The organism is Leifsonia shinshuensis (assembly GCF_031456835.1).
Lineage (GTDB): Bacteria > Actinomycetota > Actinomycetes > Actinomycetales > Microbacteriaceae > Leifsonia > Leifsonia shinshuensis_C.
In genome coordinates this window covers 2,417,666-2,475,336 of sequence record NZ_JAVDVK010000001.1, presented here as the reverse complement: position 1 = coordinate 2,475,336, position 57,671 = coordinate 2,417,666, and the positions used below count along the sequence as shown (strand labels likewise).

The window sequence follows — 57,671 nt, the reverse complement described above, 5'->3', positions numbered from 1 at the left end:
GTCCAGGTCGCCGCGGGATTCTCGAGATGCGGCAGGTGGCCGGCCTCCGGAATCTCGGCGAACTCGGACGTCGGGATCGCGCCCGCGACCGCACGGCCGTAGGCGGGCGTCACGATCCCGTCGCTCTGCCCGTAGACGACCAGGGTCGGCACGTCGACGGCCCCGAGCCGGGCGAGCAGCGTCGGGTCGCTCATCGAGCGCCCGGCGAGGACGGCCATGGTCCGGCCGTTCGACTGCTGGATCGCGCGCTGCTCGTCGGTGAGGTCGGCGGGGTCCACGAAGCCGCGCTCGGGGTCGTGCCACGCGGCCTCGGCGAGGCCGCGTGCGTCGAGGGCGAAGAAGTCCGCGATCGGTTCGCCGTCCACAACGGCTCCGACGCCGTCGATGTCGACGACGGCGCGAAGGATGCCGGCGAACCTCGTGCCGGCAGCGGCTCGCACCGCCAGCTCGAGGGCGATCCAGCCGCCGATGGACGATCCCACCACCGTCACGTCGCGCGTCCCGTCGGCGAGCAGGCGTTCCAGGTAGGCGTCGGCGAGGTCCGCCACCGACCGGATGTCGTCGGGGAGCGGCGTCCCGTTCCAGCCGGGGTGGGTGGGGGCGAGAACGCGGTGCGTCGCGGCCAGGTGCGACACCAGCGGCGCGACGGTCTGGGGACCGCCGCCGCCGTGCAGCACGAGGGCGACGGGTGCATCGGGTTCGCCAGTGGGGAGCAGCTCGAAGTCGGGAGGAAGCGAAGGGCTCATGGGTCCATCCTAAATCAACATGTTTATATACGGATGTTGATAAGCTAGCACCATGACGACCGATCTGGAAGCACTCGGGCAGGCGATCAAGCGGGCGCAGTATCGCGACCACCGCACCATGGACGCCGCCCTGCAGGAGATCGGCGTCTCCCTCGTGCAGTGGGATGCGCTTCGGGCGATCGACCGGATGCCCAACGCCTCCGGGCACGACCTCGCGGTGGCGACCTTCCAGAGCGATCAGGCGTTCAGCACGCTGGCGAATCGGCTCGTCGACCGCGGCCTGATCGTGCGGACCGCCGGCCGCGGGCGTCGCATCGAGCACGCTCTGACCGAGGAGGGGCGACGGATGCTCGCCGCCGGGCACGCGATCGCCGACGACATCCTCGCTCAGCTCTTCAGCCCGCTCGACGAGGGCGAGCGGGCGACGCTCTCCGGCCTGCTGCAGAAGCTGCTCGCCGACGCCTGATTCAGCGGCGGGCCGGGTCGACGTCCATCCCGAGCGCGGCTCGATTCTGGCGCGCGAACGCCGGGTTCACGGGACGCGCCGTCACGGCCAGAGCGCGGAGGACGGGGCGTGGCACATGGCGGAGCGAGCCGGACCAGTGCCGTTCCTGCTGCACCGACCGGGCGAGCTCGTTCATCGTGATCGGCTCGCCGGCGATCTCGATCGTCTGACCGCGGGATGCCGGTTGCCGCGTCGCGGTCACCACCGTGTCGGCGACCTCGGCGGCCGAGACGAACCGGATCGGCCGGTCGCCCCGGCCGAAGACGAGAGGGCGACCGGTGGTTCCGGCGGTCTCGGCGAGGATGGCGCGCCAGGTCTCGAGGTAGGCGGGCGCCCGCACGATCGTCCCGGGGATGGTGCTCGCGAGCAGGTACTGCTCGGCGGCGTACTTGGCGCGGAAGAGGTCGAGGGGATGGTCCGGAGCGGCGCCGCTCACCGACATCAGGACGACCTGCGCTCCGGTCGCTGCTGCCGCGTCGATCAGGTTCGCGTTCCCGCGCTCGTCGATCTCTGCCGGACCGGCCCCGCGGCCGCCCAGGAATCCGTGCACGGCCGAGACGACCACGTCGGCTCCCGCCACGGCCGCATCCAACCCCTCCGGTCGGCGCACATCGGCGCCGGTCACTTTCACGGCCGGGTCGAGCAGCGCCCGGGCGCGGTCAACATCCCGCACGAGGACAGCGAGACGCTCGCCGAGGTCGAGGAGGCGGGTGACGATCAGGCGCCCCAGGAGCCCGCTTCCTCCGGCCACGACGATCATGGCGCGCTCTCGTGCACCTGCGTCGCGACCGCCTGATCGACGGTGGACGGGGTCTCGTCGACGGGTTCCAGATAGAAGCGCGCGGAGACCGCGCGATCTCCGTCCAGCGTGAAGACGATCACGCCCCGCATGAGGTGCGTCGTGCCGTCGAGACGCGTGCCCGACATCTCCCACTCGGACCACACGTCGTCCCCGTCGGCCGCCTGCCGGAGGATCGTGGCCTGGATGTCGGGGACGAAGTCGAAGATCCGGCCCCAATTGCTGCGCACCTGTGCGGTGCCGTCGAAGCCGCGGCCGGGATGCGCGGGCGTCTCGTTCCGGTAGCCCGGCGTGAAGCAGTCGACGAGCGCGTCGAGGTCGTGGCGGTTCGTCGCACCCCGAAGGCGGTCGAGGAACCCGGTGTTGTCTCTGGACATTGCTGCCTCGATTTCGTTACAGTCATCTGTAACTATTTCGAGTATGGGGCGTGGCATGGCGGGCGTCAAGCGGCAATACGACAGCGGGGCCCGGCGCGCGCGAGCGGAGCAGGTGCGAGCGCGCATCCTGGAGCACGCTCGCGACATCCTCCTCGCGGACGGGTACGCCGGGCTCTCGATCCCGGCGGTGGCTCGCGCCTGCGAGATCTCGGCCGAGTCGGTCTACAAGCGGTTCCCCGGGCGGGCGGCCCTCACCCGCGCGGTCGTCGAGGAGGCTCTGCGCGGGCTAGGGCCGGTGGATGCGGAGAGCCGGTCGGACACTCTCCCTGCGGACGACCTGCCCGCCCGGCTCGACGGGTGGGGACGCCTCGCCGCCGAAGTCTCTCCCCGGGTCGCGCCCGTCCTGCTCCTGGTCGACGCGGCCGCGGCCCACGACCCCGAGCTGGCGGAGCTCGCCCGGGCGCTCGCCGATGACCGGCGCACGCGGATGGGGCACAACGCACGCCGCCTGCTGGAGGCGGGGCACCTGCCCGCGGAACTTTCCCTCGAGCGCGCGACGGACATCCTGCTGGTCTACAGCTCGCCGCAGCTGTACGACATGCTCGTCGCGCGGGGCGGCTGGGGGCTCGACGAGTACGCGCGATTCGTCAGTGCGGGGATCGCGGCGCAGTTGTCCGGCGCGACTGCGCACGCGCCAGGGTGAAGCGAGGGTGAAATCGCGGCTGAAGCGTTGCCTTGTGCGTAAGGGTTCTCGGATTCTTTTCTACGTACCGCTAGCATTCGGGTGAGAACGGGGAGGATCGGTGGAGGACGGCGAGCAGCCGCTGGCGCGCGTGACGCGCGCGCGGCGACGAGTGGTGCGCGTCGCGCTGCTCGGCTTCGGGGGCGCAGGCCTCCTCACCGCTCTGGTCTTCCTGTTCCCCTCGGCGCCCGCGTCGGCCGCCGAGGGCGACCCGCCTCCGCACGGTTCGCTGCTCGGATCCGTCGTCCAGGGCGCCGTGGGGGCCGTGCTTCCCAGTACGCAGCCGTCGCAGGGCGCCGGTGGCGACTCCGGAGCAGGGCTCGGCGGGATCGTCGGATCCGTGCTCTCCCCGGTGACGAATGTCGTGGATCCCGTGGTCACGTCCCTCCCGGTCGTCGGCGGCGTCGTCGAATCGGTCGCCGGGTCGACGCCGACCGGGTCCGTCGTCGGTACGGTGGGCGGCATCCTGGACGGCGTCACCGGCTCAGGAGGAGGCGCCACGTCGCCGTCCGAGCCGCCGGCGAGCGGGCAGCCTGGGTCTCCCGGATCTTCGTCGCCGACGGATCCCTCCACGCCGCCCGCGGGTGACGGCACCCAGAGCGGGGCGGGCGGGAGCGCCACACCGGCCGAGCAGTCGCCAACCACGACGGCGACGACGTCGACGGCCGTGATTTCGACAGCGACGATCGGAACGCGGGGGTCCAACGCGACGTCGGCGTGGCCGGCTGCCGCCTCCGTCTCCGCTGCCGTCCCCAGCGGCGCGACTGCGGTGGCGGCACCCGCCGACGACCCGGCGCACGCTCCCGCCGCACACCTTTCGGCCTCGGCCGACGGCGTGCTGACCTCTTCGGGTTCGGGCGGCTCCGGCTCCGCCGCCGAGCAGACCGGCGCCTGGACCCCGCCCGCGGCGCCCCACGACACCTCCGCGCCGGCGCGCTCGCACGCGCCGACCTCCGCCCCGCCGGGCGAACACGACGTCAGCCCTGGCTGAACGCACCTCCGGATGGAGGCTTCACGCCTCCACTCACCAGGCACCCGTACCGGGTGCGAGCCGACGCGCACGCGCGCGCCTGGATCCGGAGAGCCGATCGCCCCTGAAAGCGGGCTGACGTCTCGCTTCCGGACGTCCAGGATGCGCCGACGCGCGCGTCCTGACTTCGGAGGACAGCTCGTGGAACGAGCGGAAAGCACGACAGAGACACCCGCAGCCGACCCTGGGGAGCGCCGCCTCTTCGAGGAGGCGTGGTCCCAGCTCGAGACGGCACTCGCCGAGGGGGGTCCGGATCCCGCGTCCGAGGTCGCCCGCCGCCGGTGGTTCGATCTCATCGCCGGGCCGGTCCCGAAACGCGCGGCCCCGCTCCGGCGGCTTCCGGCCGAGGAGCTGCGCGACCATCCGCTCCTCGCGCTGCTCGCCGGCCTTGACGATCCTGCTGCGCAGGCGCACCGGGTCGGCGGCCTGCTGCGGGCAGGGGAGGCCTCGGCCGTCCTAGGCGACCCGGCCCGGAGGGTGCGGAGGATCGACCGCGCCATCGTCCTGCTCGATCAGGCGCAGGTGCAGCTGGGGCTGGGGCGTACGCAGGGCGCGGCCGCGGCCGCCCGGGCGGCGGCGACCGAACTCGAGCACCTGAGTGCGGCGGACGTGCGGAACGTCGCGACCGTGGGCGGTCTGCACTCCCGCCTGGGAGCGACTCTGCTGTACAGCGGCGACCCCGGCAAGGCGCTCACCACGGTGGAGCGGGGGCTGGCGTACGCGCATCCACTCGACCCCGCAGCCGGACTGGGGAACGTCGCGATGCTCGCCCTGCTGCACGCCGGCAACGGCGACGGCGTCGAGGCGCGGCGCCACATTCTGACCGCGCGCTCCCACGCGGTGGAGCTGCGGAGGGACAACGTCGTGCTGCTCAACGTCGCGGACGCGATCGTCGCCCTCGACGCGCTGGACCCCGTGACCGCCCGCGCGCGGCTACGGGACGCCGACCCCGACCTCCGGACCACCCCGCACTGGTTGCCCTTCGTCGCGACGATGGCGACGGCGGAACTGGCGAGCGGCCACCCCGGGCGTGGGCTCGCGCACCTCGAGGAATCCGTCGGCCGGCGTGGCGCGGAGGCTCGCTCGCTGGCCGCGCGCGGTGCCCTCTCGGCGGTGCGGGCGCAACTGGAGCTCGCCCTCGGGCACCCGGCGTCGGCGGCGGCGCTGCTGGAGCGGGACGCGCCGCCTCCGGTCGACGCGGCTCTCGGCACCGCCCGCGTCGAGCTGGCGCTGGACCGGCACGGTGCGGCGCTCCAGCAGTTGCGGTCGATCTCCGGCGCTCTGCTGTCGACACGGCAGCGTGCGGAGGCGGCCGCGCTGGAGGCGGCGGTGCTGCTGCGCTTCGCGAACGAGGAGCGGGTGGGCCGGGCGGTCGACCACCTCGGGGCGATCCTCGAGGGCAGCGGCAACCTCCTGGCATTGTCGCTGCTCCCGGCCGCGGACCTCGAGCGGGTGGGACGGCAGCTGACAGCCCACGGCTACGGCGAGGGCCTCGCCGTGAACCGCCTCCGGCCGCTCATCCCGGACGTCAACCCGGACATCATCCTCACCGCCCGGGAGACGGCCGTCCTCGCGGCGCTGCTCGACCATCCCTCTCACAGCGCGATCGCCGCGCACCTCAACGTGTCGATCAACACGGTGAAGTCGCAACTGCGCAGCGCCTACCGCAAGCTGGGCGTCTCCAATCGGGACGAGGCGATCGCCGTCGCGCTCGACCGTCACGTGCTGGTGGAACGGGAGTGAGCGGCCCGGGATGCCGTAGCGTGGTGCCGTGCGCGTCCCGGGATTCGACCGCTCGCCGACCGAGCGGGGCGACGTGGCGGCAGCCGGGGCCGCCGCCGTCCTCGACGGCGTGGGGGTGCGGCACGAGGGCGCGACAGCGTGGACGCCGGACGGCGTCGACCTCGCGGTAGCGCCCAGCGAAGTGCTGCTTGTGCTGGGCCCGAGCGGCTGCGGGAAGTCGACCCTGGCGCTGACCCTGAACGGGCTGGTGCCGCACGCGGTTCCGGCCGAGCTGCACGGCTCGGTGATGGTCGGCGGGCGGTCGGCGCGCGACGCGACGGTGGCCGAGCTGAGCGAGCACGCGGCGATGGTCTTCCAGGATCCGGATGCGCAGCTCGTCACGCGCACGGTGCTCGACGAGGTCTGCTTCGGACCGGAGAACCGGCTCGTCCCCGCCGCGGAGATCGAGGTCCGCGCGGAGGCGGCACTTCGTGCAGTCGGCCTGTGGGAGCGGCGCCACGACGACCCGGACATCCTCTCGGGCGGCGCGAAGCAGCGGCTCGCGATCGCCTGCGCTCTGGCGCTGGAGTCGCCCCTGCTGGTGCTCGACGAGCCCACCTCGAACATCGACCCGGCGGGCGCGGACGAGGTGTACCGGGTGCTGGGTGCGCTCACCGGGCCGGGGTCCGCCCGCTCGGTGGTGCTGATCGAGCACGACGTCGATCGTGCGCTCGGCGTCGCGGACACCGTGCTGGTGCTCGACGGCGCGGGACGGCCGTTCGCACGCGGACCAGTGCGCGAGGTGCTCCGCGAGCGCGCGGAGGAGCTGGCCGCGCTCGGTGTCTGGCTTCCGGCGCCGACGGCCGCTGCGTTGCGGCTGCGGCGAGCGGGCGTGCGGCTCGACCCGCTGCCGCTCACTCCCGAGGAGCTGACCGACGCGCTGGCGGCCGCTGGTGCTGTGCCGGCCGGCGTGCGCGCGGAGGCGGCACCCGGCGCCGAGGTCGGGAGGCCGTCGGTCGGGGCGCCGGTCGCCGCGGCCCCGGTCGTCGCCGTCGACCGGCTGACCGTCGAACGCGGCGGCAGACGCATCCTGGACGATGTCTCCCTCCGCGTCGAACCCGGTGAGTTCCTCGCCGTCGTCGGCCCGAACGGCGCGGGCAAGACGACCTTGATCCAGGCGATCGCGGGCCTCCGACGGGCGCCGCGCGGTCGCGTCGCGGTCGGCGGCGCCGACCCGGCACGACGCCGTCGCGCGACCGAGGGCCAGGAGATCGGGTTCGTCTTCCAGAACCCGGAGCACCAGTTCGTCGCCACGACCGTGGAGGACGAGCTGTCGGTCGGCCTGCGGCGTCGGCGGCTGCCCGCGGCCGAGGTGCAGGAGCGCGTCGACCGGATTCTCACGGTGCTCGACCTCGACGCCCAGCGCGCGTCGCATCCGTTCCTCCTCTCGGGAGGCCAGAAGCGGAGGCTCTCGGTCGGCACGGCGCTCATCGCCGGCGCATCCGTGCTGGTGCTCGACGAGCCCACCTACGGGCAGGACCGCGCGCGGGCGGACGAGCTGCTGGGCCTGCTCGCGCGCCTCAACGCCGAGGGCACAACGGTGATCGTCGTGACCCACGACCTCGGGCTGATCGGCGACTACGCCACGCGCATCGCGATCGTCGACGACGGGCGGCTGGCGGCGGTGGATGCGACCAGCCGCATCCTCGCGGACCGCTCCCTGCTCGAGGCGCACGGCCTCCGGCAGCCTCCGCTCGCACGAGCGCTCGCCGCGGCCGCTGTTCCGGAGGCGCTGCGGGGGATCACCCGGCTGGCCGATCTCCCGGGGTCGTGATGACGGAGTCGGAGACAGGCATGCGCGTCGCCCCCGGAGCGCTGCGCCGTTTGAACCCGCTGGCGAAGGTCGCGGCGGTCGTCCCGGCCTGGATCGTCCTGCTCGTCGCCCGTGAGCCGGCCGTCGCGCTGTCGCTGACAGTTGGTGCGGTGCTGGTCGTGCTCGTGGGCGCTCGGCCGCGGGGCCGGACCCTCGCTCTTCTGCTCGTCGGGCTTCCCGCCGCCGCCCTGCTCATGACGGCGGGGTTCGCGCTGTGGGGGCATCCCGCCGGCGCGGTCCTCGCGGGGCTGACGACGGCGCTTCGCATCACGGCGCTGGTCGCCCTCGCCCTCATCGGGGGACTCACGACGACCGGACCCGACTTCGCCCGGGCGCTCACCGCGCAGCTGCGCATCCCGTACCGCTTCAGCTACACGGCCGTCGCCGCGTACCGTTTCGTGCCGCGCTTCGCCGCGGACGCCGCCCAGCTCGGACAGGCGCTGCGGCTGCGCGGGGTGGCGCCCGGACGAGGTACGGTCGCGGCCGTCCGGCGCGCATCCGCCGCGGCGGTCCCGCTGATCGCGTCGAGCATCCGGCACGCCGATCGGGTCGCGCTCGCCATGGAGTCGCGCGCGTTCGGAGCGCACCCGACGCGCACCGAGCGGCGGCCGATGCGGTGGAGGGCGCCCGACACGGTGTTCGTCGCGTTGTGCTGGGCGGCGACCGCTGCCCTTCTCGTCGTGCTGCCCTGAGTGTGCCCAGTGCGGGGGTGATCCGTCCCGCGCCCGGGTGAATCGGGGGTGAAAACGGCCATCTTGAGGCCCAGGGATCGGCAGACTCCGAATGCCCGACGGCGACGCGTGTTCCCGCACGCCCGCCCCCGTTCTGCCAGAAGGACACCTCGTGCTTACCCGACTCCGCTCGTTCCTCCTGCCGTCCCGTGCCCGCCACGTCGCCCGCCGGACGCTGCACGCCCCGGCCAGCGTCGCCGCCGGCGTCGTGCTCGCGCTGATCGGCGCCCTCGCCATCGGAGCGCCCGCTGCCAACGCGGACGACCTCGGGTCCGGCGTGCTGAACATCTCGAAGACGGCAGATGTCACCGAAGTGCAGCCGGGGCAGACCTTCCTCTACACGATCAACTACGGGTGCTCGTCGACCACGACGGGCTGTGTGAATGCGGTGCTCACCGACCCGGTGCCGGCACCGCTCCAGATCGTCGGCAAGCCGACCGTGGTCGGCGCGGGCAGCGTCACCACGACGGTGAACGGGAACACGGTGACGGTCGCCTTCGCCGACAACGTCCCGAACACCGTCCCGGCCAGCACGGGCCTCGCGGCCGGCACGACCGGCTCCGTCCAGATCCAGGTGACCATGCCGGAGGATGTGGCCAAGGACCAGGACGGCGTCACCCTGACCAACACGGCCACGTTCCAGGCCACCAATGCGTCGACCGTCGCCGGCGACGTGCCGGTGACCGTGCACGTGCCGGATGTGATCGAAGCGACCGTGTCGAAGACGTGGACCCCGTCGTCGACGCAGTACAACCCGGGCGAGACCTCGCAGGTCGCCCTGACCGTGAAGAACACCTCCAACATCCCGGCGAGCAGTCTCACCGTCGCCGAGCCGGCCGACCCGACGGCCGCCGGCAGCACTTTCGAGTACTACGACTTCGCCGGCTTCGGCGCCGTCACCTTCCCGGCCGGGGCCGATCAGGTACAGGTCGTCGCGGTGACCGCCGGCGGAGACGTCGCGGGACCGGTCGGGGCGGCACCCGCACTGCCGGCCGGCGTGCAGCCCGCGGACGTGACAGGTCTCCGCTTCGTCTTCTCCTCGTCGGCGGGCGCCACGATCCAGGCCGGCGGCTCCGCCGGTTCGGTGGCACTGACGCTCGCGCAGCGCGCGAACGGGCGCACCGGGGGCGGCAGCCTCGTCGCGGGCGGCACCCGCACCAACCAGGTCGGAGCGACCGTCAGCACGCCGTCCGGCGACGGCCAGGCGCCGCCCGCGAGCGCGCAGCAGGTCGTCGCACCGCTCACGGTCAGCGTCGCGGCGGGCAAGTCGTTCGTCGACCCCCAGATCCCGGCGGGCGAGTCGTCCGTGGCGACGGTCACTGCGAAGAACACGTCGACCGGCCCGCTCACCAGCCTGACCGTGCGGGAGCCCGGATCGGGGACGTTCTTCACCGACGACGTGACCTTCGGCGGCTTCACCGCAGGAGCCGCGTGGCCGCAGGGTGCGACCGCCGGGACCGTGCACTGGCTCGTCGACTCGGGCTCCGCTCCGGCCGACTCCGCGTTCGATCAGGCCTCCGGCCTCCCGGCAACGCCGACGCTGTCCTCCGGCCAGCACCTCACCGGCTTCGAGATCGTCTACACCGGCACGATCGCCACCGGCGCCTCCGCGAGCATCCCCTTCACCGTCAAGACCAGCACCGACGCCGGCCCTGCCGGGTCCGGCTTCGTCAGCTACGCGAACACCGTGGAGGTGGACGGCACCAACCCGGCGGGCACCGCGACCGACGACGCCACGGCGAACCTCGACGTGTACTTCCCCGAGGTGAAGCTGACCCTCGACAAGACGATCACGCCGAGCACGGTCGTCCCCGGCGGCACCAGCCTCGTGCAGCTCTCGGCGCAGACGCCGACCGGCACCAGCTCGGTCCGCCCGAACACGATCGTGATCACCGAGCCGCAGGACCCCGCATCCGCGGCGTACTGGAACGCGTTCGACGCCACCACCATCGCCTCCACGGGCGTCCCGGCCGGATCCACGCTCACCATCGAGTACACGACCGACGGCACGACGTGGAAGACGCTGACGGTGGTGGATGCGACGGCGGCTTCGAAGACCTACTCGGCCGTCCTCGACAATGTCCTGCCCAACGGCACGACACACACCCAGCTGCAGGGCCTGCGCTTCACGTTCGCCGACGCCGGCGGCTTCGGACAGGCCACGAACGTGAAGCCGGCCATCGGCTTCACCGCTCGCGCGCAGCTGCGCGACGGGAGCGGCCCGACCAACCCGGGCGCCTACCCGACGGTCACCCCGTACCAGAACTGCTCGCTCGCGCAGGCGTCCGGCACGGTGGCCGGGGGCACCGCGGTGACCAGCCAGCCCGCGGTCGACTGCGCCACCGCCGGAGTCCAGGCGACCACGGGCGGCCCGGGGCCGCTCCTCGCCGCCAAGAGCTGGGACGGCACCAAGGTCGTCCAGGCCCAGAGCGGAACCACCACCGGCGTGACGCTGGGCTGGGGCAGCCAAGTCAGCGGGATGAGCTCCATGACCATCCAGGACCCGGCCGTCCCGAGCCCGGTCGACGGCAGCGTTTTCGATGCCTTCGACCTCGCGCGGATCGACGCGATCACCGCGACGCCGACCCAGGGCGCCAGCTACGACCCGCTGATCCGGTGGGACCAGGTCTCGAAGGTGGAGCTGTTCGACGGCACGCAGTGGAACGACATCACCTCGTCGGCCTGCCCCAGTGCGGGCGCGTGCGACGGCGCCTTCCCCGGCTACACGCTGACTCCGGCCCAGCGCGCGAGCACCCAGGGTGTGCGCCTGACGGTGGTCGAGAGCCCGAACCGGGCGGTGCGCATCCAGGCCACCGGTGACCCGAGCGCGCCGGCCGTCGGCAGCGGTGTCGCGAGCGTCAGCGCCAGCAGCCAGCCGGGCGGTCGCAGCATCCACCTCGACCTGACCATCCGGAACAGCGCCCGCAGCGGCGGCCCGACCGACTGGGTCACCGGGAGCCGCACGTTCAACATGGCCGGCTCGCCCGGCGCGGTGGACAACAGCGTCCGCGTGACCGCACAGCCCGCGAGCGGGGCTCCGGTCGCCCGCGACGCGGACGACCACGTGACGATCGTCGACCCGACGTTCACGACGAAGGTCACCAAGACCGCCTCGCCGACGACGCTGGTGATCCCGCAGCCGGACGTGCCCGCGTCCGCCTACCCCACCACGACGTACACCACCACGGCGACGAACACGTCGACCAGCAACACCTGGCAGCTGCGTCTCTCCGATCCGACGGAGTGCGTGAACGCCGCCACTACCGACCCGTGCGTCTTCGCCCCGTACGACGCGGCCGGCAATCCGTTCGAGCAGTTCACGCTGACCAAGATCGCGGTCGACCTCTCGCAGGCGGCCGGCGTGCAGCCGTCGCAGAGCAGCGTCTCCGTGCTGCACCGCGCGGCCGACGGCACCGAGACCACCGAGACCCTCACGCTCGCTCAGGCTCAGGCGCTCACGTCCGCGCAGCTGAGCGACGTCGTGGCCGTCAGCGCACTCCTGCGCGGCACGAACGCCCAGGGCGCCGACGGCACCGGCGGCACCATAGCCCCGCAGCAGACGGTCGGGCTCACGCTGACCGCTCAGCTGCGGACGACGACGCGCACCGGAGGCGCCGCACCCGCACCGAGCACGGTGAACAACACCGCGCACGCGACGCTGCACGACGACGTCTACCCGGCCGTGCAGGCCGCCGACGCGCAGAGCGCCGCCGTTACCTTGCAGAACGGCAACCTCCAGGTCACGACCGGCAAGACCTTCAACCCGACGAGCACCCTTCAGGCGAAGCCGGCGGACCCGATCCAGGTCAACCTCCGCGCGCGCTCGACCGGCACACTGTCGCCGAAGCTGCTCGTGATCGAGGATTCGGACGACTCCTTCTGGAACGCCTTCACCCTGAAGTCGTTCACCCTGCCGAACACGCCGACCGGCGCCGACCGCGTCCAGGTGGATGCGCGCACCGGCCAGGGCGCGTCCGCGCAGTGGCAGAGCGGGACGCCGACGGCTCTCGGCTCGGCCGCGCTGCCCGCGGGCGTCGCGGCGGCGGACGTGACCGGCCTCCGGTTCACGTACTCGCGCGCGGACGGCGCCGCGTTCGCCGCATCCAACGACGTCGACGAGGTCACGCTCGCGCTGTCGCTGCGGACGACGCTCCGCGACGGCAGTGGTCCGGTGACCTCGACCGCCGTCGCCCAGCCCATGCCCGGCGAGACCGCCGCGGGCACCGTGTCCGACACCGTGACCGCCGACGCCTCCTACAACGACGTGCACGCGCAGCAGGCGACCGCGAGCGCGAACTTCACCGTCGACCCGGGCACGGCCAAGCTGGCCGTCGAGAAGACGAGTCCGGGCCAGGCGGCTTCCGGCCGCGAGGTGAACTGGACGCTGCGCTTCAAGAACACGGGAACCGGCATCCTGCCGAACCCGGTGGTGACCGACACGCTCCCCGTGGACGGCTCGCTGCTTTACGTGCCGACGAACGTGCCGGTCTACAGCACCTCGACGGGCGGGACGCTGCCCACCGACGGAGCGACCATCACGCGAACCTACGACCCCGCGTCGCGGACGATCCGGTTCACCTGGCCCGCGGGCTCGCAGCTGGCACCCGGTGAGACGTACAGCGTCACCATCGCCCTGCAGATCAAGCCGGGCCTCCCGCCGTCGAGCACCGCGCTCAACACCTTCGGCGTGAGCACGGATCGTCAGCTCGCCTCCGCCGACTGCACCGCGCTGAACCCCGGCAACGGTCGCGCGGTGACGTTCGCGGCGAACACCTGCTCGACGAGCAACGTCGTCACGACGCTCTCGCAGGGCTCGTTCACGGCCTCCAAGGGCGTGAAGTCCTCCACAGGGCTGGCGCAGAACACGGTGAACCCGGCCCTGCCGTGCACCGCGGACAGCGACGGCTACTACCGCTACCCGTGCGCCGCGGTCAGCGCGATCGGCGCGATCGACGACTGGAAGCTCGAGATGGTCAACGGCGGGAACGTCGCCGCCAAGACGCTCACGGCGGTCGACGTGCTGCCCTACCCGGGTGACACCGGCGTCGTGGACTCGTCGCCGCGCGGGTCCGTGTACACCCCGCGCTTCAACGGCGACCTGACGTTCCTCCCGTCGGTGGATGCGGCCGGGGCGACCATGTCGTGGTTCGTCACGACCGCGGCGAAGCCGTGCGCCGCCGACATCACGCCGGGCCAGTCGTGCCCCGCGGGATCGTGGCTGCCGGCGAGCCAGCTCGGCTCCGGCATCCAGGCCGCCGATGTCACGGGCCTCAAGATGGTCTTCGACTTCAGCGGCACCGCCACGGGGACGCTGGCCGCGGGCGCCACGGTGAAGGTCACCTACACGAGCACGAACATCCCGACCACCGCCGCAGGAGACCACCGCGCGCCGGTTTCCGCGCCAGTCACCGCCGTCCGGGCCTGGAACTCGTTCGGCTTCTACCCGACCTATGTCTCGGGTTCGCAGCCGGCCGGACCGCAGGAGCCGATCAAGGCGGGCGTCATCCTCACCGGCGGCCCGCTGCAGATCACGAAGACGGTCACGGGCGCGGCGGCGCAATACGCCCCGGCCAGCTTCCAGGCCGACGTCTCGTGCACGGTGGGCGGCGTCGCCGTCGATCTCGGGACCAACGCCTCCGTCACGCTGAGCGCGGCGAACCAGTACACGGCCCGCATCGATGGCATCCCGACCGGCGCGCAGTGCGCGGTGACGGAGCACGGCTCCGCCGGGTCGTACGGCGAGTCCAGCCGAAGTGTCACCCCGGGTTCGGTCACGATCGCGGCGGCCGACGCCACGGCCCCCGTCCCGGCTGCCCAGAAGGTCGCCATCGTCAACGACTACGGCACCGCGGACCTGACCGTCTCCAAGCACGTGGACACGGCCGCGACGGCCGGCACCTTCGGGCCGTTCGGCGTCGGCGTCACGTGCACCGCCCCGCTCGGCCAGAGCATCCCGCTCGCCGCCGGGGACGCGGCGTTCTCCCTGCAGGACGGTCAGTCGCACACCATCGCCGGCCTGCCCGCACACGCCTCCTGCGTCGTAACCGAGACGGACCCGGCCGGGGCCGCCGCGGCTCCGAACCACGTCGGCTTTTCGGTCGACGGCGCGGCCGCCACGGACGGCAGCCAGGCGACGATCGCCCTCGGCGACAGCGGACAGCCGACGACCGCGGAGATCGTCAACCACTACGCCGCCGGTGCGCTGGCGATCACCAAGATCGTCGACGGGGATGCCGCGGGCGACTACGGCGACGGACCCTTCACCGTCCACGCGACGTGCGTCTATGACGGCGACCAGACCCTGTTCGACGGCGACGTGGTGATCCGCGGCGGCGAGACCCTCACCGTGCCCGGGCTGTTCCCGGTCGGCACCCAGTGCTCGGTGGCCGAGACCACCGACGGGGGCGCCACCGGCCACACCGTCGACACGCCGACCGTCACCATCCCCGGCGCCGCCGACGGCAGCATCCCGACCGTGACGGTCAGCGTGACCAACACCTTCTCGGCCGGCAGCGTGAGCATCGTCAAGCAGCGCACCGGCGACGGCGTCGCCCGCTACGGCGACGGACCGTTCACGGCGCAGCTCGTCTGCACCTGGCAGAAGGACGGCGCGACGCTCACCATCCCGCTGCCCGACGGCGGACAGGTGACGCTGGATGCGGCCAACGGCTACAGCGCGACGGTGACGGGCCTCATCCAGGGCGCCCACTGCGACACGACCGAGACCGGTACGGGCGGCGCCACGGCCGTCGCGGTGACGCCGTCCGGAGGGGTGACGGTTCCGGCCGGCGCGCCTGCCGAGGTGACGATCACCAACACCTTCGCTACCGGCTCGCTCGTCATCGACAAGAAGCGCATCGGCGACGGGGTGGCGTCCTTCGGCGCCGGACCGTTCACCATGGCCGTCGTCTGCACCTACGACGTGGACGGCGTGGTCACCCCGATCGCCCTGGCCGACGGCGGGAAGGTCGTCCTCTCGAAGGCCAACGGCTACACCGCGACGATCGACGGCCTCATCGCCGGCGCATCCTGCTCGATCACCGAGACGGATGCGGGTCTCGCCACCGCCACCACGATGGACCCCGCCGACGGCACGGTCGTGATCGGCGCGGGCGCGGCGGCTACCGTGACGGTCACCAACCGCTTCGATGTCGGGCACCTGAAGATCGCGAAGGCGGCGGACCGGCCCACGGCGGCGGTCGGCGACAGCATCACCTACACGATCACGGTGACGAACGACGGCCAGCTCGACGCGAAGGATGTGGCGGTGACGGACCTGCTCCCGGGCGGGCTGCGCGTCACCCGCACGAGCCCCGCGGCCACGACGACCGCCGACGGCAACCTCCACTGGGTGCTGCCGGGTGTCGCTCGTGGAGCCACCGCGACGATCACGGTGGTCGCGACGCTGATCGCCCCGCAGGACATCACCAACCGTGCGACGGTGGAGATGCCCGCGGGCCCGTGGGACGCCTCCACCGGTGACGGACGCTGCGGCGACGCGGCGACCGCGTGCGCTACGGTGACGGACCCGGGCGTGCACGGTCTGGCGAGCACCGGCAGCGACCTGCTGGCGTCCGGCGCCTGGGCACTGACGGCGCTTGCCGCCCTCGTGGCCGGCATCGGCCTGATGCTGCTGCGCCGCCGCCCCACACTCCGGAAGCGATGAACCAGACCCGATCTGGTCGGCGACCGGCCGAAGGAGAGCAAGGGTAAGCCTCTCCGTCGAGCGGCGGGGAGGACGGGAACCTCCCCGCCGCACCCCCGCGTCATGAAGTCGTGCCGGGCGCAGTCTCTTCAGGAGAAGGGTTGATCGGGAACTCTTCTCTTCGCGACGTCCCGCCTGGTGCTCCTGTGCCAGGCGGGATGTTCGTTTCACCGGAACGGCGTCATGATCCGGTCCGCGGGCGATCTCTTAAGCAGGTCGCCCGATCGGGCCGGCCCGTCCCGTCGCATTCGGCCCGCCGGAACGGTGCCCCCTGAGGCGGTCGTGGTGGGCCGTGCATTCCCGGCGCGGCCCACCGCCACACCGCTCCGCCGGGCGCGCGTCAGGGCAGGGTGACGGGCACGTCCGCGAGGATGCCGCGCCGCGCCCCGAACAGGTAGACGGCTCCGATGCGGTGGTCGCCTGCCGTCCAGCCGTAGACCTGCGCGGCCTCGCCCGCGGCATCCAGAGTCAGCGTGTAGCTGCTCGGCCGGCGGTCGGCCCAGACCTGCACCGACGCGCCCGGGATTCCGGCGACGGTGAGTGAGACCGTACCGGGGGCGCCCGATGCGGTGATCGAGGGGGCGGAGACGGTGCCCGAGAGGGGAGCGCACGGCTCGGATGTCTTCCCGTCGGCCGTCGTCTGCTGCGCGCTCAGCGCATAGTCGGCGGAGACGAGGAGCAACTCGGGCGACGTCCACGCGCCGTCGGCGTCCGCGGTCGTCGTGGCGAGGGGCGCACCGTGGTCGAGGATCGCGACTGTGGCGCCGGGTTCCGCCGTGCCGGTCAGGACGGGCGCCAGCAAACCAGCAGTGTCTCCGGTGCCGGTGTCCGCGCTGAGGATGACCGGTGGGGCGATCGGCGTCTGTGGAGGGGTGCTCGGGACGACCGGTTCGGACGGGACCGGCGGCCTGGTCGGAGAGCTCGTTGTGGGAGCGGGGGATGGCGCCGGGACGGACGCCGTGACCGGGACGGTGGCGGGAGACGGCTCCGCATTCGCGCCGCCGCCGGCGTCGTCCGGATCGGCGGGCGCGACGGCCGCTCCGGGCGCCGCCGCCGCGGGGGGAGGCGTAGCGGCCGGAGGCGCCGCGGCAGGAGGCGCTGTTCGGCCGGGGTTCGTGGAGGCCGGCGCGGAGTCGGCAGCGTTCGCCGTGCCCTCGCGCGCCGGCGAGCCGAGCAGCTGCGGCCCGAGGACGACCGCACCGGCGACTCCCGCCGCCACCACCACGCCCGCGACCGCCAGGATGACGCCGCCCACTGCGCCTGACCCGACGCCTGACCCGCGGCTCGACCCGCGGCGGCCCAGCCGCACGCGGCCCGGCCGCACCGGGACCGGCGTGCCCGGACCCGCGGCAGCGACGGTCGCGCCGAGGGCGCTCGCCGCCGCCGCAGCTCCCCGGCGGACCGCGGCGGTGTACGCGGCCGCGCCGCTGACGCCGAGCAGCAGCGGCAGCAGGATCAGTGCCAGTCGCGAGCCGACCTCGCGCGCCTCCGCGGCCACGATCGTGCAGCGGGTGCAGTCGGTGAGGTGCCGCTCGACCCGTGCCGTCTCCCGCTTCCCGAGACCGCCGCGACTGTGGGCGCCCAGCCGTTCGGTGGTCCAGCGGCAGTCGGAACCGGCCGGGCTCTCCGCGATGTGCGCCTGGATCCACGCCTGGCGAAGGCCCTCTCGCGCGCGGTAGGCGAGCGCCGCGGTGCCATTCGGAGTCAGTCCGAGCAGCGGCGCGACGGATGCCGGTGCCATCCGCTCGACCTCGGTGTACCAGAGCACCTCCTGCCACCGCTCCGGGAGGGATCGGAACGCCCGGGCGGTGAGCGAGCGGTCCAGGGCCTCCAGGCCGGCCGCCTCCGTCGAAGTCGGGTCCTCGATGGTCGCGGCGTCATCGATCGGGACGTCCACGCGCGAGCCGCCCCACGCGGCGGCGACGTTCCGGATGGTCGTGAACAGGTAGGGCCGGAATCCCGTGCGCGGGCCGCCGCCTGAGCGCACCGCACTGAGCACGCGTGCGTACGCCTCGGCGACGACGTCCTCCGCGTCCTCGGTGCTGAATGACCGGGCGACGGTGCGCCCCGCGCTGGAGTGCCTCCGCCACAGCTCGGCGAATGCGTCGCTGTCGCCGTGGCGCGCGGCATCCACCAGCTCGGTGTCCGAGGGGGCGGGGGCGGTCTGTTCGGGGCCGGTCATCGGATGCGATCGCGCGGCCGGCGGCGTGAGGGTTGCGCCGAGGGCGCCCGCGCAGGAGCGAGCGCCCTCGGCACCGAGCGGGATTCGGGTTCCCCAGGACCGGCGCCGACGGGTCGGCGTCGACCGCTGCGGCGATTCGGGTCGCCGCCGTTGATGCGTGTTCGGGTCACGCACCACCACTTGAGAGATCGCGGAAGCGACGGATCATGACGCCACTTCCCGGAAACTTCTCGCGTGATGCGTCCTGCGGCCGTGCTCACGGTTCGCCCAGCAGGAGGGCGGGCAGGTCGTCGCTACTCACAGCGCCGTCCGGGCCGAGGTCGATGGATGCGCGCTCGCATCGCGCCCGAAGTTCGGCTGCCTCGACTCCTGCGAGCAGCGCGATGTCGGTCAGGTTCATCCGTCCCGCCTGGGCCCGGGTGCGGACGGACTCGGTGCGCAGGCCGAGTTCGCGGGCGATCACCCGCGCGGGGTAGCCGGCGTGGAGGAGGGCTGCGATCACCTGACGGGTCAGCAGGTAGGCGCCGCGCCGCTGCGGGCCGAGCGCCGCCTTCTCGTCGTCGTGCGCGGCGCGCAGCACCGCCGTGAGCACGCCAGGGAGGGCGCGGCGGCGCGCGATCGGGAGGCTCTCGTCGAGAGTCATGGTTCCTCGGAGGACGGACGCGCGGGCACGGAGGAACGCTACGGGTCCCGGCCGCCGCAACGTGCGGATTTCACCCTCTGATCACCCGCCGCGCATCCCGCTCAGGATGCGCGACACGCCGCGGATTCAGTCGCGCTCGACCAGCAGGTGCCGCGACAGCGCCACCGCGATCGCGTCCTCCCGGTTGTTGACGCCCAGCTTGCGGTAGACGCTCCGGAGCTGCGTCTTCACGGTGTTCGCGGACACCACGAGCACCGAGGCGATCTCCGCGGTGGATCCCGAATTCATCAGTGCGCCCAGCACGGCGAGCTCTCGGTCGGTCAGCAGGAGGTCGGGCTCGGCGACGGGCAGCAGGGAACGCAGCGGCACATCCTGGAGCACATCGCCGTACCCGGCCGCGGTCAGCGCCTGCCCGACCCGCTCGAGGTCGTCGGCCGGGAGCAGCGCGAGCGGCAGTCGCAGCCCCGTCCTGCGGAGAAGAGCGCCGAGCTGCTCGACGACTCCTCGCGTGCGCGACGTCGGAGCGAGCCGGAGCAGCACCGCGGCCTCGAGCGCCGCCGCCTCCGTCGCCGTCCGGGCGGTCAGCGGCCGGCCCGACGCCGCCTTGAGCTCGCTGAGGGCCGAGCCGTTCCTCCCGAGAGCCAGGTACACCCGCGCCCGGCCGATGTGGCGCTCCGGACCGGGGGCCGCGTCCCGCTCGAGGATGACCCCTGCGGCGTCCGGGTTGCCGAGCGCCAGCTGGAGTACCGCGCGGATGCCGGACAGCTGGTCGCGGACCGCGGAGGACCGCGCCTCACCCGACCGCATCCCCGCGTACGCCTCCAGCCCAGCGAGCGCCTCTCCGGGCCGGCCGTCGACCAAACGGACCAGCGCCTCCACCCGGGCCTCGGCGACCCAGTGCTCGATGCTTCGCCGGTCGTGCTCCATCGCGTCCAGGTGCGCCTGAGCCTCGGCAGCGTCGAACCGTTCGAGGGCGAGCACCGCCTCTGCCAGACGGTAGAACGTGCCGGTGTACATGCGTCGCTGGCGGTCGTTCCACGGTCCGGTGCGCGCGTAGTCCACGTGGGCGCGGGCCTCGGGCAGGTCACCCTGCAGGGCGTGGATGCCGGCCAGCATGGCGAGGTTGCCGAAGCCCGGCGACGGCGGCGTGGTGGGGGTCGCGGCCAGCCCCTTGGCGAAGGTGTCCATCGCGCCGTCCACGTCGCCGGCGTAGTACAGCGAGATCCCGAGCTGCGCGTAGACGCGGGGCAGGTCGCTCACCGTCTCGCGGAGATCCTCCGGCAAACGGTCGAGTTCCGCGATGGCCGCGCGCGCCGGTCCGACGCTGAGGCCGGGACGTCCGATCAGGCGGTAGGCGCTCGCCTCGGCCGAGCGGATGAGCACGCGGTCGACCGGTCCGACGGTCTGGTTGCGCGGGGCACGGGCGGCCCTGACCGCGGTCACGAAGTAGCGCAGCGCGCGCACCCGGTGGAAGCCGAGCACGTTGTAGGTGAGCCCGAGCATCATCGCGAGCAGGGGATGCTGGCGCAGCTCGTGCCCGGGGAGGCGTTCCAGGAGCAGGCGGGTGGCGTCGCCCTGTTCGCTGGCGAGGGCGAACCAGCCGTCGCGCACGGCCGCCGTGACCCCGTCTCCGTCGCTGCGGTCGACGGCGACCTGCAAAGCGGCCAGCGCGGCCCGGCCGGCCGCCGACCGCTCGGCATCGAGCGCGTCCTGGTGCACCGTCTCGTCGTCCATGGTGCTTCTATCTTTCACCCATCGTGAAGGTGTACTGGCCGTGTCCGCCGCTGGCCCGCCGGGAACGCGGCAGGATGGAGGAGCCCGCATCCTCCCGGAGGTCCCGATGGTCTCGACGCCGCGCCGCGCGCCGTACCGGCTCAGCACCCGCTCCCTGCTCGTCATCGCGGCCTTCGCCGCCCTCGGAGCCCTGCTGCTGGTGCTCGTGTCGCCCGCGACCGCGCTGCTCGCCGCCGCCTTCCCGCCGGCGTACGCGCTGGCGGCGGGGATGCACAGCATCCTGCCGTTCTTGGCCCGCCGGCTGGTGGGCTTCCCCTGGACGACGACGATCGACTTCGCCCTGGTCGGGATTCTCACCATCGGGTTCACGCCGCTCGGCGCCCTCATCCTCGTCCCGCTCGTGGTCACCGGCGCCGCCTTCGACGTGACACTGCTGCTGCTCGCGCGCCGACGACCGCTGCGCGCGGGTCACACGGTCGTGGGCGCGCTCGTCACCGCCGTACTGCTCTTCGTGATCTCCCTGCCCGTGTTCTCCCCGCACGATCTGACGCCGACCATCCTGGTGCTCACGTTCGCCGGACGCGTGCTCGGGCAGCTGGCCGCCGCGGGGATCGCACGGTCCGTCGGGAGCCGAGTCCTGCGAGCCGGCATCGTGCCTCCGGGGCCAGGGGTAGACGCGTCAGTACGATAGGTGCATGGCAGTCGATACCGAGTCGAGGCAGCAGACGGAGGTTCGGCGCCAGCGGGCGCTGACCGGCCTGGGGATCCTCGACACCGCACCGGAGGCCCGGTTCGACCGGGTGACGCGTCTCGCCCAGCAGTTGTTCGGCGTGCCGATGGTGAGCATCACCCTGCTCGACGGCGACCGGCAGTGGCGCAAGTCGCAACTCGGCCTCACACAGGAGGCTCCCCGCGAGGGGGCGTTCTGCGACGCCACGGTGCAGCAGGATGCGGCCCTGATCGTGCAGGACGCGTCGGAGGATGCGCGGTTCAGCGACAACCCGTTCGTCCTCGGCGATCCGCACCTCCGCTTCTACGCGGGGGAGCCGCTGCACGTCGCCGGCGGGGAGGCGGTCGGGACGCTGTGCGTGCTCGACACCGTCCCCCGCGAGCTGACGCCCGAGCAGAAGCGGGTGCTGCGCGACCTCGCGGACTGGGTGCAGTCCGAGCTGGAGCGGGATGACGAGCTGGACCGTGCGGCCATCGCGCAGAAGGGTCTGCTGCCGCGGCGCAAGCCGGCGGCGCCCGGATACGAGGTCGCCGCGGCGTGCGAGCCGTCGCGCGGCGTCTCGGGCGACTTCTACGACTGGTACGACGTGGGCGACGACTTCTGCGTGACCGTCGCCGACGTGATGGGCAAGGGGATGGCGGCGGCCATCGTCGCGGCGTCGGTGCGCACGGCGCTCCGGAGCGCCATGGACCTCGCGGACCTCGAGGCCTCCGTCGAGACGGCCTCGCGCGTGGTCGAGGAGGACCTCGACCAGCTGTCGACGTTCGTCACGCTGTTCCACGCGCGCGTGCACCCCGACGGCGCCGTCGACTACGTGGATGCCGGGCACGGTCTTGCGCTCATCGTCCGCGACTCCGGCGGCTTCGACCGGCTGGACAGCGGGGCGATCCCACTCGGGATCCCGTCCTTCGGACCGCGCGCGCCGCAGCGCGCGCAGCTGGGCCCGCGGGACGCGCTGCTGTGCGTCAGCGACGGCATCCTGGACGCGCTGGGCGGCGATCACGCGCTGACCCGCCTCGAGGCGATCGTCCGCGGCTCCGCGACGGCTGCGGGCGCGGTCTCGCGCATCGTGGGCGCCGCGCGGAACGGCGTCCCCATCGACGACATGACGGCTGTGCTGGTGCGGAGGAGCGCCTGATGCGGCCGGTGCTGCTGCGGGTCATCGGCCTCTTGGCTGTGCTCGCCGGCCTCAACTACGTCGTCTGGCGCTGGCTGGCCTCCGTCAACTGGGAGGCGTGGTGGATCGCCGTGCCGCTGGTGATCGCGGAGACGTACAGCCTGGTCGACACCTTCTTCTTCGCGCTAACGATGTGGCGCGTCCGCATCCGCACGGGACCGGAGGCGCCGGCGGCCGGGACCGCCGACGTCTTCATCACGACCTACGACGAACCCGTCGACCTGGTGATGACGACGGCCTCCGCCGCTCAGCGCATCCGCTACCCGCACACCACCTGGGTTCTCGACGACGGCGCGCGCCCCGAGATGCGGGCGGCCGCCGAACGGCAGGGTCTCGGCTACATCACCCGCACGGACGACTGGACGGACAAGCCGCGGCACGCGAAGGCGGGCAACCTCAACAACGCCCTGTTCCAGACCGAGGGCGAGTTCCTGCTCATCCTCGACGCCGACCAGATCCCGAAGCCGGAGATCCTCGATCACACGCTCGGCTACTTCGCCGACCCCGAGGTCGCGCTCGTGCAGACCCCGCAGTTCTTCTCGAACGTCGACGAGGCCGATGTGCTCGGCAACCAGGCGCCCCTGTTCTACGGGCCGATCCAGCAGGGCAAGGACGGCTGGAACGCGGCATTCTTCTGCGGCTCGAACGCCGTGCTGCGGCGGGATGCGCTGATGCAGCTGGGCATCTCCGGCTACGTCCGCGACGTGGAGAACACCGTCCGCACCTCCCTGCGTGCGGCCGACCGGATGCTGGCGAAGGCCGCGCGGTCGGCGCGGACCGACCCCGAGGCGGCGGGCCTGGTGGCGCTGCTGCGCGACCATGTGCGCGCCGCATCCGAGAGCCTGCGCGCCGGAGACAGCGTCGGCGAGGTCACCTTCCGGCTGCGGGAGGAGGTGGATGCGGTCTCCCGCGCGGCCGTGCGCAGCCACCTGACCTCGGTCGAGGAGGACCTCGCCGCCATCGCCGAGCTTCCGCTGCAGGCCGACTCCGAGCTGCCCGCGTTCGTCGTCGACGAGGCCGCCTTCGAGCGGCTCGCCGAGCGCGACTGGTCTCCGCTCGGGGCGATCGAGTCCGTGCAGAGCATCACCGAGGCGCTCGCCGTCGACCGTCCTGACGAGGCCCAGCCCGTCATGCCGATGGCGACGATCTCCGTGACCGAGGACATGGCGACCGCCATGCAGCTGCACGCGAACGGGTGGCGCAGCGTCTACCACCACGAGCTCCTCGCCACGGGCCTCGCCCCGGAGGACCTCGGCACGATGCTGAAGCAGCGGCTGCGCTGGGCCCAGGGCACCCTGCAGGTGATGCTCAAGGACAACCCGCTCCTGAAGCGCGGCCTCGACGCGGGCCAGCGGCTGATGTACTTCGCCACGATGTGGAGCTACCTGGCGGGGTTCGCGGCGATCGTCTACCTCGCCGCGCCGGCCATCTATCTGCTCGCGGGCGTCATGCCGGTGACGGCGTGGAGCGTCGACTTCTTCGCCCGGTTCATCCCCTACTTCGTGCTGAGCCAGCTGATGTTCCTGGTCGGCGCTCACGGCATCCGCACCTGGCGGGGGCAGCAGTACGCGCTCGCCCTGTTCCCGCTGTGGATCAAGGCGTGCTGGACGTCCGCCGCCAACGTGTGGTTCAAGCGTCCGCTCGGCTTCGTCGTCACGCCCAAGGAGCGCAAGGGACGCGCGCCCATCCCGTGGCGGGAGATCTGGCCGCAGCTGACGGCGATGGTCGTCCTGGTCGTCGCCGCGATCGTCGGAGTGCTGCGGGTCATCGCCGGGACCGCGGACGGCGTCGGTACGCTCGTCAACACGGTCTGGGTCGTCTACGACCTCGTCGTGCTGAGCATCATCCCGCGCGCCGCCCTGTACCGGGGTCCGGCGGCCCCCGCCCTCGAGAAGGAGAGCCCCCTGCCATGAAGATCACGTCGAGCGTCCGCCCGGACGGTGTGGCCGTGCTGGTCGCGGAGGGACGCATCAACATGGTCACCGCGCCGGAGCTGAAGCGCGAGGTCCAGGATGCGGTGAACGGCGGAAACGCGCGCGTGGCGGTGGACCTGTCCGGCGTCGAGTTCATCGACTCCTCGGGGCTCGGCGCCCTGGTCAGCGGCCTGAAGACAGCGCGCACCGCGGGCGGCGACCTGCGCCTCGCATCCGCCTCGGAGCAGGTGTCGAGCGTCCTCCGCCTCACCAACCTGGACCGCATCCTGCGCATCCACTCCTCCGTCGACGACGCCTACCGTGACTGAGCCGTTCCGCGACTCCTTCCGGGCCCCGGCCGACGAGGAGACGATCGGGCGGGTGCACGAGATGTTCGAGCGGCTCGCCGAGCGCCGTCCGGACCTCCCGGAGCAGGTGCGCGGCGGCTTCGAGCTGGCCGTGGTCGAAGTGGTCACCAACGTGGTGATGCACAGCAGCGACGACCGGCCGGTCCGCGTCGAGCTCGCGGTGCGCAGCACCGAGGACGGGTTGGAGGCGGTGGTCACCGACGACGCGCCGCCCGCCGCGGTCGACATCGACGGCGCCGCCATGCCCGACCCCGAGGACCTGGGGGAGTCGGGACGCGGTCTCGCCCTGGTGACGCTGCTGGTCGACCGCTTCGAGCACGCCGCCCTCCCGGACGGCAACCGCTGGCTGCTCACCGTCGGCTGACCCGTCGCTGCGCCGGGCCCGGTCCGCTCGCCGAGATGCGAGCGCTTCGGCGATAGGATCGGCGCCAGCGCGACTGCCCGGATGGCGCCCTACCCGGCGCCTCCATCCCGCCTGCCGAGAGGACTCCGCATGACCGACACCCCCGTAGCCTCGTTCGAACTGCTGGCCGCCCAGCTGCTGGAGGACCCGGACCTCGACGTCTCGGTCACCGCGACCGGCCTGCACGTGCACGGCCGCCTGTTCGCCTACCTCGACGGAACCGAGCTGGCGCTCGACCTGCCCGAGGACCGCGCGGCCGACCTGGTCGAGCGCGAGGTCGCGACGCCGGTCCCCGCGGGCCGCAGCGAGGCCAAGGGTGCGTGGGTACGCATCGCGGACGCCGAGGACTGGCCCGAGCTCGCCTCCGAGTCGCACCAGTTCGTCGGGGAGCCCGCCGTCGGTCGGGAGTCCTGACCCCGTGACGAACGCGCCGTCCCCCGCGCCCGGCTGGTACCCGGACCCGCAGCGGCCGGGAGCCCTGCGCTGGTGGGACGGCGTGCGCTGGACCGAGCACGTCTCCGCGGCGCCGTCCGGCTACGCGGCGCCGTCCGGCTACGCGCCGCCGCCGTACGCGCCTGCGCGGCGCCGGCCGCTCCCCGCCGAGACCCCGGTATACACGGTGTGGATCTGGCTGGTCGCCGTCCTGCCGCTCGTCAACACGCTGCTCCTCTTCCTGCTGCGCCCGCAGCCGGCGTTCCGGCTGGATGAGACCGGCTCGCGCATCCAGCTGTCCGACCCGATGGCGCTGCTCGGCGGCCCGATGTACTTCGTGGTCGTCGGCATCGGCTGGCTCGTGACCGCGGCGACGATCGTGTTCGCCTGGCTCGACTATCGCGAGCTTGTGGGTCGCGGCGTCGAGCGCCCGTTCCACTGGGCCTGGTCGTTCCTCGGTATCGTCTACCCGATCGGCCGCAGCGTCATCGTCCGCGGCGTCGCCGGCGGCCGCGGAATGGCGCCGTTGTGGGTGTCGATCGCGGTGTACGTGGTCAGCTTCGCGGTCGCGCTGATCTGGTCCGTGCTGCTCTTCGCCCAGATCCTCGGAACCGCCGCCAACAACGTCCCGCTCGGCACCTGAGAGACCCGTGTCGGACCGGCACCGCCGCGTCCGTTATGATGGTCGTCGTGCGTCCGCTCGCGGTCGCTCTGGAGACGTCGCATAGTCAGGCCTAGTGCACCACCCTGCTAAGGTGGAGTCCCCGTAAGGGGACCGAGGGTTCAAATCCCTCCGTCTCCGCCGATCGAAACCCCCGGAATCCCTGTGATTTCAGGGGTTTTTCGGTTGGTGGGCGGCGGAGTTGCCCACATTTTGCCCACATCTCTTGCGCCGACTGCCGTCGGGGACTCAAGGCCGACTCGTCCCCGCCCCGATCGATGGGTTCGAGGGACATGGATGGGCATCGCGACCGGTGATGCTTGAACATCCGCTGGCCCGTGCTGGGGCTCGCGATCGAGCGGCCGTTCGGTTGAGGTGGCCGCCGAGCGAGGTGCGGAGGGATGCCCTCTACCCCGCATCGGGGGGTGTGGAAACTGTGCATAAGTTCTCCCCATCTGTGGACGACACGCCCACTAGATGTGGGGGAGTGGAGATGTCGGACCCCCGCTATATAGTGGTTCGCGGAAATAACAACCGACAGCAAAAACCCCGTGCGAGTACCAGTCGACACGGGGTTGGTGCTCCGGTAGTTCGAAAAGGAACGTCGTGAGACGCCCATCCCGAGAGCTCTAGGCCGGAACTAATCCATAAGCATGGGATCGAGTTTCGAGGTTAACCCCTTCGCCGTCCGCGCGCAAACGCACGGGCGGCGAGCCCCAGATCTCTCTCCGCATTGCCAACCATAAGGAGAGAACCTTGACCTACCTCAGTCCCGGCGGATATGGTTCCGCCTTCACGAACCGCGTGCTCGAGAACTACAATCGCGGTCACAACGTGCTGCTCGCAAAGGGCGCTTCTCGTTTTGACGAGATACGTACCGGCCATCCGGCGGCGACGGACCTCGCAATCGGCGATCAGATCACGTTCCCCATCGCGTCCGTATTCCTCGACCTGCGGAACTTCACCGGCCGAACTTTCTGGGATGGCCAGGAAGAGGTCACCAGCCTCGCCCACGCGGTCCTGTCCGGGTTCACTGACGTCGTTACGCGTTATGGCGGCCACGTCCTCGGGCTTCGAGGCGATGGCCTGTTCGCCGGATTTGGTGCCCCCGGCGCTGACTCTCGTGTGTCCGTTGCGCTTGCGTCCACTGCAGTGGCGGTAGCCCTCGACTCCGTCCAGTCTGATCTGAACCCGGCGCTGCAGGCACGCGGCATCGCAACTGTGCAGGCGTCTGCAGGCGCCGACTTCGGAGCAGCCACTTTCATCCGCTCAGGTACGCAGGGCACCTCTGAGGTGAACGTGATCGGCTTCGGATCAAATTTTGCCGCCAAGTGCGAGAAGCAAGCGAAGTCGTGGGAACTCGTAGTTGGCGAGGCCTTCTCCGCGAGCGTCCCGGAGAAGAGATGGCTGACGCAGCACGAGAACTCGCCCAAGGAGTACAGCCGCGACGCCGAGCGTCGGTCCTACAGCTTCTATGACTACCAGTGGCGTCCTCTGCTCAGGTACGCCGAATCCGTAGCAGCTGAAGTCGCCTATCAGCCGCTGGAACTCGTCTACGGCCAGGGGGAGCGGTCATGACACTTCTCGACGTTCTTCGCCATCAGGGCCACAACGTTCGGCCCCATGTTGACCCTCAGGGCAAGATCCACTTCCTCGACAACACCGTTGTGGTGCCGGCCAGCATGACCCCGGTCAAGCCGCACACCTTCCACGGCGGTGAAGATAACATCGACGCTGGCGCGACAACCTCCTGGTGGGAAGAGCCAGGCGCCATGGAGAAGGAACGCGCCGCCGTTGCCTTGGCGTTTCCCGGTTTCGTGGACATCTCCGACCCCGCCGAACCTCCTCGATTCGCAGGGGAGATCGACACCGGGTTCGGGAAATTCACGGTCGCCATCGTCCATCGGCGGGATCATGGACTTCCCGCAGTGGTACCGATCGACGGCAAGCGCCGCGAGCGGCGGGCAGGGAGGCGCTACGTGCCGTCGCCGCACCTTTACGTCAGTGGGCTGCTGTGTGTCGCAGAAGAGTCGGACTGGGATCCCAGCTCCGACACCTCCGCGACCGTCATCGCTTGGGCGGCGCATTGGCACGCCCAGTACGTCGTATGGCGACTGTCCTCGCGCCAGTGGCTCTCGGAGGGATATCACCCGAATGCGGCGTAAGAGCGAAACGCCGAATGCTTCCCAGTGGGAAGAGGCCAAGCTGGCCATCCAAGAATTTGGCGGGTGGGTGAAGAACGCTGACGCGAAGATCACCGCCCTCGCAGCTGTAGTCGGCGTCAGTGCCTCATTGCTGGGGACCCGGTCGGGGGATGCTGCTCGCGTCCTGCGGCTGGGCCCCGGCCTGGGTCACGACTTGACTGTCGTAACGATCGGTTTCCTTGTCCTGTTCTTCAGCGCCACAGTCATCTTCATCGGCATGGCCCTGTTCCCACGAACAGCTGAATCCGAAAACCGATTTGCCTGGCCGTCGGTAGCCAAGCGCTTCAGTCCTCCGCGTCCCGACCCAGCCCATGGCATCGACGATGCGTGGGCGCAGGCGCACCAGCTCGCGAAGATCGCGCAGGCCAAATATCGATACTTCCGACTCGCTCTCTTGATGTTCTGTTTCGTGATCGTCGACGCTGCTGTGGGCCTAACTGTCGTCTCGTGGGTGGTAGCCGGGCTCCCGCCTGTTTAGAGTCGCATGGCTGTCGAGCGGGTTGTGGGGCCCTGTGGAACGGTAGCGCTATTGCGGTGGAATCTCCGGGGCCGCTGAATCGCACACCCGCAGCGAATCGCTCTCTTCCAGACGGGCGAGTCTCGAGATCCCAGGGATTCCCATCGGTTAGTCATTCGCCGATGTCCTGGCTTCCCCACGCTTTGCCCAGGTCGGACGCAGAGACCGCGGCGTGGAGGCGCATAGCGACGTCGTCGAGGTCGTCGTCGAAGAGGTCGGCGTACAGATCGAGGGTCATTGCAGCTGACGCGTGTCCGAGCATTCGCTGGACCGCTTTTACGTTGGCGCCCGAGCTTATGGCCAACGAGGCAGCCGTGTGTCTGAGGTCGTGGAGGGCCATCGGCTCGAGCTCCGCCGCTCTGAGCGCAGTCCTGAACCAGCTGCGTGAGCCGGTGCTGACTCGCGTCCGTCGAAGGTGTTGCCCGTCCGCGTCGCTGACCACCAGGTCGTCTCGGCCCTTTCCCGCGATCTGATCGGCCATTAGTTCAGAGAGGAACGGGGGATAGGGAACGGGATGCCGGCAACGACCGTTTGAATGACCTCAGTCGGCGGGCTTCTCGTGAGAGGGATGGCGATAACGCGCCTGGTATTCGTCATCACCCTGCACCAGCATGTCGAGGAGCTCATTCAGTCTGCGTTCTTCATTGGAATTCCGCGGGGCTGCGAGGTGGAGGTGCTCGTAGAGTTTGAACCTGTTGAGGTAAAGCCACGCTTCGAAGGCTTGTCCGTATGCGTGCGCGGCGGACAAGGCGCCGCGGTAGGAGATCCATGCCGCCGCGAATGGGAATACGGCGAGAAGGAGCCAGAGACCGTGCGGCCAGAGAGCTATCGCCGAAACCGTGGTGCAGAATAGGCTGACCGCCGTCATTCTCACGGCCAGGTCCATTTCCTGGCGTTGGTCTTGGACATAGGCGGTGTGGCGAGGGTCGCCGACCATGCCGATATAAGTGGCCCAATCAAGAATGGGTAGATCGATCGCCTTGCCGCCTCGAGCCTCGTAGCGCCGAAGTACGTTGCCGAGGCGTGTCGGGAGGATGTCTTTCGACGAAGCGGGGTATGACCCGATCACCGTCGTGCTCGCCGTAAAAGTGAGAGCTCGCATTAGGGGTGACCATGGGCGGCCGCGCCGATCTTTTGGAGGCGTCTCCGCGAGCGCTTGCGCGCGGAGGGTGGCTGCTCTCGCTCGGCGGCTCGTCTGGGCCAGAGCTCTTCGGTACGCGAATGCCAGGCCGGCGGTGCTCGACCCCCAGTATCCTTCCATGGTCTGGGTGATGACGACCTGGATCGGGTGGGTGACGACCGCGATTGTGATTGCCACCGCGATGAGCGCCAAACCCTGAAGGGGTTGGGCGATCGGGTTGTTGGTCGCGAGCGATTCCCAGTCAAGCGGCGATTGCCACGGGCGAAGGATAAAAAGCAAATACAACCACGTGGTGCCGATCAGCGAGGGGACCGTCGAGACGACGCCGAAATACCTGCCCATCGTCGATGTCGTCCCGAGGCTCGGGTCGGAGGTGAAATCAGCCATTCCGACCCCTACCGGAGATCCGGGTCCAATGCCCATCCTCGCAACACTGTCGCGACTTTCGGACATCCACGATTAGCTTGCCGCATTCTGGGCACACAGCATCCCCTCGGCCCTTCATCGGCCGTTGACCGGGCGGGGTGCTCGAAACCCCATCGATGCCCATAGCCACCCCCGATCGACCTCGCGCGTAGCTTACTCTCCGCAGTATTTCAAGTGAATGCCCCGGTGTGTCACCGCTCCCGACTATCCGGCGGCTGCGAGGATGCTCACATGACGGGAGAGAACACTCCCCACGAGGGCGAGCAGTCGTCACCGAGCGAAGCTGCCCCTACGGCATCAGACGCGGCGGCTGAGACGGCAGCTCCTTCCGAGAAGTCACCGGTGTTCGGCAAATGGCTGTGGGCGATACCTCCCGTCCTCACGGTGTTGCTCGCGTTCGGGGTTGCCGCCTGGGGCGCCGGTTTCGGCGCTGCAGCGATCGCGGCACTCGGGGCATGGATCGTCTGGGCGATCGCTCGCGAGGCCGGCGCACGCCGCGCGCCCGCGTTCGCGGTCGCGTGGGGTGTCACCGCAGGCGTCCTGCTCTGGCTGCTCTGCACCCAGCAGAGCGTCCATGTCTTCGGATCACCGACCCCCGTAGCAGCCTCCCGCTCGGTGACGCCGGCACCCACCCAGACCGCGACCGCGATCACGTGCAACGCCCGGATCGAGCGGAGCACCACGGACAGTGAGGTCGTTTCGGTTACCGGGACCATATCCCGTCTGCCCGACGCGGCAAGAGCGATCACGGTCGCGACGTCCGACGGCCACGTGCTTGCCACAGAGGACTCGTACGCGGATAGCAGAGGCGTCGCGACGATCCGGCTGACCTTCGCGTCGAGTTCAGGGGAGACCGTGCAGGTCCGTACAGAAGTCCGTGTCGGCGCTCAGATTGTGCAGTCGTGCGGGTGGTGACTCCCGGATGCTCGGTTGGTGACGGCTTCAGCCCCCACAACAACCTCACAACCATGGTCAGCTGAGAGGCGGCCTAGTCATTGCAGAGACGCGAGATTCCGCGATTTTCTGGGCGCCGAAATGCGACTTTAGGAGTGCCGTCAGGGTTCAAATCCCTTCGTCTCAGCCGATTGCTCCGGCAAGGTCACTGTGAGCGTTTTCCCCGGAAGCAAACGCCGCGGATGGAGCGGTGGCGTTCGGTCCTCACCGCCCGGCGCGCACCGTGACTCGCGCCCAGGCCCGCCTCCCAGATCGAATGATGCTCCCGTCGGTCACGGTGACTTGCTCGTTGGGGTCACCCAGCAGTCGCCCGTCGACACGAACCGCGTTCTGAGCGAGCAAGCGCCGGCGTGCGGATCGGCTGAGGTCAGGGCGGACTGCTTCGAGCAGGTCCAACGCAGTGAGCGCGCGATCAGAGATAGTGACGTCTCGGATGTCCTTCGGATCGGCGCGACCAGAAAAAACGTTCAGGAACGCCTCGCGCTCCCGAGCGGCGGCTGCGGTGCCGTGGTACCGCTCGACGACCGCTCCCGCAATCGTGAGCTTCGCGTCTCGGGCCACCTCGCCGCCGGCTTTCACGTCCTCGCGAATGCGGGCGAGCTCGCGGTCGTCGAGACTCGTGTACGCGCTGGCCCAGACACCGGCGAGGTCATCGCTCAAGCTCATGATCTTGCCGAACTTGTCGGCCGGAGTGTCGGTGAGCGCGACGTAGTTGCCCAGCGACATGGACTGCTTGGGGCCGCCATCGAGGCCGGGGGTGATCACGGTGGTGATGATGCTCTGGGGGCGCATGCCGAGGCGTTGCTGGTACTGGCGGCCCATCATCTCGTTGAAGAGTTGATCGGAGCCCACAATGGTCACGTCGCTCCGCATGGCGAAGCTGTCGTACCCCTGGAGCACCGGGTAGGCGAGTTCGTGCAGCGCGATCTCGCGTCCGGCGGCGATCCGCTCGCGGAACATGTCCCTCGCCATCAGCTGCGCGTGAGTCGTCATGCTGAACAGGCCGAGCAGCTCGGAGATCGGCATGCGGCCGAACCATTCGGAGTTCCGGCGCACTTCGAAGACCGCGGGGTCCGTGTCGAGCACGATGGAGACCTGGTCGAGGAACGCCTGCGCGTTGGCCTCGATCGCGTCGGGGGAGAGCACGGGCCGGGTCTCGTTCTTGCCGGTCGGGTCGCCGACCTGCGTGGTCAGGTCTCCGAGGAGGAAGACGACGGTGTGCCCCTGATCCTGCAGGTGGCGCATGAGCCAGAGGTTGACCGCGTGCCCGAGGTGCAGATCCGGCGCAGTCAGATCGACGCCGTACTTGATGCGCAGCCGTTCGCCCGCATCCAGCCGCCGCCGCAGCGCCTCCTCGTCGACGATCGAGTCGATCGTCCGCCACATCGGTTCGAGAATCTCATCTGCTCGAGACATGGGTTTCCTCTCCACGCGGCGAGAGGAGTGGACGGGCCAGAGCCTCCCGCGGATACACGAAAGGCAAGGACGAATGTCCTTGCCTTTGGCTCTGACCAGTTAGGAACGCGCGCTACACGACGCCGGCTCTGACCAGAGCCGGGAGATATGCGTGTACGCGCGCGATCATGGGCGAAACTGTAGCACGGCGGTTCGGACCAGGCGCCCGGTACCGCGAGTAGAGTCCGACCGTGACCGATCCGACGACGCTCCGTCCCGATCCCAGGCAAGGCCTCACGGCTGCAGCCGCCAACCAGACGGTCATATTCGTGGTGGGCCGGCCGGCCTCCGGCAAGTCAACGCTCAGCCACATCATCTCGGAGCGGCGACACCTACCCATCGTGGCGAAGGACGACATCAAAGAGCGTCTGTTCGACACCCTCGGTGTCGGGGACGTCCAATGGTCGGAGAGGCTCGGCAGGGCGAGCTTCGCGTTGCTGGACTACTCCATCGAACTCCTCCTGCAATCCGGCGCTTCGTTCATCGTCGACGCTGCCTACAACCCGGCGTATGAGGACGCGAAGGTGCGAGCTTGGCAGCAGCGGTACGGGTTCACCGCGATCCAGGTCCACTGCACCGCCTCTCCCGACGCGCTGACGCGACGGTTCTTTCGACGCGAGCAGGACGGGAACCGCCACCCGGGGCACGCAGACGGCCAGCGTGCCGAGCAGTTCCGCGCAACACTCGGCAATGACGCGCGAGAGGCGCTGGCGGTGGAGGGTCCTCTGCTCGCGTACGACACCGAAGATGAGACCGCCTTAGCGCCGCTGCTTGCGCGGCTTGACGCATTGCTGACACCGCCCGACCTCACTCCGCCCCGCACGAGAGGGCCGCGCGCCCGGACATAGGCGCAAAAACCCAGAACGCGGGCGGAGCCACCTGGACTCCGCCCGCATCCCAGCGGTGACTACTTCGTGACCGTGACGGTCATCGTCTTGCTGCTGGTCGTGCCGGCCGCGTTGGTGAAGTCGACCCGGTACACGTACGTGCCCGTGTCCTTCCCCGCGACCGCCAGGGTGGCAGTCTGCGCGTTCGGCGTCGCAGCGGTCAGGGCGCCCTGTCCGACCACCACTCCGTTCTCGTAGAACGTGTAGGAGGTGGCGTTGGTGCCCCACCACATGTTCGCAGTGACCGTGTAGGTGCCGCCGCCGCTCCGGTTGTCGTTGCTCAGCACCGGGGTGCCCGGGTTCGCCTGCGTCACCGCGACCGTGGTCGAGGTGGTCGCGGTCGTCCCGTTGGCGTTGACGAGCTGGCCGGTGTAGACGTAGGTGCCGTTCGTCTTGCCCTGGACCGGGATGCTGACGCTCTGCGCGCCGACGCCGCCGAAGGTCAGCTGCTTGGTGGCGATCAGCGTGCCGTTCTCGTAGAGCCGGTAGATCGATCCCTCCTCGCCCCACCACAGGTTCATGACGACGTTGTAGTCGCCGTCCTTCAGCCCGGTGTCCCATCCGTTGTCGTTCGAGAGAACGGCCTGGCCCGGCTTGGTGGTCGACCCGTCCGGGACGGTGACGGGTGCGCTCCAGCCGGAGACGGCGCTCTCACCGACCGCGTTGACCGCCGAGACGGCGAACGTCGCGGTGTCACCCGGCCAGACCCCGGTGACGGAGGCTGATGTCGCGTCGCCGCCGACGGTCGCGACCGGGTCGGTCGTGCCCTGCCGATAGATGCGGTATCCGGTGATCGGAGTCCCGCCGTTGTCCGCCGGCACCGTCCAGCTGACCGTCACCGCGGAGGATGTGGCCGTCGCCGCGACACCGCTGGGGGCGGTGGGCGCGCTGACGGCGTGCAGCGTCCAGAAGTGGTCGGCGGTCGCAGCATCCGTGGCCGACGTGTTGTTCGTCGAGGAGCTGCCGGGGACGACCGTCCCGTTGCGGCCACTGCCCGACGAGTCGACGAGCGTCGCGCCGCCGGTCTCATCGAACGCGTAGTGGACGACGTCGCCGTTGCCCGCCTGCCCGGAGGCCAGCGTGGCGACCTCCGCCGCACTCAGTGCCCGGCTGTAGATGTTGAAGTCGTCGACGGTCGCATTCAGGGCGGGGTCGCCGCCGTACTGCGATTTGCCGATGTAGTTCTTCGTGCTCTGGCCGAACGCCGAGGGGTGGATGGTCATGGCGGAGTTGGTGGCGACCACCTGACCGTTCACGTACAGCGTGCCCGTCGTCCCTGCCACCGTGACGGTCACCAGGGACCACTGGTTCAGGGGCAGGGTCTTCGTGCTGCTGTTGAGGCGCTGCTCGCCCCCGGCGCCGCTCGTGGTGATGGCGTAACGCAGCTCGGTCCCATCGTTCAGCGTCAGGAACATGCTGGCGTTGCTGCTGGAACCGATGTCGAACAGGCGCTGCCACGAGGCGTTGCTGGCCGGGTTCACCCAGGCCGACACGGTGTAGTCGCCGCTGAGGCCGCTCACCGATCCGGTCGGGAGGGTTGCGTACGCCGTCGTGTTGCAGAACGACAAGGCCGAGCCGATCTTCCCGGGCTGGCGCGCACCGGTCGCCGTGCAGCCGGAGGTCGACGATCCGTCCGTCCATTCCACGACACCCGCACCGGATGCCTTGCTCATGCCGGCGACGGCCAGGACGAGTCCGGTGCCGTAGTTCGCGAGCCGGATGTTGCCCTTCCCGTCGGGCACCGCCTGCCAGAGGTGGTCATCGGTGCCGCTGTCGCCCCACACCACGGCGGGCGTGCCCGTCGCACTCGCGCCGCCTTGGATCCCGAGGACGAGACCCGTCGCCGGGTTGACGATCTTGTAGAGGCCCGAGCCCGCAGCGACGAACTTCCACGTCTGGGTGCTGCTGCCGCCGGCGGCGGGGGTGGCCTGGACGGCCGCGGTTCCCGCGGTCGTGCCGGACGCCTGCGTGTCGAGGGCGAGCCCGCTGTTCACGTTGGTGATCGTGTAGGTGCCCGACAGGTCCGTGGTGTTGTCCGACGCGGGGGTGACCACGATGTGGTAACCGTAGGCCGGGTTCATCACGACGGGAACGGTGATGGAGCCGTCGGCGCCGACCGCGTAGTTGGTGCTGGAGATCGTGGTCGGTCCCGCCACCGCTGTCGTGCGGCCGTAGGACGGCGTGTACTCGAGCTTGACGTTCACCTGCGAGCCCAGCGAGAGCTTGTCCAGTCCGGCGACCGTGATGCCGGCCGTTCCGGAGGTCCCGCCGGTGATCACGTCCACCTCCTTCTTGTCGGAGGTGACGCTGGCCGCCGCGTCGAAGTTGGTGTTGCCCGGCGGAGTGGTGGTCACCATGTCGCCGTTCATGTCCGCGTACCACTTGTAGAGCCAGTACGCCCCGTTCGGGCTGCCGCCCTGACCGGTCAGCAGGTCGCCGAGGGCGCCGGACTGGTTCCAGAAGGCGAGCTCCGCGTCCCGGATCCCGAGGCGCTCGAACTTGGAGATGTAGCCGACGAGGGAGCCGGGGATGCCCACCTCCGCGGGAGCGGCGTACTCCTCGATGTCGATCGGGCGGCGCTGGATGCCCAGCGCGTCCTCCATGGCCTGCACCTTGGCGACATCGCCGGCGATCTTGGACGAGGTCTCCAGTTCGTGCCAGGCGAGGACGTCGGGAACGGTGTTGGTCGCGACGGCGTTGTTCAGGAAGTTCTGCATGTCGCTGATGTTGTCGGACAGGCTCGGTCCCTGGATCGGCGTGGTCGCATCCAGGCTGCGGATGAGGCGGTACGTGTGGGTCCAGAAGTCCTCGAAGGTGCCGTTGGAGGCGAGCCACGTGTTGTCGGCCTCGTTCCACGGCGCGTAGGCGGCGAGGTTGGTCATACCGGACGCTTTGACCTGCTGGATCTGGTCCGTCACGACCTGATCCCAGTTGCTCCAGCTGAACTGGTACGGCCATCCCGCGTAGTAGTCGGAGAGGCGGTCGACGACCTTGGCGCCGGCGTTCGCCGCCTTCTGCCACGTCTTGCCGATGTCGCCCGAGCCCTGCTGGTGCCCGCCGATGGGCATCATCACGAAGGTGTTCGGCTTGATCGCCTGCACCAGGCTGTCGGAGGGGGTGGTGGCGTTGGCGAGCCCGTAGAGCGAGCCGGTCGCGACGTGGCTGACCGGCCGGAACGGCTGGTCGGCGTGCACGACGAGGGTGGATGCGGCCGTCGGGGCCGCCTGAGCGGGGAGCGCGGTCAGGGCGCCGCCGGCGGCGAGGATCGCCGTTCCGGCGAGACCGGCGGTGAAGCGAAGCGCCCGGCTTCGCCGCCGTGAGGTGCGGAAGGATTCCGCTCCGCGGTTCGGCTCTGTGCGCCGTTCCGCTGATGGGATGGACATGCGTGATCTCCGTTTTTTCGAGGATGGGACAGGCGTCGCGTCACACGCGGAAGGCGCGGACGAGGGCTGCCGGCTTTCGTCCGGCGGACGCAGGCGGAGCGGAGTTCCTCTGTGATCGGAGAGGGTCTTCATGGTGGGATGCTCCCTTGCATCGCGTCGGCGACTGTCGGAGTCTGCCGGGGAACGTTAGCTGTCGAACCGGTTCGACAATTAACGTTTGAAAACTAAACCCGGCACGTATGTTCCGTCAAGGTTTTTTCGCGCGAGGTGCGAATCGATGCCGCAGTATGCCGAGGATTGCGCGAATCGGGGGGCGACCGAGACGAAGGGCACAGCGACTCCCACCATCTCGTGGGCTGATCGAGGCTCGGCACGTCGTCTCGTCGAACCGCTTCGATGTCCGAATGCCGTAGCCACACACACCCCTCTCCGGGTCCATGATGCAGGGGTGACGAGTCGGACCAACCCGAGCGGTCGCGGGTCATGAACCCCGCGGCCCGCAGGGTGCAGCGCGTCTACCTGACCCTGATGCTCGGCAACACGCTCGCCGCGTCGTTCATCTGGGGGATCAACACGCTCTTCCTGCTCGATGCCGGGCTCTCCAACTTCGAGGCATTCGCCGCGAACGCGTTCTTCACCGCCGGGATGGTGATCTTCGAGATCCCGACCGGCGTCGTCGCCGATACGGTCGGGCGGAAGGCGTCGTACCTGCTGGGCACGATCACGCTGTCCGTCACCACCGGGCTGTACTGGATGCTGTGGCTCTGGCACGCGCCGTTCGTCTGGTGGGCGATCGTGTCGGTCCTGCTGGGCCTCGGCTTCACGTTCTTCTCCGGCGCGGTGGATGCATGGCTCGTCGACGCCCTGGCGTTCGCCAAGTACTCCGGGAGCCTGGAGGCCGTGTTCGGGCGCGGGCTCGTGGTGACCGGCATCTCGATGTTCGTCGGGTCGGTTCTCGGCGGCATCATCGCTCAGGCGACCAACCTCGGGGTGCCGTTCCTGCTGAGGGCCGGGATCCTGGTCGTGATGCTGGTGTTCGCCGCCGTCGCGATGAAAGACCTGGGCTTCACGCCCGACCACTCGATGGGTCCCGTCGCGGCGACCCGGAACGTGCTGAAGCAGTCGATCGATCACGGGCTGCGCAAGCGGTCGGTGCGCTGGATGATCCTGTCGGCGCCGTTCGCGTCCGGCGTCGGCATCTACGCCTTCTATGCGCTGCAGCCGTACCTGCTGGAGCTCTACGGCGACAAGACCGCGTACTCGATCGCCGGATTGGCTGCGGCCATCCTGTCCCTGGCGCAGGTCGCGGGCGGTGTGCTCGCTTCACGCATCCGGCTGCTCTTCGCCAAGCGCACGACGACGGTGATCGGGGCATCGCTGACGAGCATCCTGGTCCTCGTGGCACTCGGGCTGACCAGCCTCTTCTGGCTCGCGGTCGCCCTGCTCGTGATCTGGGGGTTCGTGTTCGCGGTGGCTGGGCCGGTCCGTCAGGCCTACCTGAACGACATGATCCCCTCGAAGCAGCGTGCGACCGTTCTGTCGTTCGATTCCCTGTTCGGCAGTCTCGGCGGGGTGTTCATCCAGCCGGCGCTCGGACGCGCTGCCGACCTCTGGGGCTACGGCACGTCGCTCGTCATCGGAGGCGTGGTCGAGCTGATCGGCATCCCGTTCCTGTTCGCCAGCCGGCGCCAGAACGACCCCGCCGACACCCGGAAGGTGCAGACGGACCCCGCCGACTCTCAGCCGTCGCCGCGCACGTAGGAGGAGATTCCCGGCCCGCCGCGGAGGACACCGTTCACGATCGCCTCGATCGCGAACTCGCTCGCGCCCCCGAGGTCGATCGCTGTCGGATCGAGCAGCCACTGGAGCTGGAGTCCGTCCATGACGGCGAGGATGGACGCGGACGCCTTCGCGATCGTGTCCGGCTCGGTCACGCCCTCCTGGGCGCAGAGCGTGCGGAAGGCGTCCGCGACCTCGCCGCGGAGCACGCGGTAGCGGTCTTCGAAGAAGGTCTTGGCGGGGTGCTCGTCGGTGACGGACTCGGCCGAGAGGACGGTGTAGACCTGCACGATCCCCGCGCGCAGGGCGTTGCGCTGCGCGGTGGCGACGAGGTGCGCGAAGAGCGCCGGGCCGTCGGGGATGCGGCGGGACTCGAGGTGGGCGACGTCGTCGCGGTCGCGGAACTCGAGCATCTCCAGCAGCAGGTTCTGCTTGGAGCCGAAGTGATGCAGGACGCCGGCATGGGTGATGCCGACCTGCTCGGCGACGTCGTTGAGCGTCCCGTTCACCGATCCCTTCGTGCCGAAGGTCTCGATCGCGGCGCGCAGGATCTCCGTGCGCTTGCGCTCCGTTTCCGGGCGCGTGTGAGTGCTGCCGCTGCTCATGGGGCTCTTCTCTGCTGACTCCGCGCGGGCTGGTTGCGTGGAAGCTTACCAGCCAGTAACCTCACTCCAGCTTGCTTACTTTCTGACCAGTAAGCAAGGCACCGCAATCCCGCAGCATCACCAGGGCACAACGGACGTGTCCGCCATGAAGGAGAAGCAATGAGGCTTAGGAAGTACCTGATCACGGCATCCGCGATCGCGGCCGTCAGCGCCATCGCGCTCACCGGCTGCTCGTCGAACGGCTCCAGCGGCGCAAGCAGCGCGAGCGGCGGTTCGCTGACCGTGGCCAAGCCCGATGGCGCGGCCATCCTGGCGACGCAGATCAACAACCCGTTCATCAGCACCGGCTCGGGCATGTCGCTCGGCTACGACCGGATGATCTACGAGCCCCTCGCGATCGTGAACCCGGTCGGCAAGAACGAGACCACCCCGTGGCTCGCCTCGAAGGTCGAGTGGAACTCCGACTACACGCAGCTCACCGTCACGCCGCGCAAGGGCGTGAAGTGGAGCGACGGCAAGCCGTTCACCGCCGACGACATCGTCTTCACGTACGAGCTCATCAAGAAGACGCCCGCCCTCGACCTCGGCGGCCTCAAGCTGTCGGCCGCCAAGGAGGACGGCGACAAGGTCGTCCTCACGTTCGACGAGTCCAAGTTCGTCAAGCAGGGCGACGTGCTCCAGGTCCCGATCGTCCCCGAGCACCAGTGGAAGGGCATCGCCGACCCGACGAAGGACGCGGTCAAGAACGCCATCGGCACCGGTCCGTACACGATCAAGAGCTTCTCGTCGCAGGGTGTCGTGCTCAACGCCCGCGACGGCTACTGGGGCGGCAAGGCTCCCGTCGCGCAGCTGAAGTACCTCGAGTACAACGACAACACCGGCCTCCTCCGCGCACTGCAGAGCGGCGAGACCGACTGGGCGCAGATCTTCATCACCGACTACCAGAAGAACTACGTCGACAAGGACCCGAAGCACAACGTGTTCTGGGGCGCGAACGTCCTCAGCCCGGACATGATCGTGGTCAACACCACGAAGGCGCCCTTCAACGACGTCGCGTTCCGCAAGGCGGTCAACATGGTCGTCGACCGCAAGGCGCACGCCGAGAAGGCGCGCGGCAACGCCGGCCCGGAGCTCACCAACGTGACGGGCATCCCGCAGCCGACCGGTGACCAGTACATCGCCTCGGAGTACAAGGACAAGAGCTTCACGATCGACGTCGAGGGCGCGAAGAAGGTGCTGTCGGACGCCGGCTACACCTGGAAGAGCGGCGCGCTGATCGACCCGTCGGGCAACCCGGTCTCCTTCACCCTGCAGGACCCGCAGGGCTGGAACGACTACGTCACCGGCATCCAGCTGGTCGCGACCCAGATCAAGAGCACGCTCGGCGCCGACGCGAAGGTCGCGACCCCGGACGCCGACACCTGGTTCGCGAACATCGGCTCGGGCGACTTCCAGGCCGCCCTCCACTGGACGGGTTCCGGCTCCAACCCGTGGCACATCTACGACGACGTCATGAACGGCAGCTACCTGCAGCAGGCGGCCGACGGCAAGGTCTCGGACAACTTCGGTCGCTACGACAACCCGGAGGCCACCGCCCTGCTGAAGGAGTACGCCCAGGCGTCGGACGACAGCGCCCGCACCGAGGCCTTGAACAAGCTGCAGAAGATCTTCGTGGACGACGTCCCGGCGATCGCGATCGGCACCCACCCGCAGCTGGCCCAGTACAACACCCGGAAGTTCACCGGCTGGCCGAGCGAGCAGGACCAGTACGCCACCGCTGACCCGACCCAGCCGTCGGCGGTGCAGGTGCTGATGAAGCTCAAGCCCGCGGGCAAGTAAGGGCAGGAAAGCACTCAGCCCCGATGCGTCCGGGGCGGACGGAGGCCTCTGCGCCCGAGTCCGCCCCTGGCGTTCCGCGGACAGCACGAAAGCGACGCCATGACAGACTCCCTTCTCTCTGTACGCGACTTCTCGGTCGTGTACGACGTCGACCCGCCCGTCGCGGCGGTCACGAACGTCTCCCTCGACATCAAGCGCGGCGAGATCGTCGGGCTGGCCGGCGAGAGCGGCTGCGGCAAGACCACCCTCGCCTACGGCGTCCAGCGCCTGCTCAAGCCGCCGGCCGTGATCACCAGCGGCGACGTCGTCTTCCACGACGAGAGCGGCGAGGACATCGACATCAACGCTCTGGATGCGGAGCAGATGCGCCGCTTCCGCTGGGACAAGGTCTCGATGGTGTTCCAGGGCGCGATGAACGCCCTCAACCCGGTCGCGACCATCGGCTCCCAGCTGGAGGACGTGTTCCAGGTGCACCGCCCCGGCATGAGTCGCGCTCAGCGCAAGGCGGAGGTCGTCGAGCTCCTCGAGATCGTGAAGGTGGGCGCCCAGCGCGTCCGCTCCTTCCCCCACGAGCTCTCCGGCGGGATGCGCCAGCGCGTCATGATCGCCATGGCGCTCGCGCTCCGCCCCCAGCTCATGATCATGGACGAGCCGACGACGGCTCTGGATGTGCTGGTGCAGCGCGAGATCCTCAAGCAGATCTCGCAGCTCCGCCACGACTTCGGTTTCTCCGTCGTCTTCATCACGCACGACCTCCCGCTGCTGCTCGAGATCAGCGACCGCATCGCGATCATGCGCGAGGGCGAGATCGTCGAGCTCGCGACGGCCGAGCGGATCTGGAACGACCCGCAGCACGAGTACACGCAGAAGCTGCTCGAGTCGTTCCCCCGGCTCACAGGGGAGAGAGGAGTGGTGGTCCGATGACCACGCTCGAATTCAGGAACGTCACCAAGATCTACAACGTCCGCGGGTCGGGGCAGCTGAAGGCTCTGGACGACGTCAGCTTCACGCTGGGCCCGGGCCAGACCATCGGGCTGGTCGGCCAGTCGGGCAGCGGCAAGTCGACGATCGCGAAGATCCTCACCCAGCTGGAGACCCCGACCCGCGGCGAGGTGCTGCTCGACGGATCTCCGGTTCCCCGCAGCGGCAAGGGTTTGCGGCGCTACCGTCAGCAGCTCCGGATGGTGTTCCAGGACCCGTTCGCGTCGCTCAACCCGTCGCACTCCATCCGTCACCACATCGAGCGCCCGCTGCTGCTCGACCACGTCGTCCCGCGCGCGGACGTCGACGCGGAAGTGCGGCGGCTGCTGCGCCGGGTCCGGCTGGACGCGGACGCCGTGATCGACCGTCGCCCGCACGAGCTGTCCGGCGGCCAGCGGCAGCGCGTGGCCATCGCCCGCGCCCTGGCGTCGCGGCCGGCGCTGCTCGTCGCGGACGAACCGGTGTCGATGCTCGACGTGTCCATCCGGCTGGGGGTCCTGAACCTCCTGGCCGACCTGCAGCGCGAGGAGGGACTCGGCGTGCTGTACATCACGCACGACCTGGCCACCGCGCGCCACTTCAGCGACGAGATCATCGTGCTCAATCAGGGCCGGATCGTGGAGCACGGGACGGCGGACGACGTCATCCTGCGGCCGCAGGACCCGTACACGCGCGAACTCCGCGCCGCCTCGCCGGACCCCGAGAACCACTTCGGGCTGACCGCCCAGACTGCAGGAGGTGCGCAGTGAGCGCCGAAGCGACGACGTCCCCGGCCGGCCTGACGCCGGCCGACCCGAACCGCGCGCCGGCGGACCCCACGCTGGTCGGGACGACCGCGACCCGCGCCGAGCGGGGCCGCGCGCGCATCCCGTGGCGCTTCATCGGCGGCCGCACGGCGTTCTACGCGTTCACGCTGTGGGCCGCGATCACGATCAACTTCTTCATCCCCCGCCTGATGAAGGGCGACGCGGTCGACTCCTACATGGCGCGGAGCCAGGGGCAGCTGACGCCGGACGCGGAGAAGGCGCTGCGCCTCCTCTTCGGCCTCGACAAGTCCGTGCCGCTCTGGCAGCAGTACGTCGACTACTGGAACATGCTGCTGCACGGCAACCTCGGCGTCTCCATCTCGACGGGCATGGCGCCGGTGGGCGACGCGATCGCCTCGGCCCTCCCGTGGACCCTGGGCCTCGTCGGCTTCGCCACCGTCGTCTCGTTCGTCATCGGAACGGCCTTCGGCGCCGTCATCGGCTGGAAGCGCGGCGGCCGGCTCGACGTCTTCGTGCCGATCACCACGTTCCTCGGCACGGTCCCGTACTTCTGGCTGGGCCTCATCCTCATCGCCGTCTTCTCAACCACGCTGGGCTGGTTCCCGGCCGGGCACGCCTACGAGCTGGGCGTCGAGCCCGGCTGGAACGCCGACTTCATCGGCCAGGTGATCTCGCACGGCGCACTTCCCATGGCGACCATCGTGATCGTCTCGCTCGGCGGATGGGTGCTCGGGATGCGCAACATGATGCTCACCGTGCTGGACGAGGACTACATCACCGTCGCGCAGGCGAAGGGGATGCCGAACCGCCGCGTGCTCTGGCGCTACGCCGCGCGCAACGCGGTGCTCCCGCAGATCCAGAGCTTCGCCCTGGCGCTGGGCTTCATCGTGAGCGGCACGATCGTGATGGAGATGGTGTTCTCGTACCCCGGCATCGGTCTCCTGCTGCTCAACGCGACCAACGCGAAGGACTACGCGCTCATGCAGGGCATCTTCCTCGTGCTGGTCCTGGCGGTGCTCATCGCGAACATCATCGCGGACATCGCCTACGCCATCCTCGACCCGCGCACCCGTCAGACGGAGGCCTGATCATGACCACCCCGAGCACCTACCATCTGAAGGCCGTCACCCCGGCGCCGGCCCCGGCGAAGGCCACCTTCTGGTCGCAGCTGAAGTCGTCGCTCGCCATGTTCAGCAACCGCAAGTCGGCGACCGGGCTGATCATCCTGGGCGTGTTCGTGCTGGTGGCGATCTTCGCGCCGCTGATCGCCCCGTACGACCCGAACGCCCAGCACCTGGACGAGACGCTCCAGCCGCCGTCGTTCTCGCACCTCCTCGGCACCACCCACATCGGCCAGGACGTCTTCAGCCAGCTCGTCTACGGAACCCGCGGCGTGCTCGTCGTCGGCTTCCTAGCGACGATCATGGCGACCGTCGTCGCGATCGTCGTGGGCGTCACCGCCGGCTACCTCCGCGGCTGGAAGAGCGAGTCGCTCTCGGCGCTCTCGAACGTGTTCCTGGTCATCCCGGGCCTCCCGCTGATGATCATCGTCGCGTCGCAGTTCGAGGACCCGCCGCTCGTGCTCATCGCCGCCGTGCTCGGTCTGACCGGCTGGGCCTGGGGCGCGCGCGTGCTCCGCGCGCAGACGATGTCGCTTCGCAACCGCGACTTCATCCAGGCCGCCCGGGCGAACGGCGAACCGCTGCACCGGATCATCCTGGTCGAGATGCTGCCCAACCTGCTGGCGATCATCGCCTCCAGCTTCGTCGGCACCATGACCGCGGCCGTGCTGGGCCTCACCACCCTCGCCTTCATCGGCGTCATCCCGGTGTCGAACCTCAACTGGGGCACCATCCTGTTCTGGGCGCAGCAGAACAACGCGTTCCCCGACTACTGGTGGTGGTACGTCCCGGCCGGCCTGTGCATCGCCCTGCTCGGCGTCTCGCTGGCGCTGATCAACTTCGGCATCGACGAGTACGTCAACCCCCGCCTCCGCTCGGCGGGCGAGCGCGCCCGTGCGATGAAGCGCAAGGGCATGAACCTCAACGCCGCCGTCACCCAGGTGCGCACACCGTCCACCACGGCCTCCCCGGCCGGAACCCCACCGGAGAGCACCACCGCATGACCTCGATCCTCACCGAGACCGCGACCGACCCCGCGAAGGAGGCACTCCCCTACCAGGACCCGACGCTCAGCACCGCCGAGCGGGTGCGCGACCTGCTCGGCCGGATGACGACGGCCGAGAAGATCGGCCAGATGCTGCAGCTGGATGCGCGCGACGACCTCCGCGACCACATCCTGCGGCGACACGTCGGCTCGATCCTGCACACCTCGCCGGAGCGCATCCTCGAGGCGAACCGCCTCACCGCGCAGACCCGGCTGCGCATCCCGCTGCTGGTCGGGGAGGACTGCATCCACGGGCACTCGTTCTGGCCGGGAGCGACGATCTACCCGACCCAGCTCGGCATGGCCGCGTCGTGGGATGCGGAGCTGATCGAGCGCGTCGCGCGGGCCAGCGCCGAAGAGGTGGCTGTCACGGGCGTGCACTGGACGTTCTCGCCGGTGCTGTGCATCGCCCGCGACCTCCGGTGGGGCCGGATCAGCGAGACGTTCGGCGAGGACCCGTTCCTCATCGGAGAGCTCGCCAGCGCGATGGTGCGCGGATACCAGGGGAGCGGCCTCGACGACCCGACCGCGATCCTCGCGACGGCGAAGCACTTCGCCGGGTACTCGGAGACGCAGGGCGGGCGGGATGCGAGCGAGGCGGACATCTCGCGGCGCAAGCTCCGCAGCTGGTTCCTGCCGCCGTTCGAGCGCGTGGCCCGGGAGGGCTGCCGCACCTTCATGCTCGGCTACCAGAGCACGGACGGCATCCCGATCACGGTCAACGACTGGCTGCTCAGCGAGGTGCTGCGCGGCGAGTGGGGCTACACCGGCACGCTCATCACCGACTGGGACAACGTGGGCCGCATGGTCTGGGAGCAGAAGGTGCAGCCCGACTACGCGCACGCGGCCGCCGCGGCGGTCCGGGCCGGCAACGACATGGTCATGACCACGCCCGGATTCTTCGAGGGTGCGTTGGAGGCGGTCGAGCGGGGGATGCTGGCGGAGGACGCCTTCGATGCGGCGGTCTCGCGCATCCTGACCCTGAAGTTCGACCTGGGGTTGTTCGAGGATCCGCGGCTGCCGTCGCCTGCGCTGGACGAGGTGGTGGGCAGCGCCGCGCACGCCGAGCTGAACCTGGAGATCGCGCGGCGGTCGATCGTGCTGCTGGAGAACGACGGGACGCTGCCGCTGGAGGCGACGGCTCCGCTCCGCGTCGCGGTCGTCGGACCGCTCGCCGATGACGCCCAGACGCAGCTCGGCGACTGGGCCGGCGGATCCGGCCAGGCCGGCTGGCTCGACGGCCAGCCGCGCGAGATGATCACGACGGTCCTCGACGGGCTGAACGCGATCGACGGATGGAGCGTCCGGCACGCCCGCGGCGCCGACATCCTCACGCTCGCGGAGGACTCCCGCGGCGCGACGTTCCCGGACGGACAGCCGCGACCGCCGGTGGTCGAGCCGACGCCGGCGGACCCGCGCCAGATCGCGGAGGCGGTCGCCGTCGCAGAGGAATCCGACGTGGTGGTCGCGGTCGTCGGAGACCGGATCGAGCTCGTCGGGGAGGGCCGCTCGACGGCGACGCTGGAGCTGATCGGCGGGCAGAATGCTCTGCTCGACGCCGTGATCGCGACCGGCACCCCTGTCGTCGTGGTGCTGCTCGCATCCAAGCCGCTCGTGCTTCCGCCGTCGGTCGCGAGGGCCGCCGCCGTGCTGTGGGCCGCCAACCCGGGGATGCTCGGGGGGCAGGCGATCGCCGAGATCATCGCCGGCCGCGTCGAGCCGTCGGGGCGCCTCCCGATCTCGTTCGCCCGTCACGTGGGCCAGCAGCCGACGTACTACAACCAGCTCCGCGGCCAGCACGGCGACCGCTACGCCGACCTCACGCAGGCGCCCGCCTGGGCGTTCGGCCAGGGCCTGTCGTACACGACGGTCGAGTACGCGGACCTGTCGCTCGCGCGGGCGTCGCTCGGGATGGAGGACGAGATCGCCGCCGAGGTGACCCTGCGCAACACGGGGGACCGGTCGGTCCGCGAGACGGTGCAGGCGTACGTGAGCGACCTGGTCACCAGCGTGAGCTGGGCCGACCGCGAGCTGAAGGCGTACCGGCAGGTCGACCTGGCGCCGGGCGAGTCGGCGCGGGTGACGCTGAGGCTCCCGGTCGCCGACTGCACCATCGTGGACGCGGACGGGATCCGGCGCGTCGAACCCGGAGCGTTCGAGCTGCAGGTCGGCCGGTCGTCACGCGACGAGGACCTCCTCCGTGCGCGGTTCGAGGTGAGCGGAAGCTCGACGCGTGGGCGACAAGAACGTCTGATGCGCACCGGAGCAGCGTCGACAGGAGGAGAACTCGAGGGTGGCGCAGCGTCCTCGACGGAGGTGTAATACCGCTGTCCGAATGGCTCGAGGAGGGACTGATGTCTGATTCGCAGACCCCCCGTGTCGCGCTGGTGACAGGCGGCTCGGGCGGTATCGGCAAGGCGACGTGCGAGCGCCTCGCGACGGCGGGTATGGCGGTCGCGGTGCACTACGCGGGGAACCGATCGAGAGCGGAGGCCATCGTCTCCGCCATCGTGGAGTCCGGCGGACGGGCGATCGCCGTGGGAGGGGACGTCGCCGATGAGGCCGACATGGTGGCCGCGTTCGACGCGGTCGAGGCGGAGTTCGGCGGGGTGGACGTGGTGGTGAACACGGCGGGGATCATGCTGCTGGGACCGCTCGCGACGTTCAGCCTCGACGATCTCGACCGGATGCACCGGATCAACATCCGGGGCACCTTCGTGGTGTCGCAGCAGGCGGTCCGGCGGGTCCGGCCGGGTGGCGCCATCATCAACTTCTCGACGTCCGTGTCCAAGCTGCAGTTCCCGGGGTATTCGGCGTACGCAGGCAGCAAGGGGGCGGTGAACGCGATGACGCTCATCATGGCGCGCGAGATGCGGGGCCGGGATGTCACGGTCAACGCGGTCGCGCCCGGACCGACGGCGACGGACCTCTTCCTCGACGGCAAGAACGACGACGAGGTGGGAGCGCTCGCCAAGGTGTCGCCGTTGGAGAGGCTGGGCACCCCGGAGGACATCGCCGAGACCGTCGCGTTCCTGGCCGGACCCGGGCGCTGGGTCAACGGTCAGATCGTCTACGTCAACGGCGGGGCGATCTGACGGGGTGACGGCGGCTCAGCCCAGTGCCTCCAACCGGTCGCCCTCCAGTCGCACGAGGTAGCCGCCCGCGAAGAACACGTAGCCCGGTGCGGAGGCGGTGGAGGTCCAGAGCTTCGTGCCCGATTTCCGGTAGTACGCCGTGATGCCGCCGTTCGGCGGGGCTGACAAGACGTAGGTGTTCTCAGGCCCGAAGAGAAGCCCGACCCCGCTCCCCACATCGGGAAGCGGCTGGGGTGCACCCGTCGCCGCCGCGAAGGTGCAGGTCCCGGTGCCGTCGTGCTGGACGATGATGGCGTGCTTCTCGGCGTCGAGGAAGACGGTGACCAGGGGCGAGGATTGCCCGGCGACGGCTTTCAGTCCGCATCGGGTTGCGGGCGCGGACCAGCGGACCGCTCCGGAGCTCGAGTCGATGATCGTCACCTCAGAGGTGGAGACGGCGGCGATGAGGTCGGTTGCGCCGAGGCTGGTCGTATCCGCACCCGGAGTGCCTGTCATCGAGTGGACGACGTACACATCGGAATCCGGCGGAAGCTGCCGGGTCCACGTGGTTCCCCCCGACGAGTCGAGACCCGTGAGCTCGGAGGGCCGCCCCGAAGCGTCGGACTTGGTCACGACCGCCGGATGGGACTCCGTGTCCAGAGAGGCGTTCGCACTCCATACGAACGGGTCCAACCGCCCCGTCTCAAGGTCGAGTCGCGCGCTCTCGTACGGGGAGCCCTGAGCGTCGGGTGCATACAGCTGGATCTCGACCGGAAGGAAGTCCGTCTCTCCCACCATCGGAAAGACGTCGGCGCTCTTCCCGGGGATCCCCATGGACCAGCGGGGCGTGCTCGTGTCGCGGGGGTCGACCCGGACGATCGAGTCAGGGGTGGTCATGACGATGTCGCCCGAATCGCCCGGCACCGGCACCGCGTTGAGGACGACGTCGCTTTTCTGCCCTGCGAAGTCGCCCAGAGTGCGTCCCGAGGCGAGGTCGACGACCTCGTGCGGTCCGTCTGCCAGCGACTGGTCGGCGACGAGGACCCGACCCGACGTGCCGAGCACGATGACATCGACGTCGTAAAGGGGCTCAGCCCGCCACGACCACTCCCTCGACCAGATGGCCGTGCCCTGCCGGGTGTCGACCAGGGACAGTGAGACGTGCTGCAGGTCGTCGTTGCAGTCCGGGGTGCCGTCTCCGACGACATGGGCTCCGAGCTTCACCAGGGCCAGCCCGTCCGCGATGTCGTAGACGCGGCGCTGCTCGCACTGCCGCCCGGTGCCCGGGAGATCAAGCGACCACGGAGCTGCTCCGAGCTCGTCGATGTCGTGCCGCTCGATCGGGGTGGTCTGCACGGCGAGCGGACGGCTCGACGGTGTGGCGGTCGGCGTCGGCGTGGGTGTCGGCGTGAGCGTGGTGCTCGGCGTCGGGACCGGCGCGGGGGCCGGATCCGGCGACCCGAAGTGCAGGGCGCCGCTGAGCGCGAGCGCGGCGGTCCCCCCGGCGAGGAGGGCGGCCGCGCCGACCAGGCCGCCGAGCACGGCGAAACGCGCGCGAGAGGGACGGGTCGGTGCGTTGGCGACGGTCTCGTGGAGGATGTCGCGGAGGATGGCGCTGCGCGCCGGGTCGAAGGCGGGGCCGGTGGCGGTCATTCTGCACCTCCTTCGAGGGCGGGGTGGATCGGTTCGGAGACGAGGGTGAGATCGCCGAGACGGCGCTTGGCGCGGGAGAGCCGGGATTTGACCGTCCCGACGGGGACGCCGAGGGCGCGTGCCGCCTCGGCGAGCGGAAGCTCCTCCAGCACGCACAGCGTGATCACGTTCTGATCGGCGCTCGACAGGGTGCCGAACGCGTCGCGGACGCGCCGGTTCCGTTCCCTGTTGTCGAGGTCGTCGGCGACGCCGTCCGCGTGATCGGGCTCGTGCCGGGCCTCGGACATGCGGGCCAGAGCCGTGCGGTGGCGGCGCTTGCCGCGTTCGAGGTTGTGGACGGTGTTGTTCGCCGTGACCAGCAGCCAGGCGATGATCGAGCCGTTGACGACCCGCACGGCGTCGCGACGGCGCCACGCCTCCAGGAAGACCACGGCGGTGACGTCTTCGGCGTCGTGCGGCTGGCGGACGAGCCGCAGCGCGTGACCGTAGACGCGGTCGCGATGCCTGTCGTAGAGCGACGTGAACGCGTCGGGATCCCCGTCCCGCGCCCGGGACCAGGCGTCCGCCTCGTCCGATCCAGCGTTGTTCATATCCCCTACTGTCCGATGCGCCGCAGAGGTTCCATCATGAACCGCGCCGAGTCGTGGACCCCGACCGGGGTGAAGCCGGGGTGAAATTCCGGCTCTCAGAGCTACCTCCCAGGTAGCTTCCCGTTTGACGGCTCATCGGGTGAGCAGGATGGGATGCCTCTGTGTCGATTGTCGCGGACAGCAGTGGAAGAAGTGCGCAGCCGGTGCGGCGCGCGGCACTCAGGGTCGCAGCGTTCCTCGGAGTGCTCGCGGCCATCGTCGGCCTGACCATGGGACTCGGCGCACCTGCGTACGCGGACGCGAGCATCACGATCACCCCGTCCTCGTCGACCGTGAAAAGCGGCCAGGCCGCGACGTTCACCGTCGTCGTGTCGTGCAGCACGACCGGCGGGTGCGCGAACACCACCGTCAGCTTCCCGACGACCACGCTGACCGGAGACGGGCCGACGAACGACTTCGCGAGCTGGGTCGGCAACTCGACCTGCTCGGGAGTGACGAAGACCGTCGGCACCGGGGTCGTCACGTTCAACTACGGCACCGTGCCGACGGGCGGGATGGGATGCAACTTCACGGTCACCCCGCCGGAGTACTTCACCTACAACAACGCGCAGCTCACCATCACCCCGACAGTCGCGTACACGGGGTTCGCCGGCGCGGTCGCGCCGACGCCGGCAGTGCTGACGGTCACCGCCGGTCGCAACGTCAAAGCCACCCTCGCGGCCACGCCGACGACGGTTCCGGGTGGCGCATTCTCGTTCAGCGTGAGCCTCGACTGCACCGCCGTCCGACAGCAGCTCAGCGGCGACATCGGGACGAGCAGCGTCTCGTTCACCGTCACCTTGCCGACCGGCTTCACGGAGACGACGCTGCAGCAGACCCCGTCGGGGACGCCGCCAGGCGCGATCCTCGCCTACGACGTCGCGAGCCGCACCGTCTCGTACTCGGACCCGACAGGCGCGACCTGCGCGGACCCGAAATACGGATCCACCGCCGGAGGCGGCCCAGGTGGCACGGTGCCGGTCATCAACATCAACGGGACCGTGACCACAGACGGGTCCTCGCCGACGCCGGTCGGTACAACGCTCTGTGCAAGCCTGACAGGCTCGGTCACATACGTCGACTCGACGCCGGGGACCCTGACCGCCGGTCCGAGATGTGCGACGGTCTCGAGTCCTGTGCCGGCGGACTTCGTTCAGAAGGCCAGCTACACGACCTCGTTGTACAACGGCGGCCAGTACAGCGTCGGAGGATTCGGGACGCCGCTCACGCCCTATACGTACCCGGGCAATTGGGACGGATCCGGCAGCACCGCGTTGTTCGACATCCTCCTCCGCTCCAACGGCGCGAACGCCGGCGCCGACTTCGCCGTCCGAGACCCGATGCCGTGTCTCAGTGCCGGCTCCGGCGCCGTTTACAGCTCGCTCGCTCCTGGCGCACCCTACTGCCAGACGCCGCTCTACGTGCCCACCGCTGTCACTGTCGCCGGCTTCGTGCCCCCGACCGGAACTCCGCTGACGCTGATCCACCCGGACGGGAGCACGGCGACCGTGGCGTACGCGGCCGGTGCCGGGTGGACGATTCCGACCGATCTGCCCATCGCGGAGATCGACGTCCCCCCGATTGCGAGCCAGGGCTCCAACCCGGCTGGCGGCCTCACCATCGAAGTGCGCGGATATGCGTCCGCAGCGGCCGAGGCGCTCGGCCCGATCGTCCTCACGAACACGGTGACGAGCCAAGCTTTCAAGGTCGGGGACTCGACCCCTCTCGCCACCGACACAGGCTCCGCTTCGATCATCGTGGAGAACTCCGGCGCACAGGGCAGAGCGATTTTGAACCCGGTCGTGAACGCCACCTACAACGGGGCGACGACGTGCACGGAAACGGTCGCGTTCAACAACACCACAGCATCGAACAACTCGGTCGAGATCACCACTGCGCCCTCGCAGCAGATCACGGTGGATTACCTCGCGCCTGAGGCGGCGGTCGTGACGGCTGGGGCGACCACTCCCATCAAGCTGGTGCTGGCCCACAGTTCCGGCTCCAACTACGGCCAGGTCACAACCTTCTCGGGCGCGCGCAGCTACTCCGCGGGCACGATCACGGCTGTAATGACGCCGAACTTCAACGGCACCGGTCGCACCTTGTACGAGTGGACGATCCCCGCCGGCGTCGTCCTCCAACCTGGCGACTATGAGATCCAGCAGAACCCGCTCACCGTCCAACTGCCCGGCGGTTGCGCGGGCGTGTACCAGAACGACATCACCGTCGGATACGGCGGTGCTGCCGCCCTGACGGCGTGCATCGACCACTCGACCAAGAACCTCGCCGCACCATCGGCGGGCGTGCCGAAGAACCCGACCGCGAACAGCGATCTGACCTCCAACGGCATCGGCACCTCGAACTACTGCGGCATGTCGGCCCCACTCGCCGTCGCGGCGATCAACCCTGCGTTCGCCGTGGACAAACAAGTCCAGGGCAACCTCGACGCAGCCCCCGTCGGCTCCGGCGGGATCGGCACGGTCAGCCCGACGGGAGGTGCGGCGACCTACACGGTCAGCTTCGCCAACACCGGCGCGGCGAACTTGGACAACCCGGTCATGTACGATCTCCTGCCCCGGGTCGGCGACACGGAGGCGAGCTCGACGAAGGCGCGGCAGTCGCAGTTCCGCGCGACTCTGACGTCGCTCGGGACCCTGCCCGCCGGAGTGTCCGTCCAATACTCCACCGCGGCGAATCCCTGCCGTCCCGAAGTGCTGGCGAGCAACCCAGGATGTGTCAACGACTGGTCGTCGACGGTTCCGAGCCCGGTGGGGGCCACCACGGCGCTGCGATTCGCGTACGACGGCACCGTGTTCGTGGCGGGCGACGCGGGCACCACCCGGTTCAGCATCTCCTACACCGTCTCCACCCCGAACGCGACCGTCGGAAGCGTCGCCTGGAACAGCGTCGGTACGACCGTGTACTCCGGCGCGACGCCCCTTGCGACCGCTGAGTCGTCGTACACCGGTCTGCAGGCGACCCAAACCCAGCCGCAGATCGTGAAGGCGACGTCAACGCCTACCTACAGCGCCGCCGGCGACACCGTGTCGTACACCTTCCAGGTAACCAACAACACGGCGGTGACCCTATCCGGGGTGACCGTGACGGACGCAATCATCGACGGGGCACCCGGCGCGGCGGCGCCCACTGTCACCTGCAGCTCTCGCTCGACGCCGGCAGCGACGTGCTCCGGAACCTCGACGACGCTCGCACCGGGACAGGTCGGCACCTTCGTCGCGACCTACAAAGCGACCGCGGCAGACCTCGACTTCGGCCACGTCACCGACCGCGCCACCGTGACGGCGCAGCCGCCGACGGGCGGAGCGCTCACCACCGTGTCGAACTCTGTCACCGTAAACGCCGTCCCAGCGCCGGCCATGACACTGCAGAAGACGGCGAGCCCGACAACCGTGGACACGGTGGGCCAAACGGTGACCTGGAGCTACAAAGTCGCCAACACGGGCAACACGACGTTGAGCGGCGTCACCGTGGTCGAAGGCTCGTTCAGCGGTGCGGGTCTGAGTGCGGTCAACTGTCCGACGACGACCCTGGCTGCTGGAGCAGCCACCACCTGCATCGCCACCTCAACGGTCACCCAGGCCGATATCGACCGGGGAACGATCACAAACACTGCCGCGGTCACCGCGGCCACCCCGGCGGGTCAGGCCGTCTCCTCTGCCGACAGCACCGCGGTAGTGACCGCGACGCGCGCCCCGGCGCTCACCGTCTCTAAGACGGCTTCGCCTGCGACGGTGACCGCTGCGGGGCAGGCGGTGACATTCCGTTTCGTGGTGACGAACACCGGCAACACGACGCTGAGCAGCGTGCAACCGGTGGAGCAGAGCTTCAGCGGCAGCAACCCGTTGGGCTCGATCAGCTGCCCGAGCGCCACGCTGGCGCCTAGCGTGAGCATGATCTGCACCGCCGCGTACACAGTCAGCCAGCTGGATGTGGACCACGGCGCGTTTGAGAACACCGCCAACGCCACCGCCACCTCACCGGGCAACGTGAACGTGTCCTCGCTGGCAAGCACCGCCCTGGTCACCGCAAACCAGTCCCCGGCGCTGACGCTGACCAAGACCAGCACCCCGACGTACGTCACCACGGCGGGCCAGACGGTCACGTACCAGTTCGCCGTCCGCAACGTCGGCAACGTGACGGTCACCGGAATCGACGTCGAGGAGCAGACGTTCACCGGGGCTGGAACGGTGTCGGGGATCACCTGCCCCGTGACCACCCTCGCGCCCGCCGGGTCGACGGTCTGCACGGCCAGCTACACCGTGCAGCAGGCCGACATCGACCGCGGGACGATCACGAACTCCGCGTCCGCCACCGGCATCGACCCGAGCGGCGGGGCGCTGCCCGACGTCTCGAGCTCTGCGATCGTCACGGTCGCGCAGGTGCCCGGCCTCACCATCCAGAAGTCCGCGACACCGGCCCAGGTGAACGCGCCCGGCCAGGTCGTGCAGTACAGCTTCGAGGTCGGCAACAACGGCAACGTCACCATCAACGGCGTGACCGTGAAGGAGGTGTCGTTCACCGGGACCGGTTCAACAACCGGGGCAGGGAACCTGGATCAGCCCACGTGCCCGCAGACCAGCGTGGCACCGAACGCGACCATGACCTGCACCGCCGCCTACGCGGTCACCCAGGCCGACATCGACGCCGGAACGATCGTCAACACCGCGGTGGCGACCGGCACGGACCCGGGCGGCGCGACGACGACCTCCCCCACGTCCACCGCGACGGTGACAGTGGCTCAGGCGCCGGCGCTGGCTCTCACGAAAACCGCTGATGTGGCCAGTATTTCGGCGGCGGGGCAGAGCATCCACTACAACCTGCATGTGACCAACGCGGGCAACGTCGTAGTCACCGGCATCGTCGTCGGCGACCAGGCGTTCACTGGATCCGGTCTCCCTGGGCAGATCCAGTGCCCGCGCACCGACCTCGCCCCCGGCGCGTCGATGGACTGCTCCGCCGCCTACGCGGTCACGCAACAAGACATCGACCGCGGTTCCATCACGAACACCGCCGTCGCGTCCGGGTCCGCCCCGAGCGGCGCCCTGGTCACCTCGGATCCGAGCAGCGCGAGCGTCATGGCGGTTCAGTCGGCCGCGCTGACCGTCACGAAGTCCGCCGATCGGGCGACCGTGGATGCCGCCGGCCAGGCCATCACGTACCGCTTCCTCGTCACCAACACCGGTAACGTCAGCGTCGCTGCGGTCGCTGCACACGAGCTGGCCTTCACCGGCACCGGCACGGTGTCCGCGATCAGCTGCCCGTCGACGACCCTTGCGCCGGACGAAGAGACGACGTGCGTCGCCACCTACCGCGTGACTCAGGCCGACATCGACGCGGGCAGCATCACGAACACCGGCGACGCGACGGCGACCGACCCGGCGGGCGCGAACGTCGCCGCGACTTCGGCTCGGGTCACGGTGTCCGTCGACCGGACACCCGGCCTCGCACTGACCAAGACGGCCGACGTCGCCTCGATCACCGCGCCGGGGCAGGCCGTGACCTTCCGGTTCCACGTCGCGAACACCGGCAACGTCACGGTCAGTGGGGTGGATGTGGTCGAGGGCACCTTCACCGGAAGCGGTCCGCTCGTCCCCAGCGGCTGCACCGGCACCCTGGCGCCGGGGCAGGTGGTCGACTGCTCGGTGAGCTACACCGCGACCCAGGCGGACCTGGATCGCGGCCGGATCGATAACACCGCCACGGCCTCCGGACTCGACCCTGACGGCGCCGCCGTGACGTCCGCCGCCTCGACGGCAACGGTCACCATCGCGCAGCATCCCGCGCTCACCTTGGTCAAGCAGGCGGATCGTGACAGCGTCAGCGCAGCTGGCCAGAGCATCCGGTACACCTATCGGATCACCAACGACGGCAATGTCACGCTGGCGAACGTCGCCGTCGTGGAGCGCGCGTTCACTGGCACCGGGCGGCTGTCGGTCGACTGCCCGACGGGGCCGCTGGCCCCTGGCGGAGAGGCGACCTGCGCCGCGACCTATGACGTAACCAGCGCCGACGTACAGTCGGACGCGATCGTCAACACCGCGGTCGCGACCGGCGCCGTCCCGCTGACGCTGGTATTGGCGACCTCGCAGCCATCGACCGCCCGGGTGACCGTCGACGCCGACCGGCCCGTCGGGCTGGCTTCGACGGGTCTGGACAGAGTTCCCGCCCTGGTGGGCGCTGCATTCCTCCTGGTCTCGGGAAGCGCGCTCGTCCTCGTCAGGCGGCTGAGGCGACGCCTGCGGTAGGCGGTGGACGGGATGCGGGCGGCATCGTCGATCCCCGGTGGCGCGCACCCTCCCGCCGGGGATAGCGTTCCCTCATCCCGCGCATCCCGTGCGGGCGGTTCGGGCAGGTGATGACGATGACTGATGGGGCGAGCGGCGACTTCGAGTACCCGGATGAGGCCGGCTATCCGGATGGAACCGGGACGCTCACCGAGACGCAGCGCGTGCTGATCGACGAGGTGACGTCCAACGCGCCCGCGCAGCCGGGCATCGACTTCTTCGTCGTCAAGAACGAGGAGTCGCAGACGTACGACGCCGTCAGCGGGGACACCCTGGTCGGCGGGATCACGTACGCGCGGCACGGCGACGTGGTCACCGTGATCGCCACGTCCGTGTTCCCCGAGTTCCGCGGGCAGGGGGTCGCGACCGCGCTGATCCAGCGCGTGCTCGACCAGATCCGCGACGAAGGGATGCGCGTGAAGGTCGAGTGCCC

Annotated in this window: 42 protein-coding genes and 1 tRNA gene (2 of these 43 running past the window's edge); 30 read left to right on the top strand and 13 right to left on the bottom strand. The window is 70.0% G+C overall.

Annotation, left to right across the window (positions count from 1 at the left end):
- Window positions 1-746, bottom strand: partial view of an alpha/beta fold hydrolase gene (locus tag J2W45_RS11960; protein WP_310132124.1) — the 5' portion only. It extends 34 nt beyond the left edge of the window; 746 of the gene's 780 nt are visible here — the first part of the coding sequence; its start codon is at window positions 744-746; the stop codon falls past the left edge of the window.
- A 52-nt stretch (window positions 747-798) separates the two neighbouring features.
- Between J2W45_RS11960 and J2W45_RS11955 the strand changes: the two genes are divergently transcribed.
- Window positions 799-1,212, top strand: coding sequence for a MarR family winged helix-turn-helix transcriptional regulator (locus J2W45_RS11955; RefSeq protein ID WP_310132122.1), 414 nt, complete (start codon window positions 799-801; stop codon window positions 1,210-1,212).
- A gap of 1 nt (window position 1,213) precedes the next feature.
- On the opposite strand, the gene J2W45_RS11950 is transcribed toward J2W45_RS11955, so the two are convergent.
- Together J2W45_RS11950 and J2W45_RS11945 are read right to left on the bottom strand one after the other, a co-directional pair.
- The gene (locus J2W45_RS11950; RefSeq protein WP_310132119.1) at window positions 1,214-2,011 is read right to left on the bottom strand and encodes an SDR family oxidoreductase; all 798 of its coding nucleotides are present in this window, start codon (window positions 2,009-2,011) and stop codon (window positions 1,214-1,216) included.
- Window positions 2,008-2,427, bottom strand: coding sequence for a nuclear transport factor 2 family protein (locus J2W45_RS11945; protein ID WP_310132117.1), 420 nt, complete (start codon window positions 2,425-2,427; stop codon window positions 2,008-2,010). Before J2W45_RS11945 ends, J2W45_RS11950 begins: the two co-directional genes overlap by 4 nt.
- Window positions 2,428-2,482: 55 nt before the next feature.
- Between J2W45_RS11945 and J2W45_RS11940 the strand changes: the two genes are divergently transcribed.
- The 6 genes from J2W45_RS11940 (at window position 2,483) to J2W45_RS11915 (ending at window position 16,191) form a co-directional block, all read left to right on the top strand.
- Window positions 2,483-3,130 carry a TetR/AcrR family transcriptional regulator gene (locus J2W45_RS11940; RefSeq protein ID WP_310132115.1) on the top strand — a complete coding sequence of 216 codons (648 nt, stop codon included), beginning with the start codon at window positions 2,483-2,485 and terminating at the stop codon, window positions 3,128-3,130.
- A 100-nt stretch (window positions 3,131-3,230) separates the two neighbouring features.
- On the top strand, window positions 3,231-4,160 hold the full coding sequence (locus tag J2W45_RS11935) for a hypothetical protein (protein WP_310132113.1): 930 nt from the start codon (window positions 3,231-3,233) through the stop codon (window positions 4,158-4,160).
- Window positions 4,161-4,340: 180 nt separating this feature from the next.
- Window positions 4,341-5,942 carry a LuxR C-terminal-related transcriptional regulator gene (locus J2W45_RS11930; RefSeq protein ID WP_310132110.1) on the top strand — a complete coding sequence of 534 codons (1,602 nt, stop codon included), beginning with the start codon at window positions 4,341-4,343 and terminating at the stop codon, window positions 5,940-5,942.
- A gap of 28 nt (window positions 5,943-5,970) precedes the next feature.
- Window positions 5,971-7,755 carry an ABC transporter ATP-binding protein gene (locus tag J2W45_RS11925; protein WP_310132108.1) on the top strand — a complete coding sequence of 595 codons (1,785 nt, stop codon included), beginning with the start codon at window positions 5,971-5,973 and terminating at the stop codon, window positions 7,753-7,755.
- A gap of 20 nt (window positions 7,756-7,775) precedes the next feature.
- Window positions 7,776-8,486 (top strand): energy-coupling factor transporter transmembrane component T, encoded by a 711-nt coding sequence (locus J2W45_RS11920; protein ID WP_310132105.1) that lies wholly within the window; start codon window positions 7,776-7,778, stop codon window positions 8,484-8,486.
- Between the two features lie 151 nt (window positions 8,487-8,637).
- Complete coding sequence (locus tag J2W45_RS11915) at window positions 8,638-16,191, top strand: DUF5979 domain-containing protein (protein ID WP_310132104.1); 7,554 nt, start codon at window positions 8,638-8,640, stop codon at window positions 16,189-16,191.
- Window positions 16,192-16,570: 379 nt separating this feature from the next.
- On the opposite strand, the gene J2W45_RS11910 is transcribed toward J2W45_RS11915, so the two are convergent.
- From J2W45_RS11910 to J2W45_RS11900, 3 genes are all read right to left on the bottom strand, one after another.
- Window positions 16,571-18,412 carry a sigma-70 family RNA polymerase sigma factor gene (locus J2W45_RS11910; RefSeq protein ID WP_310132102.1) on the bottom strand — a complete coding sequence of 614 codons (1,842 nt, stop codon included), beginning with the start codon at window positions 18,410-18,412 and terminating at the stop codon, window positions 16,571-16,573.
- A gap of 256 nt (window positions 18,413-18,668) precedes the next feature.
- Window positions 18,669-19,055: a hypothetical protein gene (locus tag J2W45_RS11905; RefSeq protein ID WP_310132099.1), complete on the bottom strand. Its 387-nt coding sequence runs from the start codon at window positions 19,053-19,055 to the stop codon at window positions 18,669-18,671.
- Between the two features lie 126 nt (window positions 19,056-19,181).
- Window positions 19,182-20,789, bottom strand: coding sequence for a helix-turn-helix transcriptional regulator (locus tag J2W45_RS11900; protein WP_310132097.1), 1,608 nt, complete (start codon window positions 20,787-20,789; stop codon window positions 19,182-19,184).
- A 40-nt stretch (window positions 20,790-20,829) separates the two neighbouring features.
- Between J2W45_RS11900 and J2W45_RS11895 the strand changes: the two genes are divergently transcribed.
- From J2W45_RS11895 to J2W45_RS11845, 11 genes are all read left to right on the top strand, one after another.
- Complete coding sequence (locus J2W45_RS11895; protein ID WP_310132094.1) at window positions 20,830-21,480, top strand: hypothetical protein; 651 nt, start codon at window positions 20,830-20,832, stop codon at window positions 21,478-21,480.
- Between the two features lie 4 nt (window positions 21,481-21,484).
- Window positions 21,485-22,657, top strand: a complete 1,173-nt coding sequence (locus J2W45_RS11890; RefSeq protein WP_310132092.1) for a PP2C family protein-serine/threonine phosphatase — start codon at window positions 21,485-21,487, stop codon at window positions 22,655-22,657.
- Complete coding sequence (locus J2W45_RS11885) at window positions 22,657-24,609, top strand: glycosyltransferase family 2 protein (protein ID WP_310132091.1); 1,953 nt, start codon at window positions 22,657-22,659, stop codon at window positions 24,607-24,609. Before J2W45_RS11890 ends, J2W45_RS11885 begins: the two co-directional genes overlap by 1 nt.
- Complete coding sequence (locus J2W45_RS11880) at window positions 24,606-24,938, top strand: STAS domain-containing protein (protein WP_310132089.1); 333 nt, start codon at window positions 24,606-24,608, stop codon at window positions 24,936-24,938. Before J2W45_RS11885 ends, J2W45_RS11880 begins: the two co-directional genes overlap by 4 nt.
- The gene (locus J2W45_RS11875) at window positions 24,931-25,341 is read left to right on the top strand and encodes an ATP-binding protein (protein WP_310132088.1); all 411 of its coding nucleotides are present in this window, start codon (window positions 24,931-24,933) and stop codon (window positions 25,339-25,341) included. The genes J2W45_RS11880 and J2W45_RS11875 overlap by 8 nt, the downstream gene beginning before the upstream one ends.
- Before the next feature lie 129 nt (window positions 25,342-25,470).
- Window positions 25,471-25,794: a hypothetical protein gene (locus J2W45_RS11870; protein ID WP_310132085.1), complete on the top strand. Its 324-nt coding sequence runs from the start codon at window positions 25,471-25,473 to the stop codon at window positions 25,792-25,794.
- A 4-nt stretch (window positions 25,795-25,798) separates the two neighbouring features.
- A complete protein-coding gene (locus tag J2W45_RS11865; protein ID WP_310132083.1) occupies window positions 25,799-26,455 on the top strand; it encodes a DUF2510 domain-containing protein in 657 nt (218 codons plus the stop codon).
- Window positions 26,456-26,525: 70 nt separating this feature from the next.
- Window positions 26,526-26,614, top strand: a tRNA-Ser gene (locus J2W45_RS11860).
- 615 nt (window positions 26,615-27,229) lie between these two features.
- Complete coding sequence (locus J2W45_RS11855) at window positions 27,230-28,051, top strand: adenylate/guanylate cyclase domain-containing protein (RefSeq protein WP_310132080.1); 822 nt, start codon at window positions 27,230-27,232, stop codon at window positions 28,049-28,051.
- Window positions 28,048-28,638, top strand: coding sequence for a hypothetical protein (locus tag J2W45_RS11850; protein WP_310132079.1), 591 nt, complete (start codon window positions 28,048-28,050; stop codon window positions 28,636-28,638). Before J2W45_RS11855 ends, J2W45_RS11850 begins: the two co-directional genes overlap by 4 nt.
- Before the next feature lie 67 nt (window positions 28,639-28,705).
- Window positions 28,706-29,155 carry a hypothetical protein gene (locus J2W45_RS11845; RefSeq protein ID WP_310132078.1) on the top strand — a complete coding sequence of 150 codons (450 nt, stop codon included), beginning with the start codon at window positions 28,706-28,708 and terminating at the stop codon, window positions 29,153-29,155.
- 151 nt (window positions 29,156-29,306) lie between these two features.
- Here J2W45_RS11845 and J2W45_RS11840 read toward each other — a convergent pair whose 3' ends face one another.
- Window positions 29,307-29,675, bottom strand: coding sequence for a tyrosine-type recombinase/integrase (locus tag J2W45_RS11840; protein WP_310132076.1), 369 nt, complete (start codon window positions 29,673-29,675; stop codon window positions 29,307-29,309).
- Between the two features lie 60 nt (window positions 29,676-29,735).
- Complete coding sequence (locus J2W45_RS11835) at window positions 29,736-30,722, bottom strand: hypothetical protein (protein WP_310132074.1); 987 nt, start codon at window positions 30,720-30,722, stop codon at window positions 29,736-29,738.
- A 270-nt stretch (window positions 30,723-30,992) separates the two neighbouring features.
- Between J2W45_RS11835 and J2W45_RS11830 the strand changes: the two genes are divergently transcribed.
- Window positions 30,993-31,676: a hypothetical protein gene (locus tag J2W45_RS11830; protein WP_310132072.1), complete on the top strand. Its 684-nt coding sequence runs from the start codon at window positions 30,993-30,995 to the stop codon at window positions 31,674-31,676.
- A 243-nt stretch (window positions 31,677-31,919) separates the two neighbouring features.
- On the opposite strand, the gene tyrS is transcribed toward J2W45_RS11830, so the two are convergent.
- Window positions 31,920-33,131 carry a tyrosine--tRNA ligase gene (tyrS, locus tag J2W45_RS11825; RefSeq protein ID WP_310132070.1) on the bottom strand — a complete coding sequence of 404 codons (1,212 nt, stop codon included), beginning with the start codon at window positions 33,129-33,131 and terminating at the stop codon, window positions 31,920-31,922.
- Window positions 33,132-33,361: 230 nt separating this feature from the next.
- On the opposite strand from tyrS, the gene J2W45_RS11820 reads away from it, so the two are divergent.
- Window positions 33,362-34,018: a P-loop nucleotide/nucleoside kinase family protein gene (locus J2W45_RS11820; protein ID WP_310132067.1), complete on the top strand. Its 657-nt coding sequence runs from the start codon at window positions 33,362-33,364 to the stop codon at window positions 34,016-34,018.
- A gap of 59 nt (window positions 34,019-34,077) precedes the next feature.
- On the opposite strand, the gene J2W45_RS11815 is transcribed toward J2W45_RS11820, so the two are convergent.
- A complete protein-coding gene (locus J2W45_RS11815) occupies window positions 34,078-37,440 on the bottom strand; it encodes a LamG-like jellyroll fold domain-containing protein (RefSeq protein WP_310132064.1) in 3,363 nt (1,120 codons plus the stop codon).
- 483 nt (window positions 37,441-37,923) lie between these two features.
- Here J2W45_RS11815 and J2W45_RS11810 point away from each other — a divergent pair, with 483 nt between their 5' ends.
- Window positions 37,924-39,201, top strand: a complete 1,278-nt coding sequence (locus J2W45_RS11810) for an MFS transporter (protein WP_310132063.1) — start codon at window positions 37,924-37,926, stop codon at window positions 39,199-39,201.
- On the opposite strand, the gene J2W45_RS11805 is transcribed toward J2W45_RS11810, so the two are convergent.
- Window positions 39,180-39,824, bottom strand: a complete 645-nt coding sequence (locus J2W45_RS11805) for a TetR/AcrR family transcriptional regulator (RefSeq protein ID WP_310132061.1) — start codon at window positions 39,822-39,824, stop codon at window positions 39,180-39,182. The genes J2W45_RS11810 and J2W45_RS11805 overlap by 22 nt on opposite strands.
- Before the next feature lie 159 nt (window positions 39,825-39,983).
- On the opposite strand from J2W45_RS11805, the gene J2W45_RS11800 reads away from it, so the two are divergent.
- The 7 genes from J2W45_RS11800 (at window position 39,984) to J2W45_RS11770 (ending at window position 48,672) form a co-directional block, all read left to right on the top strand.
- On the top strand, window positions 39,984-41,663 hold the full coding sequence (locus J2W45_RS11800; RefSeq protein WP_310132058.1) for an ABC transporter substrate-binding protein: 1,680 nt from the start codon (window positions 39,984-39,986) through the stop codon (window positions 41,661-41,663).
- A gap of 99 nt (window positions 41,664-41,762) precedes the next feature.
- Entirely contained in the window at window positions 41,763-42,587 is an 825-nt protein-coding gene (locus J2W45_RS11795) for an ABC transporter ATP-binding protein (protein WP_310132056.1), read from the top strand.
- The gene (locus J2W45_RS11790; RefSeq protein ID WP_310132053.1) at window positions 42,584-43,393 is read left to right on the top strand and encodes an ABC transporter ATP-binding protein; all 810 of its coding nucleotides are present in this window, start codon (window positions 42,584-42,586) and stop codon (window positions 43,391-43,393) included. The genes J2W45_RS11795 and J2W45_RS11790 overlap by 4 nt, the downstream gene beginning before the upstream one ends.
- A 71-nt stretch (window positions 43,394-43,464) precedes the next feature.
- Window positions 43,465-44,499: an ABC transporter permease gene (locus J2W45_RS11785; RefSeq protein WP_396427117.1), complete on the top strand. Its 1,035-nt coding sequence runs from the start codon at window positions 43,465-43,467 to the stop codon at window positions 44,497-44,499.
- A gap of 2 nt (window positions 44,500-44,501) precedes the next feature.
- Complete coding sequence (locus tag J2W45_RS11780; RefSeq protein ID WP_310132051.1) at window positions 44,502-45,536, top strand: ABC transporter permease; 1,035 nt, start codon at window positions 44,502-44,504, stop codon at window positions 45,534-45,536.
- The gene (locus tag J2W45_RS11775; protein WP_310132048.1) at window positions 45,533-47,899 is read left to right on the top strand and encodes an exo-beta-d-1,3/1,6-glucosidase; all 2,367 of its coding nucleotides are present in this window, start codon (window positions 45,533-45,535) and stop codon (window positions 47,897-47,899) included. The genes J2W45_RS11780 and J2W45_RS11775 overlap by 4 nt, the downstream gene beginning before the upstream one ends.
- Before the next feature lie 32 nt (window positions 47,900-47,931).
- Window positions 47,932-48,672 (top strand): SDR family oxidoreductase, encoded by a 741-nt coding sequence (locus tag J2W45_RS11770; RefSeq protein ID WP_310132044.1) that lies wholly within the window; start codon window positions 47,932-47,934, stop codon window positions 48,670-48,672.
- A 15-nt stretch (window positions 48,673-48,687) separates the two neighbouring features.
- Here the strand turns inward: J2W45_RS11770 and J2W45_RS11765 are convergent, their stop codons facing one another.
- Both J2W45_RS11765 and J2W45_RS11760 read right to left on the bottom strand, forming a co-directional pair.
- The gene (locus J2W45_RS11765) at window positions 48,688-50,304 is read right to left on the bottom strand and encodes an outer membrane protein assembly factor BamB family protein (RefSeq protein WP_310132043.1); all 1,617 of its coding nucleotides are present in this window, start codon (window positions 50,302-50,304) and stop codon (window positions 48,688-48,690) included.
- On the bottom strand, window positions 50,301-50,894 hold the full coding sequence (locus J2W45_RS11760) for an RNA polymerase sigma factor (protein WP_310132041.1): 594 nt from the start codon (window positions 50,892-50,894) through the stop codon (window positions 50,301-50,303). Before J2W45_RS11760 ends, J2W45_RS11765 begins: the two co-directional genes overlap by 4 nt.
- 161 nt (window positions 50,895-51,055) lie before the next feature.
- Here J2W45_RS11760 and J2W45_RS11755 point away from each other — a divergent pair, with 161 nt between their 5' ends.
- Both J2W45_RS11755 and J2W45_RS11750 read left to right on the top strand, forming a co-directional pair.
- Window positions 51,056-57,199, top strand: coding sequence for a beta strand repeat-containing protein (locus tag J2W45_RS11755; protein WP_310132039.1), 6,144 nt, complete (start codon window positions 51,056-51,058; stop codon window positions 57,197-57,199).
- A 116-nt stretch (window positions 57,200-57,315) separates the two neighbouring features.
- Window positions 57,316-57,671, top strand: the 5' portion of a protein-coding gene (locus J2W45_RS11750) for a GNAT family N-acetyltransferase (RefSeq protein ID WP_310132037.1). Its footprint extends 61 nt past the window's final position; 356 of the gene's 417 nt are visible here — the first part of the coding sequence; the start codon lies at window positions 57,316-57,318; its stop codon lies off the right edge, out of view.

Bases quoted from the DNA above. Each gene is read 5' to 3' on its own strand.
- J2W45_RS11910 (WP_310132102.1), bottom strand. From the start codon at position 18,412: ATGACCGGCCCCGAACAGACCGCCCCCGCCCCCTCGGACACCGAGCTG.
- J2W45_RS11790 (WP_310132053.1), top strand. From the start codon at position 42,584: ATGACCACGCTCGAATTCAGGAACGTCACCAAGATCTACAACGTCCGC.
- J2W45_RS11835 (WP_310132074.1), bottom strand. From the start codon at position 30,722: ATGGCTGATTTCACCTCCGACCCGAGCCTCGGGACGACATCGACGATG.
- J2W45_RS11900 (WP_310132097.1), bottom strand. From the start codon at position 20,789: ATGGACGACGAGACGGTGCACCAGGACGCGCTCGATGCCGAGCGGTCG.
- J2W45_RS11945 (WP_310132117.1), bottom strand. From the start codon at position 2,427: ATGTCCAGAGACAACACCGGGTTCCTCGACCGCCTTCGGGGTGCGACG.
- J2W45_RS11775 (WP_310132048.1), top strand. From the start codon at position 45,533: ATGACCTCGATCCTCACCGAGACCGCGACCGACCCCGCGAAGGAGGCA.
- J2W45_RS11800 (WP_310132058.1), top strand. From the start codon at position 39,984: ATGAGGCTTAGGAAGTACCTGATCACGGCATCCGCGATCGCGGCCGTC.
- J2W45_RS11805 (WP_310132061.1), bottom strand. From the start codon at position 39,824: ATGAGCAGCGGCAGCACTCACACGCGCCCGGAAACGGAGCGCAAGCGC.
- J2W45_RS11830 (WP_310132072.1), top strand. From the start codon at position 30,993: ATGACGGGAGAGAACACTCCCCACGAGGGCGAGCAGTCGTCACCGAGC.
- J2W45_RS11760 (WP_310132041.1), bottom strand. From the start codon at position 50,894: ATGAACAACGCTGGATCGGACGAGGCGGACGCCTGGTCCCGGGCGCGG.
- J2W45_RS11905 (WP_310132099.1), bottom strand. From the start codon at position 19,055: ATGACTCTCGACGAGAGCCTCCCGATCGCGCGCCGCCGCGCCCTCCCT.
- J2W45_RS11770 (WP_310132044.1), top strand. From the start codon at position 47,932: ATGTCTGATTCGCAGACCCCCCGTGTCGCGCTGGTGACAGGCGGCTCG.
- J2W45_RS11950 (WP_310132119.1), bottom strand. From the start codon at position 2,011: ATGATCGTCGTGGCCGGAGGAAGCGGGCTCCTGGGGCGCCTGATCGTC.
- J2W45_RS11850 (WP_310132079.1), top strand. From the start codon at position 28,048: ATGACACTTCTCGACGTTCTTCGCCATCAGGGCCACAACGTTCGGCCC.
- J2W45_RS11815 (WP_310132064.1), bottom strand. From the start codon at position 37,440: ATGTCCATCCCATCAGCGGAACGGCGCACAGAGCCGAACCGCGGAGCG.
- J2W45_RS11885 (WP_310132091.1), top strand. From the start codon at position 22,657: ATGCGGCCGGTGCTGCTGCGGGTCATCGGCCTCTTGGCTGTGCTCGCC.
- J2W45_RS11810 (WP_310132063.1), top strand. From the start codon at position 37,924: ATGAACCCCGCGGCCCGCAGGGTGCAGCGCGTCTACCTGACCCTGATG.
- J2W45_RS11870 (WP_310132085.1), top strand. From the start codon at position 25,471: ATGACCGACACCCCCGTAGCCTCGTTCGAACTGCTGGCCGCCCAGCTG.
- J2W45_RS11880 (WP_310132089.1), top strand. From the start codon at position 24,606: ATGAAGATCACGTCGAGCGTCCGCCCGGACGGTGTGGCCGTGCTGGTC.
- tyrS (WP_310132070.1), bottom strand. From the start codon at position 33,131: ATGTCTCGAGCAGATGAGATTCTCGAACCGATGTGGCGGACGATCGAC.
- J2W45_RS11840 (WP_310132076.1), bottom strand. From the start codon at position 29,675: ATGGCCGATCAGATCGCGGGAAAGGGCCGAGACGACCTGGTGGTCAGC.
- J2W45_RS11890 (WP_310132092.1), top strand. From the start codon at position 21,485: ATGGCAGTCGATACCGAGTCGAGGCAGCAGACGGAGGTTCGGCGCCAG.
- J2W45_RS11955 (WP_310132122.1), top strand. From the start codon at position 799: ATGACGACCGATCTGGAAGCACTCGGGCAGGCGATCAAGCGGGCGCAG.
- J2W45_RS11765 (WP_310132043.1), bottom strand. From the start codon at position 50,304: ATGACCGCCACCGGCCCCGCCTTCGACCCGGCGCGCAGCGCCATCCTC.
- J2W45_RS11920 (WP_310132105.1), top strand. From the start codon at position 7,776: ATGCGCGTCGCCCCCGGAGCGCTGCGCCGTTTGAACCCGCTGGCGAAG.
- J2W45_RS11940 (WP_310132115.1), top strand. From the start codon at position 2,483: ATGGCGGGCGTCAAGCGGCAATACGACAGCGGGGCCCGGCGCGCGCGA.
- J2W45_RS11795 (WP_310132056.1), top strand. From the start codon at position 41,763: ATGACAGACTCCCTTCTCTCTGTACGCGACTTCTCGGTCGTGTACGAC.
- J2W45_RS11780 (WP_310132051.1), top strand. From the start codon at position 44,502: ATGACCACCCCGAGCACCTACCATCTGAAGGCCGTCACCCCGGCGCCG.